We start from the raw sequence: 57,035 nt of genomic DNA, 5'->3' as shown, positions 1-57,035 counted from the left end.
CTTGACCGCACCGTTGGCGAAGACGATCTCGTTGATCTTGTCCATGTAGTACTTGTTGTCCAGCAGCTTGTAGACGCCAGAGAAACGCTGGGCGATCGCTGCCGGAATATCCGGGCGCTTCAGGTAGAAGAACCACGACAGCACGACGCCCGCCAGCAGCAGGATGAACGGTGCCGACGTGAAGCCGTGCAGCGCCATCTCGACCCAGCCGTGGAAGTCTTCGGCCAGCACCTTCATCGCTTCATGGTTGTCAGCATTGAAGATGACTTCCGAGAACACCACGCCGTGCTTGAAGAACTCGCCGAACAGCATCGGCTGGATGGCCATTGCGCCGATGATGACCGACGGAATCGCCAGCAACACCAGCGGCACTGTCACCACCCAGGGCGACTCGTGCGGCTTTTGTCCCGGGGCCAGACCATGGTGGTGATCGTGGTCGCCCTCGTCCTCTTCATGGTGATCGTCGTGGTGGGCGTGGGCCTGGCCGAAACGCTCCTCACCGTGGAACACCAGGAAGTACATGCGGAACGAGTAGAACGCAGTCACGAACACGCCTGCCAGCACCGCCCAGTATGCGAAGCCTGCGCCCGGCAGGTGCGATTCACGCACCGCTTCGATGATCGAATCCTTCGAATAGAAACCTGCGAAGAACGGCGTGCCGATCAACGCCAGCGAACCCACCAACGACGTCAGCCACGTGATCGGCATGTACTTGCGCAGGCCGCCCATGTTGCGCATGTCTTGATCGTGGTGCATGCCGATGATGACCGAGCCCGCGCCGAGGAACAGCAGCGCCTTGAAGAACGCGTGCGTCATGAGGTGGAACACGGCCACTTGGTAAGCCGATGCGCCCAGCGCAACGGTCATGTAGCCCAGCTGAGACAGCGTGGAGTACGCCACCACACGCTTGATGTCTGTCTGGATGACGCCCAGGAAGCCCATGAACAGCGCGGTGATGGCGCCGATGATCAGCACGAACGACAGCGCGGTGTCCGACAGCTCGAACAGCGGCGACATGCGCGCGACCATGAAGATACCGGCGGTCACCATGGTGGCCGCGTGAATCAGTGCGGAAATCGGCGTCGGACCTTCCATCGAGTCCGGCAGCCACACGTGCAGCGGGAACTGCGCCGATTTACCCATCGCGCCGATGAACAAGCAGATACAGGCAACCGTCAGCATGTGCCAGTCGGTACCCGGGAAGCCGATCGTGGTCAAGTTGTCGCGGGCGGCGAACACGTCTGCGTAGCTCAGGCTACCGCTATATGCCAGCAGAAGGCCGATACCGAGCACGAAGCCAAAGTCACCCACGCGGTTGACCAGGAACGCCTTCATGTTGGCGTAGATGGCCGTCGGACGCTTGAACCAGAACCCGATCAGCAGGTACGACACCAGACCCACCGCTTCCCAGCCGAAGAACAGCTGAAGGAAGTTGTTGCTCATCACGAGCATCAACATCGAGAAGGTGAACAGCGAGATGTACGCGAAGAAACGGTTGTAGCCGTCGTCTTCGGCCATGTAACCGATGGTGTAGATATGCACCATCAGCGAGACGAAGGTCACCACGCACATCATCATCGCCGTGAGCGAATCGATGAGGAAACCGACTTCCATCTTCAGCGAGCCAACCGTCATCCACTCATAGACGGTGCCGTTGTAGCCGGCGCCATTGATGACGTCGGACAGCGTCAACGCGGACAGAATGAAGGCGATCGCAACACCGAGGATGGTGACGCTGTGGGACGCCGTGCGGCCGATCTTCTCGCCAAAGAACTTGGTGCCGAACAGCCCGGCGATCGCCGCGCCGGCCAGCGGCGCGAGCGGAATCGCCAGCAGCAGGTTGGGATTGAGCGTGGTAGCCATGGAACGCTTCTTATAGATGGATGCGGAGGTCAGCCCTTCAGGCTGTCCAGATCGTCGACGTTGATGGTGTCCAGATTACGGAACAGCACCACCAGGATGGCGAGACCGATCGCGGATTCCGCCGCGGCCACCGTCAGGATGAAAAACACGAACACCTGCCCTGCCAGATCGCCCAGGTAGTGGGAGAACGCGACGAAGTTCAGGTTGACCGCCAGCAGCATCAGTTCGATCGCCATCAGCAGCACGATGACGTTCTTGCGGTTCAGGAAAATGCCGACGATGCTGATGGCAAACAGCACGGCGCCGAGCACGAGGTAATGGGCAAGGGATAGCGAGGACATATGGGTTCTCCCGGGGCTCAGCTCTTGGATTCAGCCGAAGCTGCGCCAGCAGACTTTTCCGCCGGCATCGAGACCAGACGCACGCGGTCCTTGCGCTTCACGCGGATTTGATCGGACACGTTCTGTGCCTTGGTGTCCTTGCGGCGGCGGGCGGTCAGGGCGACGGCCGCGACAATCGCCAGCAGCAGCACCGCGCCAGCCACTTCAAAGGCATAGATGTAATCGGTGTAGATCAGCTTGCCGAGCGCCTGCGTGTTCGGACCGGTAAAGCCCTTCGGCAACTCCTGCACGGGCTGCACGCGCCCCATGAAGGTCTTGGTCAGCACCACCGCCATTTCCAGGATGATGACCACGCCCACGAAGGCTGCCATCGGCACGTAGGTCCAGAAATCGCGTCGCAGGTGTTCGATGTCGATATCGATCATCATCACCACGAACAGGAACAGCACCATCACCGCCCCAACGTAGACCAGCACCAGCGTGATGGCGAGGAACTCCGCCTTGAGCAGCATCCAGATCGCCGCCGCGGTGAAGAACGAGAGCACGAGGAACAGCGCCGCGTGCACCGGGTTCTTCGCGGTGATGACCTTCAGCGCTGCGAGCACCAGCACGAGCGCGAAACAGTAGAAGATGATCGTCGTGATTTCCATGATCCTGGCACGGGCCGTTTTGCGGCACGCGCTTGTCCAAAGCCGCGATGGCGTCACGCCACCGCAACTGGTTGGCTCTCGAAGAGCCGTTGTCCAACCGGGATGTCAACTGCGCCGCCCGCCAACTGCACGGCGGGCGTCCTGAATCAGCGGTACTTTGCGTCGGCCGCCTTGTTGGCCGCAATTTCCGGCTCGAAGCGATCACCCACGGCCAGCAGCATGTCTTTGGTGAAATACAGGTCGCCGCGCTTTTCACCGTGGTATTCCAGGATGTGCGTCTCGACGATGGCGTCCACCGGGCAGGCCTCTTCGCAGAAGCCGCAGAAAATGCACTTGGTCAGGTCGATGTCGTAGCGCGTGGTGCGGCGGGTACCGTCGTCGCGCTGGTCCGACTCGATCGTGATGGCCAGGGCCGGACACACCGCTTCGCACAGCTTGCAAGCGATGCAGCGTTCTTCGCCGTTCGGATAGCGACGCAGCGCATGCAGACCGCGGAAGCGCGGCGACAGCGGCGTCTTCTCTTCCGGAAAGAGAACAGTGATCTTGCGCGCAAACAGGTAGCGCCCCGTCAGCGCCAGGCCCTTGAAGAGTTCCTTCAGGAGCAGGCTGTTAAAAAATTCCTTGATGGCAAGCAACATGGTGCCTTCCTATTGTCCCGTTACTTCCAGATGTTCCACGGCGACACCAACCAGATGGCGACGACGACAAGCCAGCCCACAGTGAGCGGAATGAAGATCTTCCAGCCCAGACGCATGATCTGGTCATAGCGATAACGCGGGAACGATGCTCGCAGCCAGATGAAAACCGACAGCAGCAGGAAAACCTTGATCAGCAGCCAAAAGAAACCCGGAATCCAGTTGAGAACCGGTGCGTCGATCGGCGAAGCCCAGCCGCCCAGGAACAGCGTCGCCGTCAGCGCCGAGATCACGATCATGTTGATGTACTCGGCCAGGAAGAACAGCGCGAACGCCATGCCCGAGTATTCGATCATGTGGCCGGCCACGATTTCCGATTCGCCTTCCACCACGTCGAACGGGTGGCGGTTGGTTTCAGCCACACCCGAGATGAAGTAGACGCCGAACATCGGCAGCAGCGGCAACCAGTTCCACGACAGGATATTGATGCCGTGACCCGCAAAGAAACCGCGGTTCTGCGAGTTAACGATGTCCGACAGGTTCAGGCTGCCCGTCACCATCAGCACCGTCACGAGCGCGAAGCCCATAGCGATTTCGTACGAAATCATCTGCGCCGAGGCGCGCATCGCACCCAGGAACGCGTACTTGGAGTTCGAAGCCCAGCCGGCCAGGATCACGCCGTACACGCCCACCGAGCTGATCGCCATCACGTACAGCAGGCCAGCGTTGATGTTCGACACCATGGCTTCGGCCTGGAACGGAATCACAGCCCAAATAGCCACGGCAGGCATTAGCACCATGAGCGGCGCGATGATGTACATGCCACGGCTGACCGCGCTCGGCACCATGACTTCCTTGAGCAGCAGCTTGAGCACGTCGGCAATCGGCTGCAGCAAGCCCATCGGGCCCACGCGGTTCGGGCCCAGACGCACGTGCATCCAGCCGATCAGCTTGCGTTCCCACAGGATCAGGTAAGCCACGCACAGCAGCAGCGGCAGAATGATGCAGACCGCACGGACCAGCGTCCAGATCAGCGGCCACCACCCACCGAAGGTGGAGGTACCGAAAGAAGTAATCGACTCGATCATGTTGACCCTTACACCGTAGCCGCCAGCGCGGACGATTCAACCTTCTCAACGCTTACCGCGCCGAACATGGCACCCAGCTGAGCCGAAGCCTCGGTGGCGGCGGGCACGCGGATCACGCCGGAAGCCAGCGACTTGTCCAGCACGGCCGGCAGCACCACACTGCTCTGCCCTTGCGTCACGCGCACGGCGTCCCCATTGGTCAGGCCCAGTTGTGCATAGAGGTCAGCCGGCAAGCCAGCGCGCACGGCGGCGCGTGCTGCAGCCGTCAGTTGCAGCGAACCCGCGCGGCGCACGATCGGATCGGCGTGGTAGATCGGCACATCGGCCAAGCGTTCGATGCCGGCTGCCGCGGCAGCCGGAGCAGCGGGCTGCGCAGTCGTCGTATTCGACAGACGGGCGGTGACCGGCTTGGCCAGCACTTCGTCGCGCACCACTTCCGAACTGTCGTATTCGAAGCCCGACACGTTCAGCAGGTTGCCCAGCACACGCAGGACCTTCCATGCGGGACGCGAATCGCCCAGGCTGCGCACAACGCCGTTGAAGCTTTGCGGCAGACCTTCGCAGTTGACGAAGGTGCCCGACGTTTCCGTGAACGGCGCCGTCGGCAACAGCACGTCGGCATACTCGAGTGCAGCGCGGGAAGCAAACGGCGCCAGCACAATCACAGTCTCAGCCTGGTCCAGCGCTGCACGGGCCTGTACCGGGTTCGCGGTATCGAACTCAGGTTCAGCGCCCAACAGCACGTAGGCGCGACGCGGCTGTGCCAGCATGGCGGCAGCGTCCAGGCCATTGCCTTGGGGCAGCGCACCGGCAATGTAGCCACCGACGGTGTTGGCCGCTTCGGTCAGGAAGCCGAGCGTCGCACCGGTCTGCTGCGCCACCCACTGGGCCAGCGCGTGCAGTTGCGAGAATTGCGGATGCGCCACTGCAGCGTTGCCGAGGAACACGGCCTTGCGCTCGCCCGACGCGAGGCTTGCAGCGATGCGCTGGGCAACGTCGCCTGCCTGGATGCTGTCGGTGCCGCCCGGACGGGCTACGTTGTTGGCGGCAGCCACGGCCACGGCCACTTGAGACAGCAGCGACAGCCATTGCGACGGCGCACCCAGCAGTTGCGTGGCGGGCATCAGCAGATCTTCGCCGCCGGCGCCGATCACGTTCAGTTGCGCGCCCTTCTTGCCAGCCTGCCGCAGACGCGCAGCCAACAGCGGATGGTCCTTGCGCAGGAAAGCACCCACCACCAGCGTGCGCTGCAGCAGCGACACATCGGCGATCGGCAGGCCCAACCACGGAGCACCCGTCGGCTTGACGGAGAAATCGGACTGACGCAGACGGAAGTCGACGTTGTCGCTGCCAATACCGCGCACCAGCTTTTGCAGCAAGAACAGCTCTTCCAGCGTGCTGTGCGGGCTGGCCAACGCACCGATCTGCTCGGCGCCGTGGTCTCGCTTGATTTCGTTCAGGCCGTTGGCAACGTATTCCAGCGCCGTGGTCCAGTCGACGGCCTTCCACTGACCGCCTTGCTTGAGCATCGGCTGCGTCAGACGATCGTCGCTGTTCACGCCTTCATAGGCGAAGCGGTCCTTGTCGGAAAGCCAGCATTCGTTGATGGCTTCGTTGTCCAGCGGCAGAACGCGCATCACACGCTGGTTCTTCGTCTGGACGATCACGTTGGCACCCAGGCCGTCGTGCGGCGACACCGACTTGCGGCGTGCCAATTCCCACGTACGGGCCGAATAGCGGAACGGCTTGCTGGTCAGCGCGCCGACCGGGCACAGGTCGATCATGTTGCCCGACAACTCGGAGTCAACGGTCTGGCCGACGAACGTGGTGATCTCGGAATGCTCGCCGCGGTTGAGCATGCCCAGCTCCATCACGCCGGCAATTTCCTGACCGAAGCGGACGCAACGCGTGCAGTGAATGCAGCGCGTCATCTCTTCCATGGAGATCAGCGGGCCCACGTTCTTGCGGAACACCACACGCTTCTCTTCCTGGTAGCGCGATTCAGACTTGCCGTAGCCCACCGCCAGATCCTGCAATTGGCACTCGCCACCCTGATCACAGATCGGGCAATCCAGCGGGTGGTTAATCAGCAGGAACTCCATCACGGACTTCTGCGCCTTCACCGCCTTCTCGGAGTTTGTGAAGACTTTCATGCCCGCGGTGACGGGCGTGGCGCAGGCCGGCAGCGCCTTGGGAGCCTTTTCGACCTCGACCAGGCACATCCGGCAGTTGGCCGCGACCGACAGTTTGCGGTGATAGCAGAAGTGCGGAATGTAGGTGCCCGTCTGGCGAGCCGCCTCCATCACCAGGCTGCCTTCGGCAACCTCGACCTTCTTGCCATCGATTTCGATTTCAACCATGTTCTGCCACGCTTAAATGTAGGTGGGCACCATGCACTGCTTGTGTTCGACGTGATACGCGAACTCATCCCAGTAGTGCTTGAGCATGCCGCGGACCGGCATCGCGGCGGCATCGCCGAGCGCGCAGATGGTCCGGCCCATGATGTTTTCGGCCACGTTGTTCAGCAGGTCCAGATCTTCCTGGCGCCCCTTGCCGTGTTCGATGCGGTCGACCACACGGTACAGCCAGCCAGTGCCTTCGCGGCACGGCGTGCACTGGCCGCACGACTCTTCGAAGTAGAAGTAGGACAGGCGCAGCAGCGACTTCACCATGCAGCGCGTTTCGTCCATCACGATCACAGCGCCCGAACCCAGCATCGAACCGGCCTTGGCGATCGAGTCGTAGTCCATGTCGGAGGCCATCATCAGGTCAGCCGGCACCACCGGCGCCGACGAACCACCCGGGATGACCGCCTTGAGTTTCTTGCCACCGCGCATGCCACCGGCCAACTCCAGCAGCTTGGAGAACGGCGTGCCGAGGGGAATCTCGTAGTTGCCCGGACGCTCCACGTCGCCGGACACCGAGAAGATTTTCGAGCCGCCGTTGTTCGGCTTACCCATCTTCAGGTAGTTGTCCGGACCGATGGCCAGCAGGAACGGCACCGCGGCAAAAGTTTCGGTGTTGTTGATGGTGGTCGGCTTGCCGTACAGGCCAAAGCTCGCCGGGAACGGCGGCTTGAAACGCGGCTGGCCCTTCTTGCCTTCCAGCGATTCGAGCAGCGCGGTCTCTTCGCCACAGATGTACGCGCCATAGCCATGGTGCGCGTGCAGCTGAAAGTTGAAGCCGGAGCCCAGGATGTTGTCGCCGAGGAAGCCTGCAGCGCGCGCCTCTTCAAGCGCCTGCTCGAAGATCTTGTATTCGTTCCAGATCTCGCCGTGGATGTAGTTGTAACCCACGGTGATGCCCATCGCGTAGCCGCCGATGGCCATGCCTTCGATCAACGCGTGCGGGTTGTAGCGGATGATGTCGCGATCCTTGAACGTACCCGGCTCGCCCTCGTCCGTGTTGCAGACCAGATACTTCTGCCCCGGGAACTGGCGCGGCATGAAGCTCCACTTCAGACCGGTCGGGAAGCCCGCACCGCCACGGCCACGCAGGCCCGACGCCTTCACGTCGGCAATGACCTGCTCGGGGGTGATCTTCTCGGTGAGGATGCGCTTGAGCTGCTGATAGCCGCCACGCTTGACGTAATCTTCGAGGTGCCAGTTGTCGCCGTTCAGGCCGGCGAGAATCAACGGCTGGATATGTCGATCGTGCAGAGAGGTCATTTACTTGCCTGCTCCGTTGGTCAGCGCCTTCGACTGGAGATCGGCGATCAGCGCGTCGAGCTTCTCGTTGCTCATGAAGCTGCACATGTGGGTGTTGTTGACGATCATGACCGGCGCATCACCGCACGCGCCCATGCACTCGCCTTCCTTCAGCGTGAAATTGCCGTCGGCGGTGGTCTCGTTGAAACCGATGCCGAGCTTCTTCTTCAGGTAATCAGCCGCGCGCTCGCCGCCCGACAGTGCGCACGGCAAGTTCGTGCACACCGACAGCTTGAAGCGGCCCACCGGTTTGGTGTCATACATGTTGTAGAACGTCGCCACTTCCTCGACCCACACCGGCGGCATTTCGAGGTACTCGGCCACGAACTGCATGACTTCGGGCGAGACCCAGCCTTTCTCGCTCTGCGCGACCGCCAGCGCCGCCATCACGGCGGACTGCTTCTGGTCGGCGGGATATTTCGCGACCGCCCGGTCGATTTCCTTGAGAGCTTCTGCTGATAGCATGTTCGTTGCGATTGGTGCGGGACGCGGGGCGTGTCGCTTAATTGCTTTACCCCGGCGTGCGTCCTCGTTTCACAGCCGCGCTTGCCTGCGCGTCAAACCGTTGTTTCTTGCGGATTCAGCGATCGATCTCGCCAAACACGATGTCTTGCGTACCGATGATGGTCACCGCATCGGCAATCATGTGACCCTTCGCCATTTCGTCGAGTGCGGCCAGATGAACGAAGCCCGGTGCGCGAATCTTCAGGCGGTACGGCTTGTTGGCACCGTCGGAGATTGCATAGATGCCGAACTCGCCCTTCGGGTGCTCCACGGCGGCATACGCCTCGCCTTCGGGCACATGCATACCTTCCGTGAAGAGCTTGAAGTGGTGAATCAGCTCTTCCATGTTGGTCTTCATGTCCACGCGCGACGGCGGCGCCACCTTATGGTTATCGGTGATCACCGGACCCGGGTTTTTGCGCAGCCACTCGATGCACTGGCGGATGATGCGATTGCTCTGGCGCATTTCTTCCACGCGCACCAGATAACGGTCGTAGCAATCGCCGTTCACGCCAACCGGGATGTCGAAATCGATGCGGTCGTACACTTCGTACGGCTGCTTCTTGCGCACGTCCCATTCGATACCCGAACCACGCAGCATCGCACCGGAGAAGCCCTTGTTAAGCGCACGCTCCGGGCTCACCACGCCGATACCAACCAGACGTTGCTTCCAAATCCGGTTGTCGGTCAGCAGCGTTTCGTACTCGTCTACGTACTTCGGGAAGCGGTTGGTGAAGTCTTCAATGAAGTCCAGCAGCGAACCCGAACGCGTTTCGTTCAGGGCGGCCAGGGCCTTCTCGTTGCGCACCTTGGATGCCTTGTATTGCGGCATCGTGTCAGGCAGGTCGCGGTATACGCCGCCTGGACGGTAGTACGCTGCGTGCATGCGCGCGCCCGACACTGCCTCGTACATATCGAAGAGGTCTTCGCGCTCGCGGAAGGCATACAGGAACACCGCCATGGCACCCACGTCGAGCGCGTGCGAACCGATCCACATCAGGTGGTTCATGATCCGCGTGATCTCGTCAAACATGACGCGGATGTACTGGGCACGCAGCGGCACTTCAAGCCCCAGCAGGCGCTCGATTGCCATCACATAGGCGTGCTCGTTGACCATCATCGACACGTAGTCGAGGCGGTCCATGTACGGCACGCTCTGAATCCAGGTCTTCTGCTCGGCGAGCTTCTCAGTCGCGCGGTGCAGCAGTCCGATGTGCGGGTCGGCTCGTTGAATGACTTCGCCGTCCAGCTCAAGCACCAGGCGCAGCACGCCGTGCGCGGCCGGGTGTTGCGGACCGAAGTTCAGGGTGTAGTTCTTGATATCTGCCATGATCGGGCGCCCTTCAGTGCTTCAGGCCACCGTATTGATCCTCGCGGATCACACGCGGCGTAATCTCGCGCGGCTCGATGGTTACCGGCTGGTAGACCACGCGGCGCTGCACCGGGTCGTAGCGCATTTCAACGTAACCCGACACGGGGAAGTCTTTGCGGAACGGGTGGCCGATGAAGCCGTAGTCGGTCAGGATGCGGCGCAGGTCCGGATGGCCTTCGAACACCAAGCCGTACAGGTCGAACGCTTCACGCTCGAACCAGTCAGCGGAATTCCAGATCGTGGTCACGGAGGCCACCACCGGCAGGTCATCGTCCGGGGCGAACACGCGCACGCGAACGCGCCAGTTGTGCGTGATCGACAGCAGATGTGACACAGCGGCAAAACGCGGGCCATTCCAGGCGCCGTCGCCGTAGTCGGCATAGTCGACTCCGCACAGATCCATCAGCTGTTCGAATTTGAGCGAAGCGTCGTCGCGCAGCGTGCGCATGACGTCGAGGTAATCAGCGGCCTTCACCACGAGGGTGAGTTCGCCGACCGACTCGGTCAGGCTTTGAACACGATTGCCCAACGCCTTCTCCAGCGCGGCCTTCAGGGTAGCAAGCTTGTCGGTCATGTCAGGCCTTGCGCGCGATGGTGTTGGTGCGACGGATCTTGGCCTGCAACTGGATGATGCCGTAGATGAGGGCCTCAGCCGTCGGCGGGCAGCCCGGCACGTACACGTCGACCGGCACGATGCGATCACAGCCGCGGACGACAGAATACGAGTAGTGGTAGTAACCGCCGCCGTTTGCGCACGAACCCATCGAGATAACCCAGCGAGGCTCGGCCATTTGGTCGTACACCTTGCGTAGCGCGGGTGCCATCTTGTTGCAGAGCGTACCGGCCACGATCATCACGTCGGACTGACGCGGCGACGGGCGGAACACCACGCCGAAACGATCCAGGTCATAACGCGATGCGCCGGCATGCATCATTTCCACAGCACAGCAGGCCAGGCCGAACGTCATTGGCCAGAGTGACCCGGTACGGGTCCAGTTGATCAGCTTGTCAGCGGTTGTCGTGACAAAGCCTTCGTTGAGTACGCCTTCGATCGCCATTTCACATCACTCCCAATCGAGCGCGCCTTTTTTCCAGATGTAGACGAAGCCCACGAGAAACTCGAGAAGAAACACGCCCATCGCGAAGAACCCCGGCCAGCCGATCTCCCGTAGCGCCACGCCCCAGGGAAAGAGGAACGCGGTCTCCAGGTCAAACAGGATGAACAGGATGGCGATGAGGTAATAGCGCACGTCGAACTTCATGCGCGCGTCTTCGAATGCCTCGAAGCCGCACTCGTACGGCGAGAGCTTGTCAGGATCGGGATTGTTCGGACCGAGGACTCGGCCGATGGTCATCAGAGCAAGGCCGAGGCCAACACCGACGACGATGAACAACAGTACGGGGAAATAGGCTTCGAGGTTCAAGGGACGCCCGCCTTTTTGAATGGTTGCAACAGCACTGCCCGCAGGCGGCGCCTTGTCGCCCCATCGAAGGCGCCGGGTCCGCAGCCTTACGACGCCTCGACCGCGCGTCGTCTTGCGGAGGGGCCTGCGCGGAACATCCCGTTGAACAGACCCCGAATTTGATTGGTGCCGACGGCGAGACTCGAACTCGCACAGCTTTCGCCACTACCCCCTCAAGATAGCGTGTCTACCAATTTCACCACGTCGGCTGGGGGATGAAACTCTATCAGGAGCCCGGTTGAGACTTAACGCCCTTGCCGTTTTCCGTATTGTTTCAAGCCTTGCATTCTACCGCAAAGCAACGCTTTTGTTCAATGCACAAACAAAAATCTTATGCCTCGCAGCACGCCGAAAAACCTCAACGGCACGCCGCGATCGTTACATCAAATTACTTCGGCACGGCCGGCGCGGAAGCAGCGCCCGCAGCGGCAGCAGGGGCCGAGGCTGCAGGTGCCGATGCCGACGGCGTAACAGGCGCCACCGAACCCATCACCCCCGCCGACACACTGCCCTTGTTGGTGCCGATCAGCGTCAGAGCCAGCGTGGCAACGAAGAACACCGTGGCCAGCACAGCTGTCGTACGCGACAGGAAGTTGGCCGAGCCCGTGGCACCAAACAAGCTACCCGACGCGCCGGACCCAAACGCCGCCCCAACGTCCGCGCCCTTGCCGTGCTGCAACAGCACCAGGCCGATCACGCCGAGCGCGCTCAGGATTTGCGCCACCAGCAGCAGAGTCTTCAGAATTGCCATTTCGTTTCTCTCAATAATATGTTGCAGTCGCACATGGGGGACATGGCGACTCGACCCGTCGTTTATGCGCGACCGATCGCCAGGAAATCTTCCGCCTTCAGCGATGCGCCGCCGATCAGGCCGCCATCGATGTCCGCCATTGCAAACAACTCACCGGCATTGTCCGGCTTGACGCTGCCGCCGTACAGAATCGCCAAACGCTGCGCCACGCCAGCGTCGCGGCCAGCAATACGTGCGCGTAGGAACGCGTGCACGGCCTGCGCCTGCTCGCTGGTCGCGGTCTTGCCCGTGCCGATTGCCCAAACCGGTTCGTACGCCACGACGATATGACCCAGCTGCTCGACCGACAGCACTTCCAGCACCGCATCCAGTTGGCGCGCGACCACCTGCTCGGTCTCACCAGCTTCGCGCTGCGCAAGCGTTTCGCCCACACAGACGATCGGGGTGATGCCATGTTCCAGCGCGCGCAGCGCCTTGGTCGCCACTTGCGCGTCGGTTTCGCCGTGGTACGAGCGACGCTCGGAGTGACCGACGATCACGTAGCCGCAGCCAAATTCCGACAGCATCGACGCCGCCACTTCGCCGGTGAAGGCGCCGCGCGTTTCAGCCGACACGTCCTGTGCGCCCCAGCCCACCGCAGAACCGGCGAGCAGCGACTGGCACTGCGCCAGGTACGGGAACGGCGCACACACGGCCAGCGTGGCGTTGGTTTTGCCTGCCGCCTTGATCTGTTCAAGCAGCGCGGCGTTCGCGCTCAGGCTGCCATGCAGCTTCCAGTTGCCCACCACCAGCTTCGGTCTTGCGTTCACGTTTTGCCCGGTCGACTGTCAAATAAACCCGGCATTCTACCGCGGTGGCAAAAACAGGGTCAATTTCGACGTCTTGGAGTCAATCCCAAACCAACATGATCTTGCCGATATGGGCGCTCGATTCCATCAACGCATGCGCCTGCGCCGCCTGCGCGGCCGGCATGACCTCATGAACGACCGGCTTGATACGCCCGGACGCCAGCAGCGGCCAGACCGTTTCATACAGATTGGCCGCGATGGCCGCCTTGAATGCAACCGGACGTGGGCGCAGCGTCGAGCCCGTCAGCGTAATGCGCCGACGCAGGATGTCGCCCAGCGGCACCTCGGCCTTGGCACCGCCCAGCAACGCGATCAGTACGATGCGGCCATCGTCGGCAGTGCAGGCGATTTCGCGCGCGACATAGCTGCCGCCGACCATGTCGAGCACCACGTCGGCGCCTCGCCCGGTCTCGGCCTTGACGATTTCGACGAAATCTTCGGTCTTGTAGTTGATGGCGCGAGTGGCGCCGAGTTCGACGCAGGCCTCGCACTTGTCGGCGCTACCTGCGGTGGCGAATACGCGGTGACCCAACGCCGATGCGATCTGAATCGCCGTCGTGCCGATGCCGCTCGAGCCGCCCTGCACGAGCAGCGTTTCATCGGCGCCATGTGCGCCCCGCCCCAGCAAGCCGCGGTCGAACACGTTCGACCACACGGTGAAATAGTTCTCTGGCAACGCGGCAGCTTCGATATCGGACAAGCCGGACGGCACGGGCAGCACTTGCCCCAGCGGCGCCGTGCAGAACTCCGCATAGCCGCCGCCTTGCACCAGCGCGCAGACGCGATCGCCCACCTTCAAGCCGTAGCGATTGTCGGCGTGCGCCAGATCGCCACTGACGATCTCGCCCGCAACTTCGAGCCCTGGAATATCGGAGGCACCGGGCGGCACCGGATAGTTGCCCGTGCGCTGGAACACATCCGGCCGGTTCACGCCCGCCGCTCGCACGCGGATCAGCACCTCGCCGGCTTTGGCCTCCGGCATCGGGCGCTCGCCAAGCTTCAGGACTTCAGGGCCACCGTATTGGGTGATTTCAATCGCTTTCATGGGAATCAGATCGATGAGGGTTACGACGCAGAAGCGCTACGCTTCGGCTCGACAAAGTGCTGTGGAATGCCGCGCGTGGTTTCGCGCATGATTTCTTGCTTGCCGTGGACGATGCCGTCGGCGATCTTGCCGATATGCAACTTGAGCCACATCTCCGTCGGCGAGCCGGCGCGATAGTCGGCGGGGCCGAGCATGTCGACGCGATCATCGGCACGCAAGTTGTCGGCCTGCTCGAACGAGCGAGGGCTCTCCGGGTTGTAGACCGCATAGGTGCGGCCACCGCCCTTGCGGGCGACCGAAAATGCCGGAATATCGCTCGGCCCGTCGGCCACGTAAATCATGTTGGCAAACGGCACGCGGCGTTCATCCTCGGCAATCGACGAGTTCACACTCACCGCTTCCGGATGCTTGTTAACGCCCTTATTGATCTCGAACAGCGCACGCGTCTTGGTGGTGTTGTCGATGGCGTAGATGACTTCCGAGATGACCGGCCGACCATCCACGTTCGTGTCGGGCGCCTCCAGGAACTCACAGCCCCACACGCCGTCGATGTACGGGGCGATGGGCGAGCCCTTGATCATCTCTGTCAGGCCTGTGCTGACGATGTAGTGTTCGAGCTTGATGTCGAACGCCTGGTAGGCGCCGTTGTCGCGCACCCACGCCTTGCTGCGCTCGAAGAAATCGGTCACGCCGGGGAAGAACTCGAGTTCTGCACCCAGTTCGCGCAGCGTGGCATTGTCGAGGCCACCCATACGGCCGTCGCGCACGTGGCGCAGCAGCACATTGAGATAGAACGTTTCGTGGTTGACCTTCTGACCGCGCGACTCAATTTCGCGCGAGCCTGCGGCCACTTCGTCCCAGAAACCCTGCTCGGCGATATTGAAACGATCGAACAGCGGCACTTGCATGTAGCGCGGGATCAGCGTCTTGTCGAAATCCCAGACGATGGCGATGCGGTTTTGCTCGAACAGGCGGCTCATGATGGGGCGCGAAGGGGCAACGGGAGGAACTCGCGACGCAGTGTAAACAAAAAAACGGCTGGACATCGTCCAGCCGTTTTTCATAGCGCAAACCGCTCGCTTACTGCTGTTGTTGCTGCTGTTGTTGCGAGGCAGCGTCGCCAGCACCCGGTGCTTGCGGTGCAGCGGCCGGCACGTCGCCTTCTTCAGCCTTGGCAGCCTTGATCGACAGACGCATACGGCCCTTCTCGTCGGTGCTCAGCAGCTTCACGCGCACAGCCTGGCCTTCCTTCACGTAGTCGGAGACCTGGTTCACACGCTCGTTGGCGATTTCCGAGATGTGCAGCAGACCGTCCTTGCCCGGCAGGATGTTCACGATCGCGCCGAAGTCCAGCAGCTTGAGCACGGTGCCGTTGTAGATCTTGCCCACTTCGGCTTCTGCCGTGATGCCTTCGATGCGGCGCTTGGCTTCCGCCATGCCTTCCGACGACGTCGACGCGATGGTGATCGTGCCGTCTTCCTGAATGTCGATCGTGCAGCCGGTTTCCTTGGTCAGTGCCTGGATGGTCGAACCGCCCTTGCCGATCACGTCCCGGATCTTCTCCGGATTGATCTTGACCGTGATCATGCGCGGAGCGTGCTCCGACAGCTCGGTGCGGGCGCCGCCCATGGCAGCCTGCATCTTGCCCAGGATGTGCAGACGGCCTTCCTTGGCTTGTGCCAGTGCCACCTGCATGATTTCCTTGGTGATGCCCTGCACCTTGATGTCCATCTGCAGTGCGGTGATACCAGCGTCAGTACCGGCGACCTTGAAGTCCATGTCGCCCAAGTGATCTTCGTCACCAAGGATGTCGGTCAGCACGGCGAACTTGTTGTCTTCCAGGATCAGGCCCATGGCCACGCCAGCCACGTGCGCCTTGATGGGCACGCCAGCGTCCATCAGCGACAGCGAGCCGCCGCACACCGAAGCCATCGAAGACGAACCGTTCGACTCGGTGATTTCCGATACCAGACGGATCGTGTAAGCGAATTCGTCGTCCTTCGGCAGCACCGGAATCAGTGCGCGCTTGGCCAGACGGCCGTGGCCGACTTCGCGGCGCTTCGGGCTGCCAACGCGGCCGGTTTCGCCCGTGGCGAACGGCGGCATGTTGTAGTGGAGCATGAAGCGATCACGGTACTCGCCTTGCAGCGCGTCGATGATCTGCTCGTCGCTCTTGGTGCCCAGCGTGGCCACCACCAGCGCTTGCGTTTCACCGCGCGTGAACAAGGCCGAGCCGTGCGCACGCGGCAGCACCGACGAACGGATCTCGATCGGGCGCACCGTGCGGGTGTCGCGGCCGTCGATACGGGGCTCGCCGTTCAGGATCTGGCCGCGCACGATCTTCGATTCGAGTTCGAACAGGATGTTGTCAACCTCTACGCCATCGGCTTCCACGCCGGCTTCGGCCAGCTTGGCGGCAACCGACTTGTAGACTTCCTTCAGCTTCTGGCTACGGGCCGACTTCTGGCGCAGTTGGTAAGCCGCTTGCAGATCGGCCAGGCCCAGTTCGGACACCTTGGCGACCAGCGCTTCGTTCTTCGGAGCCGCTTGCCAATCCCACTCAGGCTTGCCGCCATCACGCACCAGGTCGTGGATCGCGTTGATGGCGATCTGCATCTGCTCGTGGCCGTACACGACCGCGCCCAGCATGACCTCTTCCGACAATTGCTGCGCTTCGGATTCGACCATCAGCACGGCACGCTCGGTACCGGCCACAACCAGGTCCAGATCCGAATGCGCGAGTTGTGCACGATTCGGGTTCAGCAGGTACTGACCATCCTTGTAACCCACGCGGGCAGCACCCACCGGACCATTGAACGGCAAACCCGACACAGCCAGCGCTGCCGAAGCCGCGACCAGCGCCGGGATGTCAGCCGGCACTTCCGGATTGATCGACAGCACGTGGATAACGACCTGGACTTCGTTGTAGAAGCCTTCAGGGAACAGCGGACGCAGCGGACGATCAATCAGGCGCGAGGTCAGCGTTTCGTTTTCCGACGGACGGCCTTCACGCTTGAAGAAGCCACCCGGGATCTTGCCGGCCGCGTAGGTCTTCTCGAGATAGTCGACGGTCAGCGGGAAGAAATCTTGACCCGGCTTCGGGTTCTTGGCGCCCACCACGGTAGCGAGCACGACGGTGTCGTCCATGTCGAGCAGCACAGCGCCGCTCGCCTGGCGGGCGATCTCACCCGTTTCCATGCGGACCTTATGGCCGCCCCATTGGAACTCTTTGACGATCTTGTTGAACATGTTTTCTCCTGTTCGGTATTCGCGGCACCGACGATTCAAAGTCGATTTCATTACGCCGCGACAAACACGTTCCGGAAGACGGTGCGGTTGCAGAAGTGTGTTTTATGCCATTCCAGCGCGGCGCTGACATCAACGCCGCGCTGGAATGACACAAGGCCCTGCTTCCTGCCGCCTCCGGTCCATGGCAGCCGCTTCATCTTGAACTGGCCGGCTGCCATCACTCACCGGTTGCCCGGCGCGGCCACAAACGCGGCCGCCAAAAACAAAATGCCTGCATCAGCACGCTGACGCAGGCACTTTTCATCACGCGCAGTGCGTGATACCCACCATTACTTACGCAGACCCAGCTTCGCAACCAGCGCGGTGTAACGGTCAGCGTCCTTGCTCTTGAGGTAGTCCAGCAGACGGCGGCGACGGCTCACCATGCGGAGCAGGCCGCGACGGCTGTGGTGATCCTTCATGTGCGCCTTGAAGTGCGGCTGCAGTTCGTTGATGCGGGCGGTCAGCAGTGCAACCTGCACTTCCGGGCTACCCGTGTCGTTGGCGCTGCGGCCGTTATCTTTGACGATGTCTTGCTTCTTGATGTCAGCGACGGACATTTTGATTCCTTTGACTTGCGGACACCGCAGCGCCTGAATTGCCGCCGTTGGTGCCGTGTTGAACAATGATCTTGCCACCCCATCCCGAAACCGGTCTGGACAGCAAGACCGCGATTATAGCGCAGAACCCCACGGTGACGACAGTTCCGTATCATCCCTGCTCAATGGCGCACCATTTTGCAGGTCGTCGGCAACGCCGTTTGCGCCGCAAGAATCACTTTTAGCGTACGGAAACCGTAGCCAGAGCCCTCGATATCGAACGGCGCACCGGGCGTGCCGGCCCGCTCCATCTGCGCGACGATAAGCGGCTGGATGGCCTGGTGATCCTCCGCTCGCAGCGTCATGCGGTGGAAACCTCTGTCGAGTGATGCGCCTTCCAGCGCACGTGCCACGGCGGCGGCTTCCGTGGTGCCGGCCCGCTCGATGGCGGCGGCCAGCATTTCGACCATCATCTGGTCGCGCAGCAGTGGGTAATCGTCGGCGGGGGCCGGATAACGGGCGCGGAAGGCTTTGTAGAACGCGTCGGACTTGGCGCCACCCAGGTTCGGGTGCCATTCCGCCACGGCCACCACACGGCCAACGCCCGCTTCGCCCATCGCGCCTGGTGCGCCGAGCGAGTTGCCATAAAACGTAAAGAAGCGCGCCTTGAGCCCGGCATCTCGTGCGGCCTTGACGAGCAGCGTCAGATCGTTACCCCAATTGCCGGTGATAACCGTATCCGCGCCTGACGCGGCAATGCGCGCCACATACGGCGCAAAATCTTTCACCTTGCCGATGGGGTGCAGCACCTCGCCAACGATCGCGATGTCCGGCCGCTTCTCGCTCAACTGCTGGCGCGCCAGTTGCGCCACCTGGCGACCGAATGTGTAATCCTGCCCGATCAGGTAGACCTTTTTGATGGACTTATCCGTACGAATCACTACCGAGAGCGCCTGCATGCGCATATCGGCCGATGCATCAAAGCGGAAATGCCAGAAGCTGCATGCCTCGTTGGTCAGCGCTGGATCGACGGCAGCGTAGTTCAGGAAGAGCACGCGCGACTCCAGATGGCGTTCGTTGTGGCGCGAGATCGACGTCGACAACGCTGCAGCTGCCGCCGAACTGTTGCCCTGCAGCACAAAGCGAATACCCGCATCCGTCGCCGCCTGCAATTGCAGCAACGACTCGTCGACGGTGTTCTTGCTATCGAAGCGCACGAGCGCAAGCGGATGGCGGCCATCAGGCAGCTTCACACCGCCGCGCGCATTTACATCCTCAATGGCCATGCGCAGATTGCGATCCACTGCCTCGCCCGCATTGGCAAACGGGCCCGAAAGTCCTTCAATCAGCGCCAGCCGGATCGGCGCGCCTTCGGGCTGAGCGCTCGCTGCGCCAAACAACCCCACCGCCGCCAGCGCGGCCACAAACCAACGAAACACCATGGCAAATCTCCGTGAAGCGCGGATGGTAAAGCGCCGCCGCATGTCGGCACAAGCCAGCACAGAGCGCACGCACCCCCTACACTAAAAAGCATCAGGAGAACCATTGTGAGCATTCGATCGACATGGCAGTGCGCGGCGCTGCTCGCTGTTGCGCTGGCCTCAATGAGCGGGTGTACCGTGCTGGCGCCCGTGCAAACCGGCGAAGCGCTGGTCGGCCAGCCCGCTTCTGCCGTGGAAGCCCGCTTTGGCAAGCCACCCGAACGGTATCCGCGTTCCAGTGGCGGCACGCGCTGGCTATACCCGACCCAGCCCTATGGACAATTCACTTATGCCGCTGATTTCGACGCGAGCGGCAAGCTCGTCTCATTCCGGCAGATTCTGACCACGATGGAGTTTGCGCAGGTCCGCGTCGGCACGGCAACGCAGAACGATGTGTTGCAGGCGTTCGGCAAGCCCGAGGAGACCGCCTATTTCCGGCTGATGGATCGGCAAGTGTGGTCGTATCGCCTCAAGCACGAAGGCGTGTGGCCGTCGCTGATGAACTTCTATTTTGACCGCGACGGTATCGTGCGGCTCACGCAGGTCAGCCCCGACCCGATGTACGACCACGACCACGATTCCAGCCGATGAGACCGCGCCAGACGCTGGAACGGCAACATCCACGCAAGGCGCGTCGCCTGGCGTGGACGTTCGGGTCGGCCATGTCGTGGATCACACAGACATCGCTCTCAAAGACGGCCGGCATGGTGCACGCTCCTGACGTGTCCGGTGCCGCCGCACCCGCTTCGCGTCCCGGCGGGTAACCGGGTGCGCGCTCAGTGGTGATCGTGTTGGGGTCTGGGCTGACTCCTGCGTGTATTGGTGAAACCTGCGATCAGATCTGCGGGTTGAGTTTTTCGCTGCTCTTGTCCTGCAGCTTGTTCAGCGCGGCAAGGTAAGCCTTGGCCGAAGCCGCAACGATGTCCGGATCGGTCCCCACACCGTTGACGATGCGGCCCGACTTGGACAGCCGCACCGTCACTTCGCCCTGTGCCTGCGTGCCCGTCGTAATGGCGTTGACCGAATACAACAGCTGCTCGGCACCGCTGGCGACCTTGCTCTCAATCGCATTCAGCGTAGCGTCGACCGGGCCATTGCCTTCCGCTTCGCCCGTCACTTCCTTGCCGTCTGCAACGAAGACGATGCGCGCATGCGGACGCTCGCCGGTTTCCGAACGCTGGGCTAGCGACACGAAACGGAAGTGCTCGCCCTCGCTGTGCTGCGCTTCGTTCGAGACGATGGCGACGATGTCCTCATCAAAGATCTCCGCCTTCTGATCCGCCAACTCCTTGAAGCGGGTGAAGGCAGCGTTCAGTTCCGCTTCCGAATCCAGCTCGATGCCCAATTCCTGCAGACGCTGCTTGAACGCGTTGCGGCCCGAGAGCTTGCCCAGGACGATCTTATTGGCCGTCCAGCCCACGTCTTCGGCGCGCATGATTTCGTACGTGTCGCGCGCCTTGAGCACCCCATCCTGGTGAATGCCCGAGGCGTGCGCAAAAGCGTTGGCGCCCACCACAGCCTTGTTCGGCTGCACGACGAAACCGGTGATCTGCGAGACCAGTTTGGACGCCGGTACGATCTGTGTCGTATCGACACCCACGTCGAGATTGAAGTAGTCGCGACGCGTCTTCACGGCCATCACCACCTCTTCGAGGCTGGTGTTGCCGGCGCGCTCGCCCAGACCGTTGATCGTGCATTCGATCTGGCGTGCACCGCCCAGTTTGACAGCGGCCAGGGAGTTGGCGACCGCCATGCCCAGGTCGTTATGGCAATGCACCGACCAGACCGCCTTATCCGAATTCGGGATGCGCTCGCGCACCGAGCGGATCAGCGCGGCATAACCCTCCGGCACCGCGTAGCCCACCGTATCCGGCAGGTTGATGGTGGTCGCCCCCTCGGCGATCACGCCTTCCAGCACCCGGCACAGGAAATCCATGTCGGAGCGGCTACCGTCTTCCGGCGAAAACTCGATGTCGTCGGTAAACTGGCGCGCGAAACGCACCGCCAGACGCGCCTGCTCGCACACCTGATCCGGCGACATGCGCAGCTTCTTCTCCATATGCAGCGCCGATGTGGCGATGAACGTGTGGATGCGGAACTGGCCTGCCGGCTTGAGCGCCTCGGCAGCACGGGAAATATCGCGGTCGTTCGCACGGGCGAGCGAGCAAATGCGCGAATCCTTGACCGACTGCGCGATGGCGCGGATCGCCTCGAAGTCACCATTGGAACTGGCCGCGAAGCCGGCTTCGATCACATCCACCTTGAGCCGCTCAAGCTGCTTGGCGATGCGGATCTTCTCTTCCTTGGTCATCGACGCCCCAGGGGACTGCTCGCCGTCGCGCAAGGTGGTATCGAAAATGATGAGTTTGTCGCTCATGGCGGCTCCTTGGAGGGTGACGTTTTTGGCGTCGGTCTTTGTGGGTGTCTCGAATGGTATTTTGCGGCGCAGAATGCAAAACGCCCCGGCGTGCATGGTTGCAGGCCGGGGCGCTGTGAATTCTGATTCGCGAAAACTTGGCGGTTTCTGCTTGCCTTGTCTTGCGATTTCCTATGCGCGTGTCCCGACCTGACGACCTAGTAGGCCATCAATCGAGACTAGCGTAATCAGAATGGAAATCGGGCGCGAAAGCATGCGAACGACTATAGACGAATTCAAAAATCGACGCAAGCGCACAATGGCGCAGCGCATAGGTCACTCATGCGCATCGTCCGATGCCTGCTTCGGCAAGCGCGGGCTACCCTGTTGCCCATGCAGCGCACGCCAGCCCCACAGCAAGTAGCCCGATACCGCGTAACCGACAAACAGGCCAAACAGCGCCACCGGCGGATCGCTCGATATCACGACGAACAACACGAGTACGAGCACCATCACGCCAAACGGCACACGGTGACGAACGTCGAGCGCCTTACCGCTGTAGAACGGCGCGTTCGACACCATCGACAGCCCTGCATAAAGCGTCAGCCCGAAGGCCACCCATGGCATCCACAGCTCTTTGACCGGCAGCTTGTTGTCGATCGCCAGCCAGACGAAACCCGCGATGAGCGCAGCGGCTGCCGGGCTCGGCATGCCCTGGAAGAAGCGCTTATCGACCGACCCGATGTTCGTGTTGAAGCGCGCGAGACGCAGTGCAGCGCCAGCGCAATACACGAACGCCGCGAGCCAGCCCCACTTGCCCAGGTCGCGCAGGATCCATTCGTACATGACCAATGCCGGCGCAACACCGAACGACACCATGTCCGACAGCGAGTCGTACTGCTCGCCGAACGCACTTTGCGTATTGGTGATGCGGGCGACGCGGCCATCCATGCCATCGAGCACCATCGCCGCGAAGATGGCGATGGCAGCCGTCTCGAAGTTGAGGTTCATCGCCTGCACGATGGCGAAGAAGCCGGCGAACAGCGCTGCCGTTGTGAACGCGTTGGGCAGCAGATAGATGCCGCGGCGGCGCGGACGCACGATCTCAAGATCGTCGTCATCCGAGCGCGGCTGGTTGTGCCGCAGCGGACGCAAGTGCGTCACATTGCCGGCGGTAAAACGCTTCTTGCGTCGATTGAACGCGGGCATGGCGGCCTCCGGATCAGTCCAGCTCAGCAAGCACCGTAAGCGTGGCGGATACCTTTTCGCCGATGGTCACGCGCGGGCGTGCCGTCAGCGGCAGGTACACGTCTACGCGGGAGCCAAAGCGGATGAATCCGTAACGCTGGCCACGCGTAAGCGCTTCGCCTGCCTTGGTATAGCAAAGGATGCGCCGCGCGATCAATCCGGCCACCTGCACCGAAGTGACGAGCTGTCCATCAGCGCGGCGCAGCACGATGGCGTTGCGCTCGTTTTCGAGCGACGCCTTGTCCAGGTCCGCATTGACGAACTTGCCCGGGAAGTACTGCACCTGCTGCACCGTGCCGTCGACCGGCGCGCGGTTCGAGTGCACGTTGAACACATTCATGAACACGCTGATCTTCAGCGAGTCGCGATCGGCATACGGGTCGCGCACCTGCTCGACGGCGACGATACGACCATCGGCCGGCGACAGAATCGCATTGGCCTGCGTTGGCACGGCGCGCGCCGGGTCACGGAAAAATTGCAGCACGAACAGTGTCAGCACCCAGAACGGCCACGCCCAGCCCAAGCCTGCAGCAGCCTGCACAATGAGCGTGACGATGAAAATCCCGCCCAGGTACGGCCAACCCTCGCGGGCAATGATGGGATGCGGATACGTGTTGTTCAAATCAGACCTCGACAGCGTCTTGAAGGAAATGCGGCATTCTAGCCGACACGGGGCCGCGCCAGCACTTGAAACACTGGTTGGCGCCCTGGAAACAGCATAAAAAAAGCCAGCCCGAAGGCTGGCTTTCTCGCACAGAACGCAAGCGATCAGTTCTTCGACTGGTCGACCAGCTTGTTCTTGGCGATCCACGGCATCATCGCGCGCAGCTTGGCGCCAACTTGCTCGATCTGGTGCTCTTCGGTCAGGCGACGACGCGAGATCAGCGTCGGGGCGCCGACCTTGTTCTCCAACAGGAAGCTCTTGGCGTATTCGCCGGTCTGGATGTCGGTCAGGCACTGCTTCATGGCCTTCTTCGTCTCGGCCGTCACGACGCGCGGGCCGGTGACGTACTCGCCGTATTCGGCGTTATTCGAGATCGAGTAGTTCATGTTGGCGATGCCGCCTTCATAGATCAGGTCGACGATCAGCTTCAGCTCATGCAGGCACTCGAAGTAAGCCATTTCCGGAGCGTAACCGGCTTCCACCAGCGTCTCGAAGCCGGCCTTGATCAGCTCGACGGTACCGCCGCACAGCACGGCTTGTTCGCCGAACAGGTCGGTTTCGGTTTCTTCGCGGAAGTTGGTCTCGATGATGCCGGCGCGGCCGCCGCCGTTGGCGGTGGCGTACGACAGGGCGATGTCACGTGCGGCGCCCGACTTGTCCTGGTGCACGGCGATCAGGTGCGGCACGCCGCCACCTTGCGTGTACGTGCCGCGCACGGTGTGGCCCGGAGCCTTCGGGGCGATCATGATGACGTCCAGGTCGGCGCGCGGGATCACGGCACCGTAGTGCACGTTGAAGCCGTGGGCGAACGCCAGAGCGGCGCCCTGCTTGATGTTGCCGTGCACTTCGTTCTTATACACGTCGGCGATCTGCTCATCCGGCAGCAGGATCATGACGACGTCGGCTTCCTTCACAGCCTCGGCCACTTCCTTGACCTGCAGGCCAGCGTTGACGGCCTTGTTCCACGACGCGCCATTCTTGCGCAGACCGACCGTCACCTTCACGCCCGAGTCGTTCAGGTTCTGGGCGTGGGCGTGGCCTTGCGAGCCATAGCCGATGATGGTGACGTTCTTGCCCTTGATCAGCGAGAGGTCGGCGTCCTTGTCGTAAAACACTTTCATGTTGATGTCCTAATTTTCAAATATCGATGGGGTCCGGCAGCACGCACGCGCCGGTTCAAACCTTCAGAATGCGCTCGCCGCGGCCGATGCCCGAGCCGCCCGTACGAACGGTCTCAAGAATGGCAGTGCGATCGATGGCATCGAGAAACGCGTCGAGCTTGCTGCCGTTGCCGGTCAGCTCGATCGTGTAGGTCTTCTCGGTCACGTCGATGATGCGGCCGCGGAAGATGTCCGCCGTACGCTTCATCTCCTCGCGCTCCTTGCCGACCGCACGCACCTTCACGAGCATCAGCTCGCGCTCGATGTGCGCACCTTCGGTCAGGTCGACGACCTTGACGACTTCCACCAGGCGGTTCAGGTGCTTGGTGATCTGCTCGATGATGTCGTCCGAACCGGTCGTGACGATGGTCATGCGCGACAGCGAGGCGTCTTCAGTCGGGGCGACCGTCAGCGTCTCGATGTTGTAGCCGCGCGCAGAGAACAGGCCCACCACGCGTGACAGCGCGCCCGGTTCGTTTTCCAGCAGGACGGAAATGATGTGGCGCATTAGAGGTCCTCCGCGCCGAGCAGCATTTCAGAAATACCCTTGCCTGCCTGGACCATCGGCCAGACGTTTTCTGTCGGGTCGGTCTGGAAGTCGAGGAACACGGTGCGATCCTTGAGTCGGAAGGCTTCGCGCAGCGCGGGCTCGACGTCGGACGTCTTCTCGATGCGCATGCCAACGTGGCCATACGATTCGGCCAGCTTCACGAAGTCGGGCAGCGCCTGCATGTAGGAATGCGAGTAACGGTTGTCGTACTCGATTTCCTGCCACTGGCGCACCATGCCCAGATAACCGTTGTTGAGCGAGCAGATCTTCACCGGCGTGTCGTACTGTAGGCACGTCGACAGTTCCTGGATACACATCTGGATGGAGCCCTCACCAGTGATGGTGACAACTTCCTTGTCCGGGAACGCCTTCTTGATGCCCATCGCGTACGGCAGACCCACGCCCATCGTGCCCAGGCCGCCGGAGTTGATCCAGCGGCGCGGCTCGTTGAACTTGTAGAACTGCGCAGCCCACATCTGATGCTGACCCACGTCGGAGCAGACGAAGGCATCGCCATTGGTCAATTCCCAGATCTTCTCGACCACGTACTGCGGCTTGATGATCTCGGAGGTGCGGTCGTATTTCAGGCAATCGACACTGCGCCACTGCTCGATCTGTTCCCACCACTTGGCCAGCGCCGTCTTGTTCGGCTTGGCTTCGCCAGACTGGATCTGGGCGATCATCTCCTGCAGCACGTCCTTGACGTTGCCGACGATGGGAATGTCGACCTTCACCCGCTTGGAAATCGACGACGGATCGATGTCGATGTGGATGATCTTGCGCGGCTGCGACGAGAAGTGCGCCGGGCTGCCGATCACGCGATCATCAAAGCGCGCGCCGATGGCAATCAGCACGTCGCAGTTCTGCATCGCCATGTTGGCTTCGTACGTGCCGTGCATGCCCAGCATGCCCACGAACTGCTTGCTGGTGCCCGGGAAAGCACCCAGACCCATCAGCGTGTTCGTCACGGGGTACCCCGTCAGCGCAGCCAGTTGGCGCAGCTCTTCGCTGGCCTCGGCAAGCACCACGCCGCCACCCGAATAGATGTACGGACGCTCGGCCTGAAGCAGCAGGCTTACCGCCTTGCGGATCTGACCGGAATGACCCTTGTTGACCGGACTGTACGAGCGCATCTCGATGGTCTTCGGATACTCGTACTTGCACAGTTCGCGCGAGACATCCTTGGGGATGTCCACCACCACCGGCCCCGGACGGCCCGTTGCGGCGATGTAGAACGCCTTCTTGATGGTCGAAGCGAGGTTGCGCACGTCCTTGACCAGGAAGTTGTGCTTGACGATCGGGCGGGTAATGCCGACGGTGTCGCATTCCTGGAAGGCGTCCTGGCCGATGGCGTGCGTCGGCACGTTGCCGGTAATGATCACCATCGGGATCGAATCCAGGTAAGCGGTGGCGATGCCGGTCACGGCATTGGTCACGCCCGGGCCGGACGTCACGAGAGCGACACCGACCTTGCCCGTGGCACGCGCATAGCCGTCAGCCGCATGGACTGCCGCCTGTTCATGGCGCACCAGGATGTGTTCGATCTTGTTTTGCTTGTAGAACGCGTCGTAGATATAGAGCACCGCGCCGCCGGGGTAACCCCAGACGAACTCGACGCCCTCTGCCGCGAGCGCATTGACGAGGATGTCAGCCCCCATCATGTCGGCAGATGAACCGCTATTGGCGTGGGAAAATTCCGCGCTTGGCATATTCATGTCAGTCCTTTGCAATTTTCGGCAAAAAATTGTTTGGATGCTCTCTACCGGGCTTGTGGCGCGGATTTGAGCGGTGCGCGTCTGCATGGATGGTCCGCCTGATGGGCGGCCAGATGAGACAAACCACAGATGTTGTGAACCGGGAATAATACTGCAATGCCGCAAGGCGGTCCAGCGCCGGCGCGATTCCCTGCTCCGGGCGGTCCACCCGGCAGTTGGACTGTCCGTGGAGCCGCATTTTTGCTAGCATCGCAACATTTTTCACGGCCAAGGCCGTTGACGCCACGCGGCGTGATCATCACATCTGAGAATGTGAATTTTCGCGCGGCTGCCTCACAGGATTCGCACCCGCCGTTGTATGGCCTCTGAACAGGAACTGTCGGCCTTTCTTCTAAGCGTCGAGAAACGCGCCTTCAAGCAGGCGGTCTTCGCGGTGCGCGACGACGATGCCGCGCTCGATATCGTGCAGGACGCCATGATCAAGCTGGCCGAAAAATACGGCGATAAGCCGGGGGCCGAGCTGCCCTTGCTGTTCCAGCGCATTCTGCAAAACACGATTCACGACTGGTTTCGCCGCACCAAGGTGCGCAACACGTGGGTGAGCCTGTTCTCCAGCTTCCGCACGGACGCCGAGGGCGACGACACCGACCCGCTTGAACTGATCGAAAGCGAAGCCGGCACCACAGCGGCGGAAAGCAGCGCGGACAAAGTCGAGCGCTCGCAGATGCTGGAAATCCTCGAGCGCGAAATCGAGAAGCTGCCCACACGTCAACGGGAGGCCTTCCTGATGCGTTACTGGGAGGACATGGATGTTGCCGAGACAGCCCAGGCGATGGGCTGTTCCGAGGGCAGCGTAAAGACGCACTGCTCGCGGGCAACACACGCCCTGGCCCAAGCGCTGCGGGCGCGAGGGATCCGACTATGAACAAGGTAGAACTCCGAGAACGCCGTTTTGTGCATGCCGTCCGAACCGCTCTGAATGAGTCGGCCGGACAGTTGCCGCCCGACGTGCGCGACCGCCTCGCAGCGGCGCGCCGGACGGCGCTTGCTCACAAGAAAGCGGAAGTGCCTAGCACGGTGCACTCGCCTGCCTTGGCGATGTCGGGCGTCGGCTCGGTGTCCTTCGAGATCGAAGGCGAAGCGCCGTCTGCGCTGCAACGTGCCGCCGCACTCCTGCGTCGCCTCGGCCTGCTGTGGCCGACCATCGCGCTGGTGGCGGGGCTTGCAGGCATCTATCAGTGGCAACAGCAGCAACGTGTGGACGAACTCGCCGAGGTCGATGCCGCAATGCTGCTCGATGATCTGCCGCTGGCCGCTTACGCCGATCAAGGCTTCCATCAGTACCTCAAGCACGATCAGTAAAAGGCTGATCGATGAGCAACTTCCAGCACACCCACGGCCAACCACCGCGAGGCGCAAGGACCCTGCGCCTGCGCGCCGGCATCGTTGCATTGATCGGCGCTGCCGGTCTGATGGCGGGGCTTGCGATCGCGCAGGTTCCGGCCGCTTCGGCACCGGCGGCGGCACCGGGCGTGACAGTCAACGCGCCGGTTGATCTGCCGACACCGCCGGCGACCAACCCGCTACCCGCCGTCCATCCGAACTGGGCCGAGCTGACCATCGTGCAGCAGCGCATCTTCGCGCCGCTGGCGCCGGAATGGAACGGCCTGCCAGAACTGGCCCGCAAGAAGTGGCTGCAGATCGCCCAGGTGTATCCGAAGTACACACCGGCACAGCAGCAGCGCCTGCAAACGCGTATGGCGGATTGGGTCAAGCTCACGCCGGAGCAACGCCACCGCGCGCGTGAAAATTTCCAGACCACGAAGTCGCTCCCGGTGCAGAAGAAAAGCGAGGCGTGGCAGAGCTACCAGCAACTGACGGAAGAGCAGAAGAAGGCGCTGGTTGCCGCGGCCAAGGCACAAAAGCACCCCTCTGCGGTGACGGCGCTGCCGGGCGGCGCGGGCTTAGCGAAAGACGCGGCCAAGTCGATCCATCACGGTGCGCGCACCAAGCCGGGCACGACCAAATCGGCGCCGACGGGCAAGGCCACTGCTACGGCATCCGCGCCGGCGGCAACCCCTGCCCCAGAACCTGCTGCGGCCGCACCTGGCCCCGCAAGCGCGCCGCTCACGCCGGCGCACCCTGTTGTACCACCCACCACCACCGGTGGAGAGTCGGGCAATCCGCCGCCTTCCACGGTGCTGGGCGGCTAAGGCCGGCAAACCCTTGGCATAATCCGAACCACGTGCCGCGCGACCTCCGCGCCGGCGCATGATGGACTGCGCTTATGGCGCTCACACTCTGTTCGATGGCCACCTCCGTTTCCCCGTCTTCACCGGTTGCGGCGTCTGATCCGCTCGCCGCGCCAACGCTGCGCCGCCGTCTTGCTGCGATGCTCTACGAAGGCCTGCTGCTGTTTGGCGTGATGTTTGGCGCCACGGCTGTCTTTCTGGTGCTGCGCCTGATCGTGCCGCCTCTGGCGCGCACGGGCGATGTGGGGCTGCAGGTGTGGGGCTTTCTGGCGCTGGGTCTGTACTTCGTGTGGTTCTGGCGCAAGCGCGGCCAGACGCTGGCGATGCAGACGTGGCGCATGCGCGTGGTCAACGCCGATGGGTCGCGTATTACGCTGGGCCGCGCCGTTGCGCGCTATTTGCTTGCGTGGGTGTGGGTGGCCGCGGCAGTCGGCGTGATCCACCTGAGCGGGGCATCCCGCTGGGCCGGCGCCGGTGTCGCTCTGGCGTGCCTGCTGGCTTGGGGTGCGCTGGCATGGCTCGATCCGCAGCGCCAGTTCCTACACGATCGCCTGGCCGGCACGCGGCTGGTGCGCGATTGATCGGCTTCACTTGCGGCGGCGACCTCCACCATGACGCGCGCCGACCTGCCCACCTCCCCTGTTCCCCTCGCCTTCCTGACTGCGGCCACTGCGCGCCGCATTGCCGTGGCGCTGCAGTGTGCGGCGACGCTGGCGGTTGGCTGGGCGGTGCATCGCTGGGGCGGATGGAGTTGGCCGGCAGCGAGTTTGCTCGCGGGCGCGGCGCTGGTGCTGGGTTATCTCGTTTCAGTCGGGTGGGCGTTCCTGGTGTCGCTGAAGAGCCTCGGCACCGCAATACCGGACGACCCCGTGTGGGACCGCATGCCCGTGCCGCGCGAACACCGCATCGGCATCACCGGCTTCATCGCGTGCTGGCTGCGCGAATGTGTATCGGTGGCGTGGATGTTCAACGTGCTGCAACCCTTCCGCGCGCACGCCGCATTCGATGCGCCGGCGGGCAATGGCAAGCGCGTGCCTGTGCTGATGATCCACGGCTACGGCTGCAATCGCGCGGTGTGGCTGCCGATCCAGCAGCATGTGGCCGCCGCGGGGCACCCGACCCACGCCATCGATCTCATGCCGCTGCTCGGCGACATCGACGACTACGCTCGCGATATTGCCACCGCCGTCGCGCAGGTGACGCGCATGCATGGCCGTGCGCCGGTCCTGCTCTGCCACAGCATGGGCGGGCTCGCCGCACGTGCGCTGCTGCGCCAATCGGAACCCTGTCCCGTTGCCCACGTCATCACGCTGGGCACGCCACATCGGGGCACGGCAATGGCGCGCACGGGACGCGGCCTCAACGTGCGGCAGATGGCTTGGGCGAGCCCATGGCTGCGCCAGCTTGCAGCATCCGAAACGCCGGCCGTGCGGGCACGCATCACATCGATTTTCTCGTGGCACGACTCCATCGTCGGCCCGGCGGGGGCATCCTGGCTGGAAGGCACTCGGCATATCCCGTTCGCGGGCATCGGCCATGTGTCGCTGCTATGCGACGCACGCGTGCGTGATGCCGTGCTGGCCGAACTCGCCCGCATTGAAGGCACCTCTGCCACCCCGTCCGCTTGAAACGCGCGCCCGGCGCAGTTCTTGGGCGTACGCCCTTCCCTTTCTCGGCAACCACGTCATGTGACGGTCATGTTTCTGACACGGCTTTTTCATGCAGCGATGGCGAAATCCGTCCAACGCAGCCTCTGTTGCCGACATGGTCCTGCCAAATCTGCCTTCGCGCCCTGGATTTCTCCGCCGCCTCGCGCAACGCTTTCGCGCCGCTCCCTTCACCGGTTCCGACTGGAATGCTCCACTGCCTCTGATGCAAATGGCCGCCGGGCTTGCCGCCGCCGGCGCGCTGGGCTCGGCTGTGCCGGCGGGTCGCGGCGATGTGCGCGAGCACGAAGCACCGGTCGCCTCGCCACCATCGACATTGGCGCCCGATCAATCGGTCGACGCAGACACGGACCCGCCCGCCGAAAAAATCCAGCGCTACCGCACGATCTGGCTGTCTGACATCCACCTCGGCACGCCGGGCTGCCAGGCCGATTACCTGCTCGACTTCCTCAAGCACCACGAGTCCGACACGCTGTACCTCGTGGGTGACATCGTTGACGGCTGGCAACTGCGCAAGGGCTGGTACTGGCCCCAGGCCCACAACGATGTGGTGCAGAAAGTGCTGCGCCGCGCGCGCAAAGGCACTCGCGTCGTGTTCATCCCAGGCAACCACGACGAGATGGCGCGCCAGTTCCATGGTCTGAACTTTGGCGATATCGAAGTCGCTGAAGACGCAGTGCATGTGACCGCCACGGGCAAGCGCCTGTGGGTCGTGCACGGGGACTTGTTCGACGGCGTGATGCAGCACGCGCGCTGGCTGGCCTACGTGGGGGACTCGCTCTACACCTTCATCCTGGCGATGAACCGGCACTTCAACAGCATCCGCGTGCGGCTTGGTTTTCCGTACTGGTCGCTGTCGCAATACCTGAAGCACCAAGTCAAGAACGCCGTCAACTTCATCAATTCGTTCGAGCGTGTGATGACGGACGAAGCGCGCCGCCGCGGCTGCGACGGCGTGGTCTGCGGGCATATCCACAAGGCCGAGATCCGCGAGATCGACGGCCAGCTTTACTGCAACGACGGCGACTGGGTGGAGAGCCTTTCAGCCCTGGTCGAAACCATGGAAGGCGAACTGCAGATCGTCTACTGGACGCATCTGCTCGATGCGCCGCGCACCTCCCGCCGCGCACGCCGTGCCGCGGCGGCCGCCGCCTGATGGAACCCCTATGACCCACACCAGCATCGACCTCGTGCAGCCCGCCGCAGCCCAACCTACCCCCCAAGGAGAGCCCGTGAAAGTCATGATCGTCACCGATGCCTGGGAACCGCAGGTCAACGGCGTCGTCCGTACCCTCACCCAGACCCGCCGCGAGCTGGAAGCCATGGGGCACATTGTCGACATGATCACGCCGCTCGAATTCAAGACGGTACCGTGCCCAACGTATCCGGAAATCCGCCTGTCGATCCTGCCCGCCAAGCGGGTACGCGAGCGCATCGAGAAGTTCGCCCCGCAGGCTCTGCACATCGCCACCGAAGGCCCGCTGGGGCTGGCTGCACGCGCCTACGCGCTGCGCCACAAGCTGCCCTATACGACGGCGTACCACACGCGCTTTCCGGAGTACGTGCAGGCGCGCTTCGGCATTCCGCTGGCGTGGACGTATCGCTTTCTGCGCTGGTTCCACAGTCCTGCCCGGGCGGTGATGGCGCCTACGCCCGTGGTACTGAAAGACCTTGCCGACTACGGCATCACCAACGGCGTGCTGTGGACGCGCGGCGTGGATCTGGACATCTTCACCGCCCAACGCAGCAACGTGCTCAACACCGCCCATCCGATCTTCCTGTACGTCGGCCGTGTGGCGGTGGAAAAAAACGTCGAAGCCTTCCTGGAACTGGATCTGCCGGGCTCCAAATGGGTGGTAGGTGAAGGCCCCGCACTGGCTGGCCTGAAGGCAAAGTACCCGAACGCCAGCTACCTCGGCGTGCTCAAGCAACCGGAACTGGCCAAGGTATATGCCTCGGCCGATGTGTTCGTCTTCCCGAGCCGCACCGACACCTTTGGCCTGGTACTGCTGGAAGCACTTGCCAGTGGCCTGCCGGTTGCCGCGTATCCGGTGACGGGCCCCATCGACGTGCTGGGCGATTCGCCGGCCGGTGCGTTGCGCGAAGACCTGCGCGAAGCCTGCCTGGAAGCGCTGCGTATTGACCGCGGCACGGCGCGTGCGCACGCCGAGAAGTTCTCGTGGCGCGGAGCCTCGGAGCAATTTCTCGCGCACCTGCGTCCGATGCCCGCCGCACCCGCCGGCAACACCAAGGCCGCCGAGCCATCCACCGCCGCGGGTGCCTGAGCCTTGCGTTCCATGAAACCCACCACCCCGCCGGATCGACGACTGGAAAATCCGCCCGCACCGCCGGCGGCCGGCGCCTACTCGCCGGCCGACAATCCGCATAAAGGCAATCGCGGCATCACGCGGGCGTGGTTTGCGCTCAAGAACTCCATCAGCGGCATCCGCTTCGCCATCGACGAGGAAAGCGCCTTCCGCCAGGAGCTGACGCTGTGCGCGATCCTGCTGCCGTGCGCGTTCGTCATTCCCGCCACGGTGGTCGAGCGCATTCTGATGCTCGGCACGCTGGTGCTGGTGCTCATTGTCGAGCTGCTCAATTCGAGCGTGGAAGCGGCGGTCGATCGCATCTCGCTGGAGCAACACGGGCTGTCCAAGCGCGCCAAGGATTTCGGCAGCGCGGCCGTCATGCTGGCCCTGCTGCTATGCGTGGGGACGTGGGTGGCGATCGCCTGGCCTTGGGTGACGTCGCTGTTGCATTAGGAACACCAGCGAAAGCGGGCGACAACGTTTGGCAATGTCTGCCCCACAGCATGCGGGGGTCGTTGCACAAGCACGATCTCTTATAATCCGGGCACCAATACGCCACGGAGACAGGGCCACCGGCCTTGGCAGTTCAATGGAAACCAAGCAGCATTCCACCGGCCCACGCCGCACGCGCGATCGCATCCTCGAAGTGTCGCTGCGCCTGTTCAACGAACTGGGCGAACCCAACGTCACCACCACGACGATCGCCGAAGAGCTGGAAATCAGCCCCGGCAACCTGTACTACCACTTCCGCAACAAGGACGACATCATCAACTCGATCTTCGTGCAGTTCGAGCAGGAGATCGCGCGTCGCCTGAAGCTGCCGGATGACCACAAGGCCACACTGGACGAAACCTGGGGCTACCTGCAGTACATGTCGGAGTTCCTGTGGAACTACCGCTTCCTGTACCGCGACATCAACGATCTGCTCGCGCGCAACCGCATGCTTGAACTGAACTTCAAGCGCATCGTCGAGCAGAAGCGCCACTTCGCCATGGACATCTGTCATCAGTTCATCGAAGACGGCGAGATGGAAGCCACGGCCGAGCAAGTCGATGTCATCTGCACCAACATCGTGGTGATCGCCACCTACTGGCTGTCGTTCCAGTTCGTGCAGCACCCACGCCAGTACAACGACCAGAACGCGATCCGTGACCACCTGCACGGCGCGAGCTACCACATCCTGTCGATCCTCGCGCCTTACCTGCGCGGCAAGCCCCGGCGGGCGTTTGATTTGTTGGCGGTGAGCCGCAGCAACGATCCGCCGCTTGGCAACAACACTCCTGCTCAATGAAATCGATCTGCGTCTATTGCGGTTCCAGCCCGGGCGAGCGCCCGGAATACAGAGCCAATGCCATCGCGCTGGGTAACGAGATGGTCAAGCGCGACCTCACGCTCGTCTACGGCGGCGGCAACGTCGGCCTGATGGGCGTGGTGGCCGATGCGGTGCTGCACGGCGGCAGCCCGGTCATCGGCATCATCCCGAAATCGCTGGTGCGCAAGGAGGTCGGGCATAAGGAGCTGACCGAGCTGCACATCGTTGACAGCATGCACCAGCGCAAACAGATGATGGCCGACCGTGCCGATGCCTTCATCGCCATGCCCGGTGGCGTCGGCACCTACGAAGAGCTGTTCGAGACCTTCACGTGGCTGCAGCTCGGTTATCACAACAAGCCGATCGGCCTGTTGAACGTGGCAGGCTTCTACGACAAGCTGCTCGCCTTCATCGACCATGCCGTGCAAGAAGGCTTCCTCAAGCGCCACCACGCTGACCTGCTGCACGTGAGCAACGACCCTGCCGCGCTGATCGACATGCTGGCGCGTGCGCCGCGCGAGACGGTCGACAAGTGGTCGGAGCGTCGCGAGCGCACGTAGGCACCGGCAGCGTCTAAAACGACGACCCCGGCTGCGTCAGAAACGCGACTTCCTCGGGCGTGGAAACGCGCCCGAGCGCAGCGTTGCGATGTGGGAAACGCCCGAAGCGCGCCACGATCTCGCGGTGCTTCTCCGCCCAGATGAGCGAATCCGCATCGCCCTCCTGATCACGCAGGCGCGTGTAGAGGCGAATCGATTCGTCCTGCGCAGACAGCGCCTCACTGTGCTCGAAAGGCAGGTAGCAGAACACGCGGTGATGGCGCGTGGGCAATTGCGCATCCCAACCTGCAGCAACGACGATCTGCGCGGTACGCAGCGCCGCCGCGTCGCTGGCAAACGCGCGGGCACTGCCGCGAAACATATTGCGCGAGAACTGGTCGAGCACGATGATGCGCGCGATGGCTTCGAGCGGCGTTTCCATCCAGGTGTCGGCGTCGCCCGTGGAGAGCGCCTCCCACACCGGCATGAAGCGCGCGCGAATCTCGGCATCGAACGCGTCGGATTTGGTGAACCACTCCGGCCGTGCGTCGACCAGTGGCGCATTGCCGAACCAGAACGCAAGCACGTCGTCGGCGGTGGGCAAACCGAACATCGGGGTCTCCTTGAATTTGTTCTTGTAAGGTGCGCCTTAGCGCGGCACCTTAACTCGGCACCTTAACGCTGCACATTGCGCATCCAGTCGGCGGTCTGCCAGAACGCCTGCATCAGTCGCATCTGCAGGGCTTCATCCAGGCCAATGTCCTGCATGGCGAGTGCCATGCAGCGCATCCATTGATCACGCTCCTGCGTGCCGATCTCGAACGGCAGATGGCGCGCGCGCAAGCGCGGGTGGCCAAAGCGCTCGATGAAATGATTCGGGCCGCCCAGCCAGCCGCACAGGAACCAGAACAGCTTGTCGCGCGATCCGTCCAGGCTTTGCGGATGCAGCGAGCGCAGCACGGCAAACTCGGGCTCCAGATCCATCAAGTCGTAGAAACGGTCAACGAGTTCGCGCACGCGCGCCTCGCCGCCAATCAGGTCGAAGGCCAGCGTTTCCTGGCCGGAAGTTGCGTCAGTCATACAGCGTCAATCACATCAAGAAAAATCCTGGCGTCATCAGGCGTCGCGAAGCGTTGCCATGGCCGGGCGACGCAGCACGTCGCGCAAACCCAGCCAGCCGCCGACGAAGGCGCACGCCATGCCGCTCACGATGCCCACCGGCAGGATCGCGGGGTTGAAACGATACGGAAAATCGAACACATTCGCCGACAGCACCCAGCCGATGGCGATCGCACCCACGCCGGCCATCAGCCCGGCCAGCCCGCCAACGATCAGCACTTCTGCGTATTGTGTCTGGCGCACCACGCCGGAGCCCGCGCCCAGCGCGCGCAGCACGCCGGCATCGCGCAGGCGCTCGTCACGCGAGCCGGAGAGTGCGGCATACAGCACCAGCACACCGGCCGCCAACGTAAAGACGAACAGGAATTCCACCGCCGCCGTTACCTGATCCAGCACGCCCTGCACCTGATGCAGGATCAGTTCGGTATCGACCACCGTGAGGTTCGGAAACTCGCGCACGAGCCTGGCCGGCAGATCGGCCTGGCCGGAGGGAATGCGGAACGCGGTCACGTACGTTTGCGGCATGTCATGCAGCGCCACCGGCGGCAGGATCACGAAGAAGTTCACGCGCATCGAACTCCAGTCGAGCTTGCGCAATGACGTGATGGGGGCATCCACCGTCTGTCCGGCGACTTCGAAACGCAGCACGTCGCCCAGGTGCAGGTCGAGCGTCTTGGCAATGCCTTCCTCCACCGAGGCCTCGGGCTTCTGCCCGCTGAACCATTGGCCGGAAACGATGCGATTTTCAGGCGGCCGCTCCGTGGCATACGACAGGTTGAATTCGCGCTCGACCAGATTGCGGGCGCGCGATTCGGCGTAGGTTTGGCGATCGATCACCTGGCCATTCACCTGCGTCAGACGCCCGCGCACCATCGGGTAGAGTTTCGGGTCGGCCACGCCGGCCTGGGCCAGAACCTGCGCCACAGCCTCCATCTGGTCGGGCTGGATATTGATGATGAAACGGTTGGGCGCATCGGCCGGCGTGGCGTTGTGCCACGAGCGGATCAGGTCATTGCGCGTCATGGCGAGCAGCAGCAGCGCCATCAGCCCGACAGCAAGCGCCACGGTTTGCAGCACGCTCACACCACGACGGCGCTCCAGCACGGCCAGCGCAAAGCGCCAACCCACGCTCAGCGCACGACCACGCCCCAGCAACACCGCCAGGGCGCGCAATCCGCCGGCGGCCAGCAGCGCAAACACGACGATTGCACCGGCAAACCCCGCGGCCGTCAGCGCCCCGAGCTTCACGTCGCGCGCAGATACCACGAGCAGCGCAAAGAACGCCGTCGCGCCCAGCGCATAGCCGATCCACGCGGCAACGGCGCGCTGCGCCACATCCCGACGCAGTACGCGCAGCGGCGGCACGCGCACGAGGCTCAGCAATGGCGGCACGGCAAAACCGATCAGCAACACCAGCCCCGCCGTCACGCCCACGACCGCAGGCCAGATAGAGGGCGCGGGCAATGTCACCGTGACCAGATCGCCGAGCGACGCCAGCAACAACCAGTGCGCGCCATAACCCAGCGCCACCCCCACCGCCGAACCCAGCACGCCGATCAGCAAAAACTCCAGCGCGAACGTGCCGAGAATCTGCCCTTGCTTGAGCCCCAGGCACTTGATGACGGCCACCGCATCGGTGTGCCGCGCGGTGTAGCGGCGCGCGGCCATGGTGATTGCCACCGCGGCAATCATCGCCGCCAGCAAGGCGACGAGTGAAAGGAAGCGCTCGGCACGGTCCAGCGTTTCGCGCATCTGCGGCTGGCCGTTCTGCAACGATTCAACACGCACGCCACGCAACTGGCGCGCCTTCGCTTCGCGCTCGGCCCAGGTGTGGAACGCGCTGGCAGCGGCATCGGGGCCGGCCACCAGCAGGCGATACGTGACGCGGCTACCGTAGGTGACAAGACCCGTCGAGCCCAAGTCCGCCATCGGCAGCATCACTCGGGGGGCGAAGTTCATGAAGCCCGCGCCGCGATCGAGTTCCTGGGTGATGACGTGAGCGATCTTGAAGGTGCGTGTGCCCAGGCGGATGGCATCGCCCACGCGAGTGCCGAGTGCTTCGAGCAGCGGTGCGTCCACCCACACCGTGCCGGCGGCGGGAATGCCCTGGATCGCCTCGCCCACGGTATCGCGCCCGTCCCCGCTCACCTTGAGAGTGCCACGCAGCGGGTAGCCCACGTCGACGGCCTTGATCGCGGCCAGTTGCGATGCGGGTTCGCCCGAGGCGCCCTTGGTCAACGTGCTCGCCATGCTGGGGAAGGTGGCGGTGTGGGTGACCTGCAGGCCGCTGGCGCGGGCATGCGCCTCGATGTCGGTCGGCAGCGGCTGGTCTGACACGACCAGCACATCCGCGCCGATCAACTGACGCGCATCGCGCTCCAGGCCGGCATGCATGCGGTCGGCCAGAAAACTGACGGACGCCAACGCGGCCACCGCCAGCACCAGCGCAACAAGCAGGAGATTCAGTTCACCGGCGCGCCAGTCGCGGCGCAGCATGCGCAGGGCTTGGGTCCAGGCGGAGAAACGTGACATGGGCTGAACATGGATGGGGCGCTCGATTGCGCAAACCCCATCATGTTCGCACGACTTCAGCGGGCCAGCGCGCGAGCCTCGTCGGCATGCCAGGGCAGCGCCTGGTCTGCGGTGAGCAGCGAAACGTGCTCGATCGGCCGGTAGCCGGCGAGATGGCCCAGGCCTTCGCGGAACGCGGGCTGACCGATGCACTCGATCAGCTCGCGCACCCAGGGCGACAGCGCATCGTTGCGGCGCACCGCCAGGTAGTACGTTTCGCGCGTCAGCGGCACAAAGTGCAGACCATGGGCTTCGGCGCCGGGGCGCAGGCCGAAGCCAACGTCCGCCCGCCCTTCCTGCACGGCCACGGCGATCTTGTCGCTGGAGAATTCCTGCTCGTCATACCCGTGGATCTGGTCGGGATACAGCCCCGCAGCGACCAGCAACTGATCGAACAGCAACCGCGTGCCAGAACTGCGCTGGCGGTTGATGAAGCGCGCCTGGGTGCGCGCCAGATCCCCCAGCGACTGCACCCGCCCGGCCCATTGTGCCGACATCATCAGCCCCTGCTCGCGATCGGCCAGGGGGATCAGGCGCACGGTGGTCGGGCGCAGCCACTTGCGCAAGGTCTGGTGTGCGATCGAGCCCGCACCTTGCTGCGGTGCCACATAGAAGCCGGCCACCTCGCATTGCTTTTCCTGCAGGCAGATCAGCCCTTCGACGGCGCTGCAGAACACGGTATCGATGTGTGCCCCGTGCCCTTGTCGCGCAAACGTCTCGGCCAGCACTTCCACGGCCGGGTCGTGGCTGCCCGAGAAACGGATGCGCGCCTGCGACTGGGATGCGTCTTCCAGCTCCGAGAGGAACTGCCCCATGGCTTGATGCAGCACCGGATTGAGCTGCTCGCGCAGTCGCATCTCGGCACGCAGCATGCGCTCGCCGAAGAGCGTGAGAGAGGCGCCCCGGCCGCGCTCCATATCGAGCAGCGAGCGGCCGAGCATCTCTTCCCACGACCGCATCACCCCCCAGGCGTGCCGGTACGACAGCCCCACCTGCTTCGCCGCGCGGTGCAGCGACCCTGTCTCGCGCACCGCCCGCAGCAACTGGAAGACCTTGCCGTTGGCGCGCGGGTTGTCGTCCAGCCCCACCACCGGAAATACTTCGAACTGGAATGTCATTATGTTTATGGTTTCCTATTTACTTCAGCCGTGCCCCGGGAGAACAATTCTGCTCACTCCGGGGGCGGGCATATCGTGGCCGCTGACTGCCCCCCGACCTTGCCGCCATCATGCAGCATCCGACATAAAGCGTCCACGCCTTCCCGCACCCCACAACATGCCCGGATTGTCCCAAACTCATCGGCTATCTGCTGTCATCTGCATGACACTCGCGCTCGCCACTGCCGCATATGCTGGCGATCTCCGCATGGCCACCACCACCAGCACCGAAAATTCGGGCCTGCTGAAAGTCCTGTTGCCCAAGTTCGAAGCGGCCACCGGCGTCCATGTGCACGTGATTGCCGTTGGCACCGGCAAGGCGGTCAAGCTGGGGGAGTCAGGTGATGTGGATGTGGTGCTCGTCCACGCTCGCCAACTGGAAGATGCCTTCGTCGCCTCAGGCGGCGGCATCGACCGCCGCGACGTGATGTACAACGACTTCATCCTCGTCGGCCCCGAGGCAGACCCGGCCCGCGTGCGCGGCCAGAAGAACGTCATCCAGGGGATGGGGACCATCGCCGCGGCGGGCGAGAGAACCGGCGCCAAGTTCATCTCGCGCGGCGACAACTCCGGCACCGACGTCATGGAAAAGGCTTATTGGAAGACGGCCAACATCGACCCGAAGGGCAAGCCGTGGTACGTCAGCGCGGGGCTCGGGATGGGCGAAGTGCTGAACATGGCCGCGCAGATGAACGCCTACACGCTATCGGACCGCGCAACCTACGGGGCCTACCGTGCCAAGACGGGCCTCGACATCGTGCTGGCGGGCGACCCGCGCATGTTCAACCCCTACGGCATCATCGCGGTCAACCCGAAGAAATACCCGAGCATCAACTACACCGATGCGACCAAGCTGATCGAATGGATCACGTCACCGGCCGGTCAGCAGGTGATTGCAGACTTCAAGGTCAGCGGGGAGCAGGTGTTTTTCCCCGACTACGGGAAGGCCGTCGCAAGCGGAAAGTAACCTCGAGCCCGGGGCGCGTGGCAGGACGGCGACCGTTCAGCTTCAGGCCACCGCCGATTCCAATTGCGGATGCTGAGGCAAATCGGCCGCCACTTCGCCGATCATGCGGCGCAGCCACATCACATCGGGCGCAGCGTGGCTGCGCTCATGCCAGAGCTGGTAGAAGCGCATCTTCGGGAACGCCATGGGCGTCGGCAAGATTCGGATCGGCAGATACTGGGCGCAGTGCGCGGCGAACTGGCGGCCGGTGGTAAAGACCAGATCGGTGCGCATCAGCACATATGGCACCAGCCCGAAATACGGCAACGACACCTGAATCTGCCGCTTGAGCCCTTGCTCCGCAAGCGCCTGGTCGATCATGCTGCGCTGCATGACGGCATACGGCGCGGGCGCCAGATGCGGCATCTCCACGTAGTGTTTGAGCGAGATGCCCTTGCGTGCCAGGGGGTGCTGTGCACCCAGCATGCAGACGACTTCATCGTCAAACAGCGGCGAAATGTGCAGATGTTCGGGCGGCGAGAGCCAATTGCCGATCACCAGATCCATGCCGCCCTGCTCCAGTGCGGCCAAGTAATCGACCCCCGCATTGAGCGGATGCACCACCAGCTTGGCCTGCGGCGCCTGCTTGCGCAGACGCTCGACGATGTTGGGCAGGAAAAAGGCATCCAGATAATCCGGCGCACCCAGGTGGAACGTGCGCGTGGTGTTGGCTGGGTCGAAATCCTGCGACGGCCGTGCGATACGCTCCATCGCCTCCAGGCTCTGCTGGGCCAGCGACAGAAGGTCATGGCCCCGCTCGGTCGGCACCATGCCGTTCTTGCCGCGCACCAGGATGGCGTCGCCAGTGATCTCGCGCAAGCGCTTGAGCGTGTTACTGATGGCCGGCTGTGACTGGCCCAGCTTGACCGCCGTACGCGTCACGCTCTGCTCAGTGAGCAGCGTGTAGAGAACGCGCAGGAGGTAGGTATCGAGGTGATCTTTGCCGTGCATCTGGAGGCGGGTACGGCTGCACCGTACCGTCTAAAAAACGTGCTTGGGGGACGCTGTCAGTGTATGTCACTTGCACGCCGCGCCGCCAGACCGCTACTGGCGGGTATACCCCGGATTTTGGCTTTCCGATGCGGGTTATCACATGGGCCAAATATTGCATTCCTGGCCCGGTGCTATGGTTCCGTTACACACACAAACAGGCGTAGAACCCCCATGGAGACACAGCCCATCCGCTTCTTCCACCGCGGCCAGGTGCGCACCATTACGGATGCCCCGATCACCCGTACGGTGCTTCAATACCTGCGTGAAGACGCACACTGCACCGGCACCAAGGAAGGGTGTGCCGAGGGCGATTGCGGTGCTTGTACCGTCGTGCTCGGCGAGCTGCAGGAAGACGGCAGCGTCGACCTGAAGGCCGTCAACGCGTGCATCCAGTTCCTGCCCACGCTCGACGGCAAGGCGCTGTTCACCGTAGAAGACGTGCGCGGCAAGGACGGCACCCTACACCCCGTGCAAGAGGCCATGGTGGAGTGCCACGGCTCGCAGTGCGGCTTCTGCACGCCCGGCTTTGTGATGTCGCTCTACGCCCTGTACGAGAACACCGGCAGCGAGGCGCCGATCCCCTCGCGCCAGACCATCTGCGATTCGCTCACCGGCAACCTCTGCCGCTGCACCGGATACCGCCCCATCATCGACGCGGGCGAACGCATGTTCGAACTGCCCTCGCCCGCTGGCATCGACCGCACCCAACTGGCCGATACGCTGCGCAAGCTCCAGCGCAAGGACACTTTCAGCTACGCGCCCGTCGGCACCGAGAATGCGCCGCGCTTCTACGCACCGCGCACCGCATCGGCCTTTGCCGCCATCAAGGCCGCGCATCCGAACATCCGCATCCTGGCCGGCAGCACCGACGTCGGCCTGTGGGTCACCAAGCAGTTCCGCGACCTCGGCGACATCCTGTACGTCGGCCAGGTGGCCGATTTGTACGCCCTGGAAAAGCGCGACGGCTGGATCGAGATCGGCGCTGCCGTCTCACTGGAAAAGGCCTACGCATTCCTGGCTGCGGACTACCCCGAGCTGACCGAGGTGTGGAAGCGCTTTGCCTCGCTGCCGATCCGCAATGCCGGCACGCTGGGCGGCAACGTCGCAAACGGCTCCCCGATTGGTGACTCGGCGCCGGCGCTCATCGCCATCGGCACGCGCGTCGTGCTGCAGCGTGGCGAAGCCCGCCGCGAGCTGCCGCTCGAAGACCTCTACATTGCCTACCAGAAGAACGCGATGGAAGAAGGCGAATTCGTTGCGGGCCTGCGCATCCCGGCACGTGAAGGCCATCCGTACGGTCAGGCCCTGCGCTTTCGCACGTACAAGCTGTCCAAGCGCTTTGACGAAGACATTTCCGCCGTGTGCGCGGCGCTGGCCATCGAGCTGGACGGTGACATCGTGCGCAGCGCTCGCATCGCTTACGGCGGCATGGCGGCAACATCCAAGCGCGCCACTGAAACCGAAGCCGCCATCACCGGCCAGCCGTGGAACGAAGCGACCGTGCGTGCTGCCATGGCAGCCATGTCGCGCGACTACACCCCGCTGACCGATATGCGCGCCACCGATAACTACCGCCGCGTATCGGCGGCCAACACGGTGTACCGCTTCTGGCTGGAAACCCGCGCCGACGCGCCGCTCGCGCCCGAACAGATCAACGTCCGCGCGGTCGAATTGAATACCCTCACAGCAGCCTAAGAACATGAACAAGCAAACCGAAGCCTTCGTGCTGGCGGAAGCAGATATTGCTGCGGCCATGCCTGGCCAGCGCGGTGCTGTGGTGGGCATTTCGCGCCCGCACGAGTCTGCGCACCTGCATGTGGCAGGCACCGCGACCTACACCGACGACATTCCCGAGCTGGCCGGCACGCTGCACGCGGCGCTCGGCATGAGCACGCAGGCGCATGCGCGCATCGTCAACATGGACCTGGACCGCGTGAAAGCCGCACCCGGCGTGGTGGCCGTGTTCACGTCGGCCGACATCCCGGGCACGAACGATTGCGGCCCGATCATCCACGACGACCCCATCCTGGCGACCGACACGGTGCACTTCATCGGCCAGCCGATGTTCATCGTGGTGGCCACGTCGCACGATGCAGCTCGCCGCGCGGCTCGTCTGGGCAATATCGAATATGAAGTGCTGCCCCCGCTGCTGACGCCTGAAGACGCGCGTGCCGCCGGTCAATCCGTGCTGCCGCCGATGCACCTCAAGCGTGGCGAACCGGCTGAGCGTATTGCTGCTGCACCCCACTCTGAAGCCGGCAAGATGTCGTTGGGCGGTCAGGAGCAGTTCTACCTCGAAAGCCAGATCTCGTACGCGGTGCCGAAGGAAGACAACGGCATGCACGTTTGGTGCTCGACGCAGCACCCGACCGAGATGCAGCACATGGTGTCGCACATGCTGGGCTGGCACGCCAACCAGGTGCTGGTCGAATGCCGTCGCATGGGCGGTGGTTTCGGCGGGAAGGAATCGCAGTCGGGCCTGTTCGCCTGCTGCGCTTCGCTGGCGGCATGGAAGCTCGCGTGCCCGGTCAAGCTGCGCCCGGACCGCGACGACGACATGATGATCACCGGCAAGCGGCACGACTTCCGCTTCGCCTACCAAGCCGGCTACGACAACGACGGACGCATCCAGGGCGTCAAGGTCGACATGACCTCGCGCGCGGGTTTTTCGGCCGATTTGTCGGGCCCCGTGATGACGCGCGCCATCTGTCACTTCGACAACGCCTACTGGCTGCCCGAGGTGGAAATCGATGGCTTCTGCGCACGCACCAACACGCAGTCGAACACCGCATTCCGCGGCTTCGGTGGCCCGCAAGGCGCGTTTGCCATCGAGTACATCATGGACAACATCGCGCGCTCGGTCGGCAAGGATGCGCTCGACGTGCGCCGCGCCAATCTGTACGGCAAGGACAAGAACAACGTCACGCCATATGGGCAGACCGTGGAAGACAACGTCATCCATGAACTGCTCGACGAACTGGAGGCGACGTCCGACTATCGCGCACGCCGCGAGGCCATCCGCGCGTTCAATGCGACCAGCCCGGTGCTCAAGCGCGGCCTGGCGTTGACCCCGGTGAAGTTCGGCATCTCGTTCAACGTCAAGCACTTCAACCAGGCCGGCGCGCTGGTGCACGTCTACAACGACGGCTCGATCCTGGTGAACCACGGCGGCACCGAAATGGGCCAGGGCCTGAACACGAAGGTCGCGCAGGTCGTGGCGCACGAACTGGGCGTGTCGTTCACCCGCATCCGCGTGACGGCCACGGACACCAGCAAGGTGGCCAACACATCCGCCACGGCTGCATCGACCGGCAGCGACCTGAACGGCAAGGCGGCGCAGGATGCTGCACGCCAGATTCGCCAGCGCCTGATCGCGTTTGCCGCCGAGCACTACGAAGTGCCCGCCGAGACGGTGACGATCGTGGGCGACCATCTGGAAATCGGTGCACGCCGCGTGCCGTTCAACGAGCTGATCGGCAAGGCCTATGTTGCCCGCGTGCAGTTGTGGTCCGACGGCTTCTACGCCACGCCCAAGCTGCACTGGGATCAGTCCAAGCTCAAGGGCCGTCCGTTCTACTACTACGCCTATGGCGCAGCAGTGTCGGAAGTGGTGGTCGATACGCTCACCGGCGAATGGCGCCTGCTGCGCGCCGACGTGCTGCACGACGCCGGCCGCTCCATCAACCCGGCCATTGACATCGGCCAGGTGGAAGGCGCGTTCATCCAGGGCATGGGCTGGCTTACGACGGAAGAACTGTGGTGGAACAAGAACGGCAAGCTGATGACGCACGCGCCGTCCACCTACAAGATCCCGACGGTGAACGACTGCCCGCCGGACTTCCGTGTGCACCTGTTCAACAACGCCAACGTGGAAGACAGCATTCACCGCTCCAAGGCGCTGGGTGAGCCGCCGCTGCTGCTGCCGTTCTCGGTGTTCTTCGCCATTCGTGATGCGGTGGCCGCCGTGGGCGATGGCCGCACGAGCCCGCCGCTGAACGCACCGGCCACCAGCGAGGAAATCCTCAAGGCCGTGGATGCCATCCGCAGCGCCCTGCTGTCGGCCTGACCTGTGCCAAAGAGCCTGCCGGAGACCATCATGGACAAGGTGACCAAACATCAGCAACTGCGCCCATTCCGCTTCGCCGATGCGCTTGCCACCGTGCAGGCCGGGCAGCCATGCGTTCTGGTCACGGTGACGGACGTGCAGGGCTCCGCCCCGCGCGAGCCGGGCACGCTCATGCTGGTGGGCACAGACGGTTTCTTCGGCACCATCGGCGGCGGCCATCTGGAATGGCGCGCGATGGAAATCGCCCAGGCGATGATGGCCTCGCCCGAGGCCACCGGAGAGGCCCGCCGCCAGTTCGTGCGCATTCCGCTCGGGCCCGCGCTGGGGCAGTGCTGCGGCGGCGTGGTGCGCCTGTCGCTGGAGCGCCTCGACGCGCGTGATGTTGCGTGGATCGCGCTGGCCGATAACGCCGTGCGCCAGCGCCGCAGCCTGCGCCGCTTTGTCTCCGCAGATCCGGCTGTGCCTGTTGAAGCAAGCATCGGCGATGCGGCTGCGGGCGGCGTGCAGCTCGACGCCAGCGGCTTCACGCAAACCGTGCTGCCGCCCGACATGTCGATCGTCCTGTGCGGCGCGGGCCATGTCGGCCACGCCATCGTGCGCGCACTGGCCCATCTGCCCTGCCGCGTGACGTGGGTGGATGAACGCGATGCGATGTTCCCGTTCCCCACGGAAGTGCCGCCGAACGTTGTTATCGAATCCACCGATACGCCGGAAGCCGTGATCGACCACGCGCCCGCCGGCAGCTACTTCCTGGTCATGACGCACAACCACGCGTTGGACCTCACCCTGTGCGAACGCATCATGCGCCGCACGGACTTTGCCTACTTCGGCCTGATCGGTTCAAAGACCAAGCGCGCGCGCTTCGAGCACCGCATGGTCGAGCACGGCGTGGACCCGGCACGCCTGCCGGAAATGGTGTGCCCGATTGGTGTGGCGGGCATCGTGGACAAGGCGCCAGATATCATTGCGGTATCCGTCGTCGCGCAACTGCTGCAGGTGCGAGAGCTGCAACAACATGCGCTCACCAGCGCCAGCAGCGGCGCGGCGGTCCCTTACCGAGTCCCCACGCCTGTCTAATCATGCCGATCTCTTCCGCGCTTGCAGAACGCATCGCCACCAGCCCTAAAGCTGAACTGCACATCCACATCGAAGGCTCGCTCGAACCCGAACTGATGTTCGCACTGGCCGAGCGCAACGGCGTCAAGCTGCCGTATGCGTCCGTTGACGAAGTGCGCGCAGCCTACGCTTTTGACGATCTGCAATCGTTCCTCGACCTGTACTACGCCGGCGCCAGCGTGCTGCTCACCGAGCAGGATTTCTACGACATGACCGCCGCTTATGTCGCGCGCGCGCTTGCCGACAACGTCCACCACGCCGAAATCTTCTTCGACCCGCAGACGCATACCGCGCGCAATGTGCCCATGCATGTGGTCATTCACGGCATCGTCCGCGCGCTGGATGACGCCGAGCGCGAGCATGGTTTTTCCAGCGCGCTGATCCTCTGCTTCCTACGCCACCTGAGCGAGGAAGATGCATTCGACACGCTCGAAGCCGCCCTGCCCTATATCCAGGACCCGGCCAACCGCATCATCGGCGTTGGGCTGGATTCGTCCGAGCGCGGTAACCCGCCGGAGAAATTCGCGCGCGTGTTCGCACGCTGCAAGGAACTCGGCCTGCGCCTGGTCGCCCACGCCGGAGAAGAAGGCCCCGCGCAATACGTGATCGACGCCCTCGACATCCTCAAGGTAGAGCGCATCGACCACGGCGTGCGCGCCATCGACGATGCCGCGCTCGTCAAGCGCCTCGCAGCCGAGCGCATCGCGCTGACGGTCTGCCCGCTGTCGAATGAAAAGCTGAAGGTCTACCCCGACTTGGCACGCCACTCGCTCAAGCAGCTGCTGGAGGCCGGATGCGCCGTGACCCTGCATTCCGATGATCCGGCCTACTTTGGCGGCTACATGAACACCAACTGGCTCGCCACCTTCAACGCCCTCGACCTGTCTGAGGCCGATGCCCACACGCTCGCGCGCAACAGCTTCGAGGCGTCCTTCCTGCCCGAACAGGACAAAGCCCTGTGGCTTGCCAAGGTCGACGACCACTGGAAAGCCGCACACTAAAAATCCACGAGACGACGATGACCACGATGCCTCCGACTTCCAACACCGTTCACGCCTACCGCGGCCGCGTGCTGCATTTCCTGCACGATCCGCAGTATCGCGAGCGCGATGCCTATGAGTATTGGGAGGACGGCCTGCTCGTGGTCTCGGGCGGCAAGGTGCTGAGCGCCGGCGACTATGCCGCACTGCGCGAAGACCTGCCCGCCGGCACGCAACTGCACGACTACAGCGGCAAGCTGATCGTCCCGGGCTTCATCGATACGCACATCCACTTCCCGCAGACGGACATGATCGCGTCGCCGTCGCCGGGCCTGCTGCACTGGCTGGAGACGTACACCTTCCCGGAAGAGCGCCGCTTCGAAAGCGAGCAGTACGCCGCCGGCGTCGCCTCGTTCTTCCTCGACGAACTGCTGCGCAACGGCACGACCAGCGCAATGGTGTGGAGCACTGTGCATCGCGGCTCGGCCGAGACGCTGTTCACGCAAGCACAACAACGCGGCATGCGCATGATCACCGGTAAGGTGATGATGGACCGCAACTGCCCGGAGTACCTGCGCGACACGGCCGAATCCGGCGCGCGTGACACTGCCGACCTGATCTCGCGCTGGCACGGCAAGGACCGTCTGGCCTACGCCATCACGCCGCGCTTCGCGCCCACCTCGAGCGAAGCGCAACTGCAAGCCTGCGCAGAACTCGCCAAACAGTACAAGGACGTCTTCATCCAGACGCACGTCGCAGAAAACCCCGACGAAGTGAAATGGGTGGCCGACCTGTTCCCCAACGCACGCAGCTATCTGGACGTCTACGACCGCTACGGCTTGCTTCGCAAGGGCGCCTTCTACGGCCACGCCATCTGGCTGGACGACAGTGACCGTCAGCGCATGGCCGAATCCGGTGCGGCCGTGGCGCACTGTCCCACGTCCAATCTGTTCCTGGGCAGCGGCCTATACAACTTCCACAAGAACGACGCGCACCGCTTGGCACTCACGCTGGCTACCGACGTGGGCGGCGGCAGTTCGTTCTCGATGCTGCGCACGATGGGCACGGCGCATAAGGTCGCGCGCATGGGCGGCTATCACCTGACAGCGCTGCGGATGTTCTACCTGGCCACGCGCGGTGCCGCCGAAGCGCTGGGCTGGGAAGACCGTATCGGCAGCTTCGTGCCGGGCGCGGAAGCCGACTTCATCGTGCTGGACCCGACCGCCACGCCGCTGCTGGCCCGTCGCAATGCGCGCTCGGAAACGCTGGAAGAGCTGCTGTTCTCGTTGGCACTGCTGGGCGAGGACCGCGCGGTGGCCGCCACTTACATCCAGGGCGAGCCGGCCAAATTCGCGGTTGGCGCCAACGCCTGATGCATTTATAATCGCCGCTTCCATTGGGGAGTAGCCGCCCGGGGTCGATACCCCGGGGGCCACGTCAACAGACTTGACCGTCGCTGCAATGGCAGACGGTTATGGCGTGGTCAGCAGCCACTCGGGGGGCACAGCATCGAAAGATGCGTGGCACCTTGGTGACGCGCCTGGCGAGACCGATGACAACCCACTGCGGATAGGGCCGGCAGTGGCGCGTCATTGGTTCGCACACGGCCCGGACACCATCACAACATGGAAGCCTTCCTCGTCTCCACCGGCATCGTCGCCCTCGCAGAAATCGGCGACAAGACACAACTGCTGTCGATCCTCCTGGCCGCGCGTTTTCGCAAGCCAGTGCCGATCATTCTCGGCATCTTCATCTCCACCCTCGTCAACCACGCACTGGCCGGCGCCGTCGGCGGCTGGATCACGCATGTGCTCGGCGAAAACGTGCTGCGCTGGATATTGGGCGTTGGCTTCATCGCCATGGCCGGATGGATGCTGATTCCGGACAAGCTCGACGACGACGAAGCCCCCTCCACAGCGCAGCGTGGCTTGGGCATCCTCGGAACCACCATCGTCGCGTTCTTCTTTGCAGAGATGGGCGACAAGACGCAGATCGCGACCGTGGCACTGGCCGCGCGCTTTAACGACGTGTTCTCGGTCGTGGCAGGCACGACCGTCGGCATGTTGCTGGCGAACGTACCGGCGGTGCTGATGGGCAACAAGTTCGCTGCGCGCATGCCGATCACGCTGGTGCATCGGATTGCGGCGCTGATTTTCCTGGTGCTGGGTGTGCTGGCGCTGCTGGGGGTTGGGAAGTAAGCCGTCAATCTGCGGCTCTGGCGCCCGCGCAGGGCCGGGCAAAAGGCACATCGCCGCAGATTCTCGAGGCAAAAAAAAACGGGGCCGTAGCCCCGTTCAACCCTCACCGGTCATGCCACCCGCTAGGGAACGAATGGCATGCTCCGATAAACCTTTCTGTTGTTGGCCAGCGTGCGCCTCAGTTCATCTTGGCGCCGCCTTCGAACCACTTGGCGATGATCGTGCGCTCGTCGTCGGTGATTTGCGTCACGTTGCCCAGCGGCATCAGCTTCTGCTGCACGACCTGCTGGTAGACGAGCTGCGCATGCTTGCCCAGTTCTTCCGGCGTATCGAGCAGCACGCCCTTAGCCGGCGAAGGCATCAGGGTAGGATGAGCCGAGTGACATTGGTAGCACCGTGCGGTAACGACTGCCTGTACTTTGGCGAAGTCCGAACCGCCAGCGGCTGCCGGAACGGCTGCCGCCACCGCCGTTGCCGAAACTGAGGCGCCGCCTTCCGCCGCTGCTGCGGGCGCCGCTGCTGCCGGGGCTGCTGCCGCGGGAGCTGCCGGACGCGACACCGGAGCCAGCCACACCGCCACACCCAGCAGCACGGCCACGCCCGCTGCCGGATAGCCCCAATTCACGACGCCCTTGTGCTTCAGGATGAAGAACTGACGGATCAGCACGCCCGCCAGCATGATCAGCACCAGCACAGCCCAGTTGTACTTGGCGGCGTACGTCATGCTGTAGTGGTTCGACAGCATCGCAAACAGCACCGGCAGGGTGAAGTACGTGTTGTGCACGCTGCGTTGCTTGCCGCGCTTGCCGTGGATCGGGTCCGGCTTCTCGCCTGCCTTGAGCGAGGCCACCACCTTGCGCTGGCCCGGGATGATCCAGAAGAACACGTTGGCGCTCATGATGGTCGCGATCATCGCGCCGATCAGCAGGAATGCCGCGCGTCCGGAGAACAGGTGGCATGCCGCAAACGCCGCAATCACTACATAGATCGCTACCAGAATGCCCACTACGCGGTCGTTCTTGCCAAACACGCGGCAGATCGTGTCGTACACCAGCCAGCCGACCACCAGGAAGCCCAACGCCAGCAGCACGGCCGTCGTCGCCGTCATGTCGAACACGCTGCGATCGATCATGTAGACGTTGGCGTTGAACAGGTACACCACCGTCAGCAGGGCGAAGCCCGACATCCAGGTGGAGTACGACTCCCAGTAGAACCAGTGCAGATGATCGGGCAGTTGCTTGGGTGCCAGCAGGTACTTCTGCGGGTTGTAGAACCCGCCGCCATGCACGGCCCACAGTTCGCCGTCGACGCCCTTGTCTTTCAGGTCCGGTGCGGTCGGCTTGGTCAGGCTGTTATCGAGCCAGACGAAGTAGAACGACGAACCGATCCACGCGATCGCGACGATCACGTGCAGCCAACGCAAGAGCAAGTTGGCCCAGTCGAGGATATAGCCTTCCATGATGCGTCCCTGCCCCGTTAGCTACCGCGATAGGTCGAATACGACCACGGCGACACCAGGAGCGGCACGTGGTAGTGCGCGCTGGTATCGGCCACGCCAAAGCGCAGCGTCACCACGTCCAGGAACGCGGGCTCGGGGAGTTTGACGCCGGCAGCACGGTAGTACTCGCCTACGCCGAAGTCCAACTCGTACACGCCCGTTTGCAGCGCGTCGCCTTCGAGCAGCGGCGCATCGCAACGGCCATCGTGATTCGTGCGGACCGATTTGATCGGTTGCCGCTGATTGTCGACAATTTTGAACAGAGCGATCGCCAGGTTTTGCCCCGGCGTGCCTGCAGCGGTGTCGAGCACATGGGTGGTCAAGCGTCCCATTTGTCTTCCTCTGTAGTTCGAATTTTCAGAAGCGCCGCTGCCTCCACTTGCACCTCGCGCCAAACCCTTGCGTGACAAAGGCTGGCGTCGGGGCCCGCTCGGTACGTGCTGTGCACGCATCCCGGCGCGCGTCCAGCCGGTTTACGCCTCCCATCCATGTAAGGAGGGGCATGCCAAACCGGCAAAGCCGTCGCTCGTTCTGGGTCCGACTCCTTGTCTCCGCCGTGTCCCTAGACCGGACTCGAAACAGGGATTTCCCTAGTTTGTCGGATTCCCGAACGCATTTTGTTGACAATATTGAAGGCGCCCACGAATAATTGTCAACAGGTTTTCGCAGTCGCTTATGCCGCGGCGCACTAATGAAAGGCGGGTCTGCCATGTCCAAGAATCTCAAGCTGGTCTCCACGGAAGTCGCGTCGAAGTCGGGCGCCAAGGCATCGGGGACAACTCGCATGTCGGTCGAAGAACGGATGTATCACGAGATCTACGACGCGATCATGGAGCACCGCCTGCCCCCGCGCACCAAGTTGACGGAGCATGCACTGTGCGAAATCTATGCCACCGCGCGCCACACGGTGCGCAAGGTCTTCGCCCAACTGGCCGCTGATGGTCTGGTTGACCTGGAGCCGAATCGCGGCGCGTTCATCGCAGCGCCCTCCATCGACGAAGCCCACGCCATGTTCGAGCTGCGCCAGATCCTGGAGCGTGCGGTGCTCGACAAGGTTGGCCACAGCAGCAACCCCCAGGCGGCCATCGCGCCCCTGATGGAACTCGTCAAGCAGGAACGCCAGGCATTTGTCACGCAGGATCGTCCTCGCTGGATTCGCCTGTCTGCGGAATTTCACGTGGCACTGGCCGAGCAGTCGGGCAATCCGCTGGTGGTCGAGATGATGCGCCGGCTGGTGTCGCGCACCACCCTGATGATCGCCAGCGTCGAGGCCCCGGGCAACAACGCCTGCTCGTTCGACGAACACCTCGACATCCTCAATGCCCTGGAGCGTGGCGACGCCAGCGCTGCACAAGCCCACATGGCCCAGCACTTGCAATGCTGCGCGGACCGCGTGCGCCCGGAAGCGCCCGCTGATTTCGATCTGCGTTCGGTATTGGGCCCGCGCGGCGGGAAGGACAAAGTCTAGGACCGGTTCTGCTGTATCGGGCGAGCTGGCACGACAGAGGCCGGCCGCCCAAGAACCTGTTCACGATCCTGGCGAGCAGCCCCACGCTGGCCTGAGAAACGCCGCCGGACACAAGTACGGCGCGTATCAGAAGGCAAAGACCGGGCGCGCCGTAGGAAGTGGACAGGCTCCAAGCCGGACGCCGTCCGGCTTACCACCCAAAGGAGACCTTTATGGCAAGCAGCACCCTCGCCGCCCCCACGGCGGATCTGACCAATGAGCGCGTGGCGTACGGACGCCTGCTCGCATTGGGCCTGCAACATGTATTGGTGATGTATGCAGGCACCGTGGCAGTGCCTCTGATTGTGGGCGGTGCACTGCATCTGCCCAAGGAACAGCTCGCTTTCCTGATCAACGCAGATCTCTTTGCCGCCGGCCTTGCCACACTCATCCAGGCCTTCGGTGTATGGAAGTTCGGCATCCGCATGCCGGTCATGATGGGCGTGACCTTCGCGTCGGTGGGCCCGATGATCGCCATCGGCACCGACCCGAGCATCGGCCTGCTGGGCATCTACGGCGCGGTGATTGCGGCCGGGCTATTCGGCATCATCGTCGCGCCGCTCATGGGGCGCGTGCTTGGGCTCTTCCCGCCGGTCGTGACGGGCACCGTCATCACGCTGATCGGCATGTCGCTGATGGGCGTGGGTATCAACTGGGCTGCGGGCGGCCAGCCGACCATGAAAACCATGGTCGACGGCGTGCTCAAGACCGTGCCCAACCCGGCCTACGGTGATCTGAGCGGCCTGGGCATTGCGCTGGCAGTGCTGGTCATCATCCTGTTGCTGACGAAGTACGGCCGCGGCCTGATCGGCAATATCGCCGTGCTGTTGGGCATCGTGATCGGCACGTTCATCGCCATGGCGGTCGGCAAGGTCAGCTTTGCCGGCATCACCGAGGCCGACTGGGTGGCCGTGATCACGCCGCTGCACTTTGGCATGCCCACCTTCCACTTCGGTGCCATCGCTTCGATGTGCATCGTGATGCTGATCACGCTGGTGGAATCGACCGGCATGTTCCTGGCGCTGGCGGAAATCACCGGCAAGAAACTCTCCACCGATGACCTGACCCGCGGCCTGCGCGCCGATGGCCTGGGCACCGTGATCGGCGGCGTGTTCAACACGTTCCCGTACACCTCGTTCTCGCAGAACGTGGGGCTGGTGACGGTCACGGGTGTGCGTTCGCGCTTCGTGGCAGCCATGGGCGGCCTGATCCTGATCGCGCTGGGTCTGTTCCCGAAGATGGCGCACATCGTGGCGTCGGTTCCCTCGTTCGTGCTGGGTGGCGCGGGCATCGTGATGTTCGGCATGGTGGCCGCCACCGGTGTGCGCATCCTGGGCTCGATCGATTTCAACAAGTACCGCCACAACCTGTTCATCGTGGCGATCTCGATCGGCTTCGGCATGATCCCGACGCTGGCGCCGACGTTCTTCCAGTACCTGCCGCATTGGCTGGAGCCGGTCACGCACAGCGGCATCGTGCTGGGCACACTGGTCGCGGTCATCCTGAACCTCTACTACAACGGCATGCAGTCGGCCGAGCACGCAATGCGCGACGCTGCGGCCAACACCCACGGCACGGAGTAATCGTATGAACGCCACTGTCGTGCACAACGACCCGCTTCTGATCGCCCGTCATGCCGACGTGCTGGTCACCATGGATGCGCAACGCCGCGAGATCCCCGACGGCGCCCTGGTTGCGCGCGGTGGCGTGATCGAATGGGTAGGCGCCACGGCCGATCTGCCGTCGCAGTATCGCGATGCCGTCCAAGGCACACTGCGCCAGCCCAACGTGCGCATGATGGAACTGGGTGTCCACGTGGTCACGCCGGGCTTCGTCAACACGCACCATCACATGTATCAGAGCCTGACGCGTGCGCTGCCCGCTGCGCAGGACGCCGAACTGTTCGGCTGGCTGACAAACCTGTATCCGGTGTGGGCGGGCCTTACGCCCGAGATGGTGCGCGTGTCCACGCTCACGGCGATGGCGGAACTGCTGCTCTCGGGCTGCACGACCTCGAGCGATCATCTTTATCTGTATCCGAACGGCAGCCGGCTCGATGATTCGATCGAAGCCGCGCAGCAGATCGGCATGCGTTTTCACGCGGCGCGCGGCAGCATGAGCGTCGGCCGCAGCCAGGGCGGTTTGCCGCCGGACCGCGTGGTCGAAGGCGAAGAGGCCATCCTCAAGGAAACGCAGCGCCTGATCGAAACGTGGCACAACGCCGATCGCCATTCGATGCTGCGTATGGTGGTCGCGCCGTGTTCGCCCTTCTCCGTCTCGCGTGACCTGATGCGCGAATCGGCCAAGCTCGCGCGCAGTTACGGCGTGTCGATGCACACCCACCTGGCCGAGAACGACAACGACATCGCGTACTCGCGCGAAAAATTCGGCATGACGCCCGCGGAATACGCGGAAGACCTCGGCTGGGTCGGCCGCGACGTCTGGCATGCGCACTGCGTGAAGCTCGACGCGCACGGCATCGACGTATTCGCACGCACCGGCACCGGCGTCGCGCATTGCCCGTGCTCGAACATGCGGCTGGCTTCGGGCATTGCACCCATCCGCACCATGCGCGATGCCGGCGTGCCGGTCGGCCTGGGCGTGGATGGCAGCGCATCGAACGATGGTGCACACATGCTCGGCGAAACGCGCCAGGCCATGCTGCTCGCGCGTGTCGGCTTTGGCCCCGCGGCGATGAGTGCGCGAGAAGCGCTGGAGATCGCCACGCTCGGCGGCGCGCGCGTGCTCAACCGCGACGACATCGGCGCGCTCGCACCCGGTATGTCGGCCGACTTTGTCAGCTTCGATCGCCACCAGGTCGGCTTTGCCGGCGCCGACCACGATCCGGTTGCCGCGCTGGTGTTCTGCGCACCGTCCAACGTGGCGCACAGCGTGATCAACGGGCGCGTGGTCGTCGAAGACGGCCGCCTGACCACGCTTGAACTCGACGCCCATCTCACGGTTCACCGGAAGCTCGCGCTGGAACTGGCGCAGGCTGCCCGGGCAGTTCCGGCCTGACGCGATGGCGGTTTGTCCTGTTCATGACGCCGCTGTGATGTCGTGAATTTGGAAAGCCGCATTCCAGCGCTTCGCCGGTGTTGTATGAAGTCTCCTCGACATGAAGAAACCATGACCAACAATAACTATCCGCGCGATCTCATCGGTTACGGCAAGAACCCGCCCAACGCCAATTGGCCGGGCGGCGCGCGCGTAGCACTGCAGTTCGTTCTCAACTACGAGGAAGGCGGTGAAAACTGCGTGCTGCACGGCGACGCCGGCTCCGAGCAGTTCCTCTCTGAAATCATTGGCGCTGCGGCCTACCCCGACCGCCACATGAGCATGGAGGGCATCTACGAATACGGCTCGCGTGCGGGCGTGTGGCGCATCCTGCGCGAGTTCGAAAAGCGCGGCCTGCCGCTGACGATCTTCGGTGTGTCGATGGCCCTGCAGCGCCATCCGGACGTGACGCAGGCCTTT

55 protein-coding genes, 1 tRNA gene and 1 riboswitch (2 of these 57 only partly in view) are annotated in these 57,035 nt (G+C 63.3%); of the genes, 22 read left to right on the top strand and 34 right to left on the bottom strand.

Annotation, left to right across the window (positions count from 1 at the left end; genetic code table 11):
- From nuoL to R2N16_RS15980, 21 genes are all read right to left on the bottom strand, one after another.
- Window positions 1-1,863, bottom strand: partial view of an NADH-quinone oxidoreductase subunit L gene (nuoL, locus tag R2N16_RS16080; protein WP_316666725.1) — the 5' portion only. Its footprint begins 198 nt before the window's first position; only the first 1,863 of its 2,061 coding nucleotides appear in the window; it begins with the start codon at window positions 1,861-1,863; the stop codon falls past the left edge of the window.
- 29 nt (window positions 1,864-1,892) lie between these two features.
- On the bottom strand, window positions 1,893-2,204 hold the full coding sequence (nuoK, locus tag R2N16_RS16075) for an NADH-quinone oxidoreductase subunit NuoK (protein ID WP_004630788.1): 312 nt from the start codon (window positions 2,202-2,204) through the stop codon (window positions 1,893-1,895).
- Between the two features lie 17 nt (window positions 2,205-2,221).
- The gene (locus tag R2N16_RS16070; RefSeq protein ID WP_027681035.1) at window positions 2,222-2,854 is read right to left on the bottom strand and encodes an NADH-quinone oxidoreductase subunit J; all 633 of its coding nucleotides are present in this window, start codon (window positions 2,852-2,854) and stop codon (window positions 2,222-2,224) included.
- 146 nt (window positions 2,855-3,000) lie between these two features.
- On the bottom strand, window positions 3,001-3,492 hold the full coding sequence (nuoI, locus tag R2N16_RS16065; RefSeq protein ID WP_003261939.1) for an NADH-quinone oxidoreductase subunit NuoI: 492 nt from the start codon (window positions 3,490-3,492) through the stop codon (window positions 3,001-3,003).
- Window positions 3,493-3,512: 20 nt separating this feature from the next.
- Window positions 3,513-4,577: an NADH-quinone oxidoreductase subunit NuoH gene (nuoH, locus tag R2N16_RS16060; protein WP_316666724.1), complete on the bottom strand. Its 1,065-nt coding sequence runs from the start codon at window positions 4,575-4,577 to the stop codon at window positions 3,513-3,515.
- Window positions 4,578-4,585: 8 nt separating this feature from the next.
- Window positions 4,586-6,937: an NADH-quinone oxidoreductase subunit NuoG gene (nuoG, locus tag R2N16_RS16055; RefSeq protein WP_316666723.1), complete on the bottom strand. Its 2,352-nt coding sequence runs from the start codon at window positions 6,935-6,937 to the stop codon at window positions 4,586-4,588.
- A gap of 12 nt (window positions 6,938-6,949) precedes the next feature.
- Complete coding sequence (gene nuoF, locus R2N16_RS16050) at window positions 6,950-8,245, bottom strand: NADH-quinone oxidoreductase subunit NuoF (RefSeq protein WP_004630799.1); 1,296 nt, start codon at window positions 8,243-8,245, stop codon at window positions 6,950-6,952.
- Window positions 8,246-8,749 carry an NADH-quinone oxidoreductase subunit NuoE gene (gene nuoE, locus R2N16_RS16045; protein ID WP_316666722.1) on the bottom strand — a complete coding sequence of 168 codons (504 nt, stop codon included), beginning with the start codon at window positions 8,747-8,749 and terminating at the stop codon, window positions 8,246-8,248. It lies immediately after the preceding gene.
- A gap of 115 nt (window positions 8,750-8,864) precedes the next feature.
- Window positions 8,865-10,118, bottom strand: coding sequence for an NADH-quinone oxidoreductase subunit D (locus R2N16_RS16040; RefSeq protein ID WP_009241062.1), 1,254 nt, complete (start codon window positions 10,116-10,118; stop codon window positions 8,865-8,867).
- Window positions 10,119-10,131: 13 nt separating this feature from the next.
- A complete protein-coding gene (locus R2N16_RS16035; RefSeq protein WP_316666721.1) occupies window positions 10,132-10,734 on the bottom strand; it encodes an NADH-quinone oxidoreductase subunit C in 603 nt (200 codons plus the stop codon).
- A gap of 1 nt (window position 10,735) precedes the next feature.
- Window positions 10,736-11,218 (bottom strand): NuoB/complex I 20 kDa subunit family protein, encoded by a 483-nt coding sequence (locus tag R2N16_RS16030; protein WP_004630808.1) that lies wholly within the window; start codon window positions 11,216-11,218, stop codon window positions 10,736-10,738.
- 6 nt (window positions 11,219-11,224) lie between these two features.
- Window positions 11,225-11,584 carry an NADH-quinone oxidoreductase subunit A gene (locus R2N16_RS16025; RefSeq protein ID WP_004630810.1) on the bottom strand — a complete coding sequence of 120 codons (360 nt, stop codon included), beginning with the start codon at window positions 11,582-11,584 and terminating at the stop codon, window positions 11,225-11,227.
- A 163-nt stretch (window positions 11,585-11,747) separates the two neighbouring features.
- Window positions 11,748-11,832, bottom strand: a tRNA-Leu gene (locus tag R2N16_RS16020).
- A 179-nt stretch (window positions 11,833-12,011) separates the two neighbouring features.
- The gene (gene secG, locus R2N16_RS16015) at window positions 12,012-12,374 is read right to left on the bottom strand and encodes a preprotein translocase subunit SecG (protein ID WP_316666720.1); all 363 of its coding nucleotides are present in this window, start codon (window positions 12,372-12,374) and stop codon (window positions 12,012-12,014) included.
- A gap of 62 nt (window positions 12,375-12,436) precedes the next feature.
- On the bottom strand, window positions 12,437-13,183 hold the full coding sequence (gene tpiA, locus R2N16_RS16010; protein WP_316666719.1) for a triose-phosphate isomerase: 747 nt from the start codon (window positions 13,181-13,183) through the stop codon (window positions 12,437-12,439).
- A 79-nt stretch (window positions 13,184-13,262) separates the two neighbouring features.
- Entirely contained in the window at window positions 13,263-14,267 is a 1,005-nt protein-coding gene (locus R2N16_RS16005) for an NAD(P)H-quinone oxidoreductase (RefSeq protein ID WP_316666718.1), read from the bottom strand.
- Window positions 14,268-14,287: 20 nt separating this feature from the next.
- Window positions 14,288-15,247 carry an HAD family hydrolase gene (locus tag R2N16_RS16000; RefSeq protein WP_316666717.1) on the bottom strand — a complete coding sequence of 320 codons (960 nt, stop codon included), beginning with the start codon at window positions 15,245-15,247 and terminating at the stop codon, window positions 14,288-14,290.
- A gap of 100 nt (window positions 15,248-15,347) precedes the next feature.
- The gene (gene pnp, locus R2N16_RS15995; protein ID WP_316666716.1) at window positions 15,348-17,516 is read right to left on the bottom strand and encodes a polyribonucleotide nucleotidyltransferase; all 2,169 of its coding nucleotides are present in this window, start codon (window positions 17,514-17,516) and stop codon (window positions 15,348-15,350) included.
- A gap of 50 nt (window positions 17,517-17,566) precedes the next feature.
- Window positions 17,567-17,734 carry a hypothetical protein gene (locus R2N16_RS15990; RefSeq protein WP_316666715.1) on the bottom strand — a complete coding sequence of 56 codons (168 nt, stop codon included), beginning with the start codon at window positions 17,732-17,734 and terminating at the stop codon, window positions 17,567-17,569.
- 111 nt (window positions 17,735-17,845) lie between these two features.
- Window positions 17,846-18,115: a 30S ribosomal protein S15 gene (gene rpsO, locus R2N16_RS15985; protein WP_012436069.1), complete on the bottom strand. Its 270-nt coding sequence runs from the start codon at window positions 18,113-18,115 to the stop codon at window positions 17,846-17,848.
- Window positions 18,116-18,276: 161 nt separating this feature from the next.
- Window positions 18,277-19,536 carry a branched-chain amino acid ABC transporter substrate-binding protein gene (locus R2N16_RS15980; protein WP_316666714.1) on the bottom strand — a complete coding sequence of 420 codons (1,260 nt, stop codon included), beginning with the start codon at window positions 19,534-19,536 and terminating at the stop codon, window positions 18,277-18,279.
- Between the two features lie 162 nt (window positions 19,537-19,698).
- On the opposite strand from R2N16_RS15980, the gene R2N16_RS15975 reads away from it, so the two are divergent.
- Window positions 19,699-20,166, top strand: a complete 468-nt coding sequence (locus R2N16_RS15975) for a hypothetical protein (protein ID WP_316666780.1) — start codon at window positions 19,699-19,701, stop codon at window positions 20,164-20,166.
- A 244-nt stretch (window positions 20,167-20,410) separates the two neighbouring features.
- Here the strand turns inward: R2N16_RS15975 and R2N16_RS15970 are convergent, their stop codons facing one another.
- From R2N16_RS15970 to R2N16_RS15945, 6 genes are all read right to left on the bottom strand, one after another.
- On the bottom strand, window positions 20,411-21,952 hold the full coding sequence (locus R2N16_RS15970; protein WP_316666713.1) for a 2-isopropylmalate synthase: 1,542 nt from the start codon (window positions 21,950-21,952) through the stop codon (window positions 20,411-20,413).
- Window positions 21,953-22,267: 315 nt separating this feature from the next.
- Complete coding sequence (gene pssA, locus R2N16_RS15965; RefSeq protein ID WP_316666712.1) at window positions 22,268-23,140, bottom strand: CDP-diacylglycerol--serine O-phosphatidyltransferase; 873 nt, start codon at window positions 23,138-23,140, stop codon at window positions 22,268-22,270.
- Between the two features lie 13 nt (window positions 23,141-23,153).
- Complete coding sequence (locus tag R2N16_RS15960) at window positions 23,154-23,801, bottom strand: phosphatidylserine decarboxylase (protein ID WP_316666711.1); 648 nt, start codon at window positions 23,799-23,801, stop codon at window positions 23,154-23,156.
- 146 nt (window positions 23,802-23,947) lie between these two features.
- Entirely contained in the window at window positions 23,948-24,964 is a 1,017-nt protein-coding gene (gene ilvC, locus R2N16_RS15955; protein WP_316666710.1) for a ketol-acid reductoisomerase, read from the bottom strand.
- Between the two features lie 55 nt (window positions 24,965-25,019).
- Window positions 25,020-25,511 carry an acetolactate synthase small subunit gene (gene ilvN, locus R2N16_RS15950; RefSeq protein ID WP_004630835.1) on the bottom strand — a complete coding sequence of 164 codons (492 nt, stop codon included), beginning with the start codon at window positions 25,509-25,511 and terminating at the stop codon, window positions 25,020-25,022.
- Complete coding sequence (locus R2N16_RS15945) at window positions 25,511-27,268, bottom strand: acetolactate synthase 3 catalytic subunit (protein WP_045206179.1); 1,758 nt, start codon at window positions 27,266-27,268, stop codon at window positions 25,511-25,513. The genes ilvN and R2N16_RS15945 overlap by 1 nt, the downstream gene beginning before the upstream one ends.
- A gap of 358 nt (window positions 27,269-27,626) precedes the next feature.
- Between R2N16_RS15945 and R2N16_RS15940 the strand changes: the two genes are divergently transcribed.
- From R2N16_RS15940 to R2N16_RS15895, 10 genes are all read left to right on the top strand, one after another.
- Window positions 27,627-28,193 (top strand): RNA polymerase sigma factor, encoded by a 567-nt coding sequence (locus R2N16_RS15940; protein ID WP_316666709.1) that lies wholly within the window; start codon window positions 27,627-27,629, stop codon window positions 28,191-28,193.
- Window positions 28,190-28,630, top strand: a complete 441-nt coding sequence (locus R2N16_RS15935; RefSeq protein ID WP_316666708.1) for a DUF3619 family protein — start codon at window positions 28,190-28,192, stop codon at window positions 28,628-28,630. The genes R2N16_RS15940 and R2N16_RS15935 overlap by 4 nt, the downstream gene beginning before the upstream one ends.
- A gap of 11 nt (window positions 28,631-28,641) precedes the next feature.
- Window positions 28,642-29,481 carry a DUF3106 domain-containing protein gene (locus tag R2N16_RS15930; RefSeq protein ID WP_316666707.1) on the top strand — a complete coding sequence of 280 codons (840 nt, stop codon included), beginning with the start codon at window positions 28,642-28,644 and terminating at the stop codon, window positions 29,479-29,481.
- A gap of 95 nt (window positions 29,482-29,576) precedes the next feature.
- Window positions 29,577-30,101, top strand: a complete 525-nt coding sequence (locus R2N16_RS15925) for an RDD family protein (protein ID WP_316666779.1) — start codon at window positions 29,577-29,579, stop codon at window positions 30,099-30,101.
- 30 nt (window positions 30,102-30,131) lie between these two features.
- Window positions 30,132-31,148, top strand: a complete 1,017-nt coding sequence (locus tag R2N16_RS15920; RefSeq protein ID WP_316666706.1) for an alpha/beta fold hydrolase — start codon at window positions 30,132-30,134, stop codon at window positions 31,146-31,148.
- A 244-nt stretch (window positions 31,149-31,392) separates the two neighbouring features.
- A complete protein-coding gene (locus R2N16_RS15915; protein ID WP_316666705.1) occupies window positions 31,393-32,343 on the top strand; it encodes a UDP-2,3-diacylglucosamine diphosphatase in 951 nt (316 codons plus the stop codon).
- Between the two features lie 85 nt (window positions 32,344-32,428).
- Entirely contained in the window at window positions 32,429-33,472 is a 1,044-nt protein-coding gene (locus tag R2N16_RS15910; protein ID WP_316666778.1) for a glycosyltransferase family 4 protein, read from the top strand.
- 12 nt (window positions 33,473-33,484) lie between these two features.
- The gene (locus R2N16_RS15905) at window positions 33,485-33,949 is read left to right on the top strand and encodes a diacylglycerol kinase (RefSeq protein WP_316666704.1); all 465 of its coding nucleotides are present in this window, start codon (window positions 33,485-33,487) and stop codon (window positions 33,947-33,949) included.
- Between the two features lie 136 nt (window positions 33,950-34,085).
- On the top strand, window positions 34,086-34,787 hold the full coding sequence (locus tag R2N16_RS15900; RefSeq protein WP_316666703.1) for a TetR/AcrR family transcriptional regulator: 702 nt from the start codon (window positions 34,086-34,088) through the stop codon (window positions 34,785-34,787).
- A complete protein-coding gene (locus R2N16_RS15895) occupies window positions 34,784-35,368 on the top strand; it encodes an LOG family protein (protein WP_316666702.1) in 585 nt (194 codons plus the stop codon). Before R2N16_RS15900 ends, R2N16_RS15895 begins: the two co-directional genes overlap by 4 nt.
- Before the next feature lie 13 nt (window positions 35,369-35,381).
- Here R2N16_RS15895 and R2N16_RS15890 read toward each other — a convergent pair whose 3' ends face one another.
- The 4 genes from R2N16_RS15890 to R2N16_RS15875 all read right to left on the bottom strand — a co-directional run bounded on the left by R2N16_RS15890 (window position 35,382) and on the right by R2N16_RS15875 (window position 40,155).
- Complete coding sequence (locus tag R2N16_RS15890; protein ID WP_316666701.1) at window positions 35,382-35,960, bottom strand: DUF924 family protein; 579 nt, start codon at window positions 35,958-35,960, stop codon at window positions 35,382-35,384.
- A gap of 62 nt (window positions 35,961-36,022) precedes the next feature.
- Window positions 36,023-36,427: a group II truncated hemoglobin gene (locus tag R2N16_RS15885; RefSeq protein ID WP_316666700.1), complete on the bottom strand. Its 405-nt coding sequence runs from the start codon at window positions 36,425-36,427 to the stop codon at window positions 36,023-36,025.
- A 36-nt stretch (window positions 36,428-36,463) separates the two neighbouring features.
- Window positions 36,464-38,998, bottom strand: a complete 2,535-nt coding sequence (locus tag R2N16_RS15880) for an ABC transporter permease (protein WP_316666699.1) — start codon at window positions 38,996-38,998, stop codon at window positions 36,464-36,466.
- A gap of 56 nt (window positions 38,999-39,054) precedes the next feature.
- Window positions 39,055-40,155, bottom strand: a complete 1,101-nt coding sequence (locus tag R2N16_RS15875) for a substrate-binding domain-containing protein (protein ID WP_316666698.1) — start codon at window positions 40,153-40,155, stop codon at window positions 39,055-39,057.
- Between the two features lie 157 nt (window positions 40,156-40,312).
- Between R2N16_RS15875 and R2N16_RS15870 the strand changes: the two genes are divergently transcribed.
- Window positions 40,313-41,161, top strand: a complete 849-nt coding sequence (locus R2N16_RS15870) for an ABC transporter substrate-binding protein (protein WP_316666697.1) — start codon at window positions 40,313-40,315, stop codon at window positions 41,159-41,161.
- A gap of 42 nt (window positions 41,162-41,203) precedes the next feature.
- On the opposite strand, the gene R2N16_RS15865 is transcribed toward R2N16_RS15870, so the two are convergent.
- Window positions 41,204-42,151, bottom strand: a complete 948-nt coding sequence (locus tag R2N16_RS15865) for a LysR substrate-binding domain-containing protein (protein WP_316666696.1) — start codon at window positions 42,149-42,151, stop codon at window positions 41,204-41,206.
- Window positions 42,152-42,364: 213 nt separating this feature from the next.
- Here R2N16_RS15865 and xdhA point away from each other — a divergent pair, with 213 nt between their 5' ends.
- The 6 genes from xdhA to R2N16_RS15835 all read left to right on the top strand — a co-directional run bounded on the left by xdhA (window position 42,365) and on the right by R2N16_RS15835 (window position 50,553).
- Window positions 42,365-43,888 (top strand): xanthine dehydrogenase small subunit, encoded by a 1,524-nt coding sequence (gene xdhA, locus R2N16_RS15860; protein ID WP_316666695.1) that lies wholly within the window; start codon window positions 42,365-42,367, stop codon window positions 43,886-43,888.
- Window positions 43,889-43,892: 4 nt separating this feature from the next.
- Entirely contained in the window at window positions 43,893-46,259 is a 2,367-nt protein-coding gene (gene xdhB / locus R2N16_RS15855) for a xanthine dehydrogenase molybdopterin binding subunit (RefSeq protein WP_316666694.1), read from the top strand.
- 30 nt (window positions 46,260-46,289) lie between these two features.
- Entirely contained in the window at window positions 46,290-47,336 is a 1,047-nt protein-coding gene (gene xdhC / locus R2N16_RS15850; protein WP_316666693.1) for a xanthine dehydrogenase accessory protein XdhC, read from the top strand.
- Window positions 47,337-47,338: 2 nt separating this feature from the next.
- Window positions 47,339-48,376, top strand: coding sequence for an adenosine deaminase (locus tag R2N16_RS15845; RefSeq protein WP_316666692.1), 1,038 nt, complete (start codon window positions 47,339-47,341; stop codon window positions 48,374-48,376).
- A gap of 17 nt (window positions 48,377-48,393) precedes the next feature.
- Window positions 48,394-49,728, top strand: a complete 1,335-nt coding sequence (gene guaD, locus R2N16_RS15840) for a guanine deaminase (RefSeq protein WP_316666691.1) — start codon at window positions 48,394-48,396, stop codon at window positions 49,726-49,728.
- A gap of 13 nt (window positions 49,729-49,741) precedes the next feature.
- Window positions 49,742-49,885, top strand: a riboswitch (yybP-ykoY riboswitch).
- 95 nt (window positions 49,886-49,980) lie between these two features.
- Window positions 49,981-50,553, top strand: coding sequence for a TMEM165/GDT1 family protein (locus tag R2N16_RS15835; RefSeq protein ID WP_316666690.1), 573 nt, complete (start codon window positions 49,981-49,983; stop codon window positions 50,551-50,553).
- Between the two features lie 178 nt (window positions 50,554-50,731).
- On the opposite strand, the gene R2N16_RS15830 is transcribed toward R2N16_RS15835, so the two are convergent.
- Both R2N16_RS15830 and uraH read right to left on the bottom strand, forming a co-directional pair.
- On the bottom strand, window positions 50,732-52,012 hold the full coding sequence (locus R2N16_RS15830; RefSeq protein WP_316666689.1) for a urate hydroxylase PuuD: 1,281 nt from the start codon (window positions 52,010-52,012) through the stop codon (window positions 50,732-50,734).
- A 17-nt stretch (window positions 52,013-52,029) separates the two neighbouring features.
- A complete protein-coding gene (gene uraH / locus R2N16_RS15825) occupies window positions 52,030-52,383 on the bottom strand; it encodes a hydroxyisourate hydrolase (protein ID WP_027681000.1) in 354 nt (117 codons plus the stop codon).
- 377 nt (window positions 52,384-52,760) lie between these two features.
- On the opposite strand from uraH, the gene R2N16_RS15820 reads away from it, so the two are divergent.
- The 4 genes from R2N16_RS15820 to puuE form a co-directional block, all read left to right on the top strand.
- Entirely contained in the window at window positions 52,761-53,519 is a 759-nt protein-coding gene (locus R2N16_RS15820) for a GntR family transcriptional regulator (protein ID WP_316666688.1), read from the top strand.
- Between the two features lie 212 nt (window positions 53,520-53,731).
- Window positions 53,732-55,141 carry a nucleobase:cation symporter-2 family protein gene (locus tag R2N16_RS15815; protein WP_316666687.1) on the top strand — a complete coding sequence of 470 codons (1,410 nt, stop codon included), beginning with the start codon at window positions 53,732-53,734 and terminating at the stop codon, window positions 55,139-55,141.
- Window positions 55,142-55,145: 4 nt separating this feature from the next.
- Window positions 55,146-56,576 (top strand): 8-oxoguanine deaminase, encoded by a 1,431-nt coding sequence (locus tag R2N16_RS15810; RefSeq protein ID WP_316666686.1) that lies wholly within the window; start codon window positions 55,146-55,148, stop codon window positions 56,574-56,576.
- 111 nt (window positions 56,577-56,687) lie between these two features.
- A protein-coding gene (puuE, locus tag R2N16_RS15805; RefSeq protein WP_316666685.1) for an allantoinase PuuE crosses the window boundary here: on the top strand, window positions 56,688-57,035 show its beginning. Its footprint extends 615 nt past the window's final position; only the first 348 of its 963 coding nucleotides appear in the window; the start codon lies at window positions 56,688-56,690; its stop codon lies off the right edge, out of view.

This window comes from Ralstonia psammae, assembly GCF_958405935.1.
In the GTDB taxonomy this organism is placed as follows: domain Bacteria; phylum Pseudomonadota; class Gammaproteobacteria; order Burkholderiales; family Burkholderiaceae; genus Ralstonia; species Ralstonia psammae.
The sequence above is the reverse complement of the archived record's forward strand: the minus strand, read 5'-3'. Positions and strand labels throughout refer to the sequence as shown.

Coding starts and splice junctions, on each gene's coding strand:
- R2N16_RS15880 (WP_316666699.1), bottom strand. CDS start 38,998: ATGTCACGTTTCTCCGCCTGGACCCAAGCCCTGCGCATGCTGCGCCGC.
- R2N16_RS15810 (WP_316666686.1), top strand. CDS start 55,146: ATGAACGCCACTGTCGTGCACAACGACCCGCTTCTGATCGCCCGTCAT.
- R2N16_RS15920 (WP_316666706.1), top strand. CDS start 30,132: ATGACGCGCGCCGACCTGCCCACCTCCCCTGTTCCCCTCGCCTTCCTG.
- R2N16_RS16070 (WP_027681035.1), bottom strand. CDS start 2,854: ATGGAAATCACGACGATCATCTTCTACTGTTTCGCGCTCGTGCTGGTG.
- ilvN (WP_004630835.1), bottom strand. CDS start 25,511: ATGCGCCACATCATTTCCGTCCTGCTGGAAAACGAACCGGGCGCGCTG.
- guaD (WP_316666691.1), top strand. CDS start 48,394: ATGACCACGATGCCTCCGACTTCCAACACCGTTCACGCCTACCGCGGC.
- uraH (WP_027681000.1), bottom strand. CDS start 52,383: ATGGGACGCTTGACCACCCATGTGCTCGACACCGCTGCAGGCACGCCG.
- R2N16_RS15815 (WP_316666687.1), top strand. CDS start 53,732: ATGGCAAGCAGCACCCTCGCCGCCCCCACGGCGGATCTGACCAATGAG.
- R2N16_RS16040 (WP_009241062.1), bottom strand. CDS start 10,118: ATGGCAGATATCAAGAACTACACCCTGAACTTCGGTCCGCAACACCCG.
- R2N16_RS15895 (WP_316666702.1), top strand. CDS start 34,784: ATGAAATCGATCTGCGTCTATTGCGGTTCCAGCCCGGGCGAGCGCCCG.
- R2N16_RS15845 (WP_316666692.1), top strand. CDS start 47,339: ATGCCGATCTCTTCCGCGCTTGCAGAACGCATCGCCACCAGCCCTAAA.
- R2N16_RS15885 (WP_316666700.1), bottom strand. CDS start 36,427: ATGACTGACGCAACTTCCGGCCAGGAAACGCTGGCCTTCGACCTGATT.
- R2N16_RS15905 (WP_316666704.1), top strand. CDS start 33,485: ATGAAACCCACCACCCCGCCGGATCGACGACTGGAAAATCCGCCCGCA.
- R2N16_RS15915 (WP_316666705.1), top strand. CDS start 31,393: ATGCAAATGGCCGCCGGGCTTGCCGCCGCCGGCGCGCTGGGCTCGGCT.
- R2N16_RS15830 (WP_316666689.1), bottom strand. CDS start 52,012: ATGGAAGGCTATATCCTCGACTGGGCCAACTTGCTCTTGCGTTGGCTG.
- xdhC (WP_316666693.1), top strand. CDS start 46,290: ATGGACAAGGTGACCAAACATCAGCAACTGCGCCCATTCCGCTTCGCC.
- ilvC (WP_316666710.1), bottom strand. CDS start 24,964: ATGAAAGTGTTTTACGACAAGGACGCCGACCTCTCGCTGATCAAGGGC.
- R2N16_RS16030 (WP_004630808.1), bottom strand. CDS start 11,218: ATGGCGATCGAAGGCGTACTCAACGAAGGCTTTGTCACGACAACCGCT.
- R2N16_RS15875 (WP_316666698.1), bottom strand. CDS start 40,155: ATGACATTCCAGTTCGAAGTATTTCCGGTGGTGGGGCTGGACGACAAC.
- pnp (WP_316666716.1), bottom strand. CDS start 17,516: ATGTTCAACAAGATCGTCAAAGAGTTCCAATGGGGCGGCCATAAGGTC.
- R2N16_RS15970 (WP_316666713.1), bottom strand. CDS start 21,952: ATGAGCGACAAACTCATCATTTTCGATACCACCTTGCGCGACGGCGAG.
- R2N16_RS16000 (WP_316666717.1), bottom strand. CDS start 15,247: ATGAGCCGCCTGTTCGAGCAAAACCGCATCGCCATCGTCTGGGATTTC.
- R2N16_RS15945 (WP_045206179.1), bottom strand. CDS start 27,268: ATGAATATGCCAAGCGCGGAATTTTCCCACGCCAATAGCGGTTCATCT.
- R2N16_RS15935 (WP_316666708.1), top strand. CDS start 28,190: ATGAACAAGGTAGAACTCCGAGAACGCCGTTTTGTGCATGCCGTCCGA.
- nuoH (WP_316666724.1), bottom strand. CDS start 4,577: ATGATCGAGTCGATTACTTCTTTCGGTACCTCCACCTTCGGTGGGTGG.
- R2N16_RS15900 (WP_316666703.1), top strand. CDS start 34,086: ATGGAAACCAAGCAGCATTCCACCGGCCCACGCCGCACGCGCGATCGC.
- R2N16_RS15835 (WP_316666690.1), top strand. CDS start 49,981: ATGGAAGCCTTCCTCGTCTCCACCGGCATCGTCGCCCTCGCAGAAATC.
- xdhB (WP_316666694.1), top strand. CDS start 43,893: ATGAACAAGCAAACCGAAGCCTTCGTGCTGGCGGAAGCAGATATTGCT.
- R2N16_RS15910 (WP_316666778.1), top strand. CDS start 32,429: ATGATCGTCACCGATGCCTGGGAACCGCAGGTCAACGGCGTCGTCCGT.
- nuoF (WP_004630799.1), bottom strand. CDS start 8,245: ATGACCTCTCTGCACGATCGACATATCCAGCCGTTGATTCTCGCCGGC.
- pssA (WP_316666712.1), bottom strand. CDS start 23,140: ATGCCCGCGTTCAATCGACGCAAGAAGCGTTTTACCGCCGGCAATGTG.
- R2N16_RS15870 (WP_316666697.1), top strand. CDS start 40,313: ATGCCCGGATTGTCCCAAACTCATCGGCTATCTGCTGTCATCTGCATG.
- R2N16_RS15865 (WP_316666696.1), bottom strand. CDS start 42,151: ATGCACGGCAAAGATCACCTCGATACCTACCTCCTGCGCGTTCTCTAC.
- xdhA (WP_316666695.1), top strand. CDS start 42,365: ATGGAGACACAGCCCATCCGCTTCTTCCACCGCGGCCAGGTGCGCACC.
- nuoE (WP_316666722.1), bottom strand. CDS start 8,749: ATGCTATCAGCAGAAGCTCTCAAGGAAATCGACCGGGCGGTCGCGAAA.
- rpsO (WP_012436069.1), bottom strand. CDS start 18,115: ATGTCCGTCGCTGACATCAAGAAGCAAGACATCGTCAAAGATAACGGC.
- R2N16_RS15940 (WP_316666709.1), top strand. CDS start 27,627: ATGGCCTCTGAACAGGAACTGTCGGCCTTTCTTCTAAGCGTCGAGAAA.
- R2N16_RS15820 (WP_316666688.1), top strand. CDS start 52,761: ATGTCCAAGAATCTCAAGCTGGTCTCCACGGAAGTCGCGTCGAAGTCG.
- R2N16_RS16035 (WP_316666721.1), bottom strand. CDS start 10,734: ATGACCGACAAGCTTGCTACCCTGAAGGCCGCGCTGGAGAAGGCGTTG.
- R2N16_RS15980 (WP_316666714.1), bottom strand. CDS start 19,536: ATGGTGTTTCGTTGGTTTGTGGCCGCGCTGGCGGCGGTGGGGTTGTTT.
- R2N16_RS15890 (WP_316666701.1), bottom strand. CDS start 35,960: ATGTTCGGTTTGCCCACCGCCGACGACGTGCTTGCGTTCTGGTTCGGC.
- R2N16_RS15930 (WP_316666707.1), top strand. CDS start 28,642: ATGAGCAACTTCCAGCACACCCACGGCCAACCACCGCGAGGCGCAAGG.
- nuoG (WP_316666723.1), bottom strand. CDS start 6,937: ATGGTTGAAATCGAAATCGATGGCAAGAAGGTCGAGGTTGCCGAAGGC.
- secG (WP_316666720.1), bottom strand. CDS start 12,374: ATGGCAATTCTGAAGACTCTGCTGCTGGTGGCGCAAATCCTGAGCGCG.
- R2N16_RS15975 (WP_316666780.1), top strand. CDS start 19,699: ATGAGCGGGTGTACCGTGCTGGCGCCCGTGCAAACCGGCGAAGCGCTG.
- nuoI (WP_003261939.1), bottom strand. CDS start 3,492: ATGTTGCTTGCCATCAAGGAATTTTTTAACAGCCTGCTCCTGAAGGAA.
- R2N16_RS15925 (WP_316666779.1), top strand. CDS start 29,577: ATGGCCACCTCCGTTTCCCCGTCTTCACCGGTTGCGGCGTCTGATCCG.
- nuoK (WP_004630788.1), bottom strand. CDS start 2,204: ATGTCCTCGCTATCCCTTGCCCATTACCTCGTGCTCGGCGCCGTGCTG.
- R2N16_RS15990 (WP_316666715.1), bottom strand. CDS start 17,734: ATGGCAGCCGGCCAGTTCAAGATGAAGCGGCTGCCATGGACCGGAGGC.
- R2N16_RS16005 (WP_316666718.1), bottom strand. CDS start 14,267: ATGAAAGCGATTGAAATCACCCAATACGGTGGCCCTGAAGTCCTGAAG.